The sequence below is a fragment of the Endozoicomonas sp. genome (genome assembly GCF_965196975.1).
Lineage (GTDB): Bacteria > Pseudomonadota > Gammaproteobacteria > Pseudomonadales > Endozoicomonadaceae > Endozoicomonas.
The window spans coordinates 2,303,146-2,360,816 of sequence record NZ_OZ239981.1 but is presented as its reverse complement, the minus strand read 5'-3'; the positions used below and the strand labels follow the sequence as shown (position 1 = coordinate 2,360,816).

The window sequence follows — 57,671 nt, the reverse complement described above, 5'->3', positions numbered from 1 at the left end:
GGAAGCTTTCAAACCTCAATCGGCAGTGACGGACATTCGCCATTTTGAAATGATGAACGCGAACCGACCACTGTCGATGGGCTTCTACCAATCATTGAATGATAGTGACAATCAGGTACACCTTAAGTTATATCATTATATTGAGCCACTGCCTCTGGCAGACCAGATTCCTATTATTGAAAATCTGGGACTACGTGTTTTGGGAGAATATCCTTACCTGGTTCATAGTAGCAGTGATGAAAAGATCTGGATTCATGACTTTCAACTCAGTTTTGATGCCCGAATCAATCTGGATCTGCAAAAAGTAGGCTCAATCTTCCAGGAAGCTTTTGAAAAAATCTGGTTTGGTGAAGCTGAGAATGACCGCTTCAATCGACTGGTGTTATCCGCCGGCTTGAGCTGGCGTCAGGTGGCAATGCTCAGGGCATATTCACGCTACCTGAAGCAGATTCGGGTTGGCTTCAGTCAGTCTTATATTGCTGAAACATTGTGCAACAATATCGACATTGCCCGATTACTGGTGGAGCTGTTTGAAGTTCGTTTTAATCCTCAGCTGGATCTTTCCCAAACTCAGCGTCTTGCTCATCAGCAGCAGATCCAGCAGAAGATTCTTCAGGCTCTGGATCAGGTGTCAGTGCTGAGTGAAGATAAAGTAATACGTTGTTATCAGAACGTCATTAAGGCAACCCAGAGAACCAATTTCTATCAGCAGGATCAGAACGGCAACACTAAGTCTTATATCTCACTCAAAATGGCTGCTCGGGAAATCCCGGATATTCCGAAGCCTGTTCCTCTTTATGAAATTTTTGTTTACTCCCCGATTGTTGAAGGTGTTCATCTCAGGGGGGGGAAGGTAGCTCGGGGAGGCTTGCGCTGGTCTGATCGGGTTGAGGACTTTAGAACGGAAATTCTTGGACTGGTAAAAGCGCAACAGGTGAAGAATGCGCTCATTGTCCCTGTCGGAGCCAAAGGAGGGTTTGTACCTAAGCAGCTTCCAGTTGATGGAACTCGTGAAGCCATTATGGAGGAAGGTATTCGTTGTTATAAGACCTTTATCAGGGGGCTTTTGGATATAACGGATAATCTGCTGGATGGTAACGTTATCCATCCAGATGATGTTGTGATTTATGATCAAAGTGACAGTTATTTGGTCGTCGCTGCCGATAAAGGAACGGCTTCATTTTCTGACATCGCTAACAGTATTGCTGAAGAGTATAACTTCTGGCTGGGAGATGCGTTTGCTTCTGGTGGCAGTGTTGGGTATGACCATAAAAAAATGGGGATTACCGCCAAGGGTGCCTGGGTTTCTGTTCAACGACACTTCAGGGAAAAAGGCATTCATGTTCAGAAAGATGTGATCTCTGTGATTGGTGTTGGCGATATGTCTGGCGATGTATTTGGGAACGGTCTGTTATGTTCTGAGACGATTGCGTTAGTAGGTGCTTTTAATCATCTTCACATCTTTGTTGATCCTAACCCCGATGTTTACCAGAGTTATGAAGAGAGAAAGCGGTTGTTTGATTTGCCCCGCTCCAGTTGGACAGACTATGACACATCCCTGATTTCTGAGGGGGGAGGGGTCTTTTCCCGACAGGCAAAATCAATTGTCATCAGCCCAGCTATGAAACAGCGCTTTGGTATCACAGTAGATCAGCTACCACCCAATGAGTTAATCCGCTGCATGCTGAGAGCTCCGGTTGACCTTTTATGGAATGGCGGTATTGGAACTTATATCAAGTCCATGAGGGAAACGCATGGTGACGTAGGTGACAAGGCCAATGATCCTCTGAGAATTAATGGGTGTGAGGTGCAGGCCAGTGTTGTTGGAGAGGGGGGGAATCTGGGGCTTAGTCAACTTGGTCGGATGGAGTATGCACTCCAGGGAGGAGGGTTGAATACCGACTTTATCGATAACTCCGGTGGTGTCGATTGTTCCGATCATGAGGTAAATATCAAGATCCTGCTAAATGACATTGTTTCCAGCGGTGATATGACGCTTAAGCAGCGGAACCAGCTTCTGGAGAGTATGACTGATGAAGTTTCCAACCTGGTTCTGACCAACAATTACCGCCAGACTCAGGCTATTTCTGTGGTTGAGTCAGATGTCGTTTCAAGAATGGGCGAGTACCGTCGTTTTATGGAGCACCTTGAGAGACAGGGTAAGCTGGATCGTACTATTGAATTTCTACCGGATAATGAAACGATCGCTGAACGCTCAGCTAATGGACAAGGTTTGACCAGACCCGAACTCTCTCTGCTGGTTTCCTACAGTAAAGCGGATCTCAAAGAGGCATTATTGAATTCAACGGTTATTGATGATGAGTACCTTGCTCAGGAACTGTACAGTGCTTTCCCTCAGGTTCTGGTAGAAAATTTCCCGAATGAGATTCAGCAGCACAGGCTACGCAAAGAAATCATCTCAACCCAGATCGCTAATCACCTCATTGATATGATGGGGATTACTTTCGTTCATCGGCTGCAGATGACGACCGGTGCTTCAGCACCTGAGATTGCCCGGGCTTTCAGTGCCAGTCGTGATGTTTTTGACGTTTCCTTCTACTGGAAGATGATTGAACAACTGGATCATAAGGTGTCCAGTGCATTGCAATATAAGATGATGGGCTCATTAATCAAACTGGTAAGGAGAACAACTCGCTGGTTTATTCGTCTTAAGCGTCAGGATTTGGTTCCAGCAGCGTGTATTAGTCATTATGGTCCAAGAGTCCGGCAGTTCCTGAGCTGCTTTACAGATTCTCTTGGTGATGATGAGAGGGATGAGCTGAATAAAGCCGTTGATGCCATGGTGGTTGAAGGAGTTCCAGAGGAGCTGGCTCTGGTAGTTGCAGGACAGCGCTATTTACTGAGTGCACTGCCTGTCATCCGTGCTGCGGATGAAACCGGTGTGCCTTTGGAAGTAGCAATAAGAACCTTCTTTGCAATTGGGTCGCGGCTGGAATTGAGTTGGTATGGAAATGCTCTTTCGCAGCTGGAAGTGACTAATCATTGGCAGTCACTGGCCCGTGACAGTGCCAGAGATGAGCTTAACTGGCAGCAGCGTAAATTATCAACCGGCCTGATAGGCATCGCTCAGGATGGGGTTCCTATCGAGCAGACTATTGATGAGTGGATAGTTAATAATCATGCGTTGATTTCACGTTGGCAGAATATGCTGGCTGATATCCGAAGTGCTCCTCAGGCAGATCTGGCGATGTTTTCCGTGGCCAATCGTGAGTTGATGGATTTGGCTCAGGTCAGCCTGCACGGTAATAATTGACTTGGGGGTGCTCTCAATTAACGTCTGACTACCCGCTCACAGTCTGCATCAGGTCAGTCACTGTCTGTGCTGTGTTGTTATTCCTTCCCAGCCATCAACAACTCAGAATGACGTAAACCATAGGCATTATTCCGGGTTGATGACACAAAGTATCAAGCTAAGCTGCGTTGAATGGCTTGAGCATGGAGCTAGCATGACCTGCGACTTTCGTCTTACTTGAGGGTTTGAATGATCAACTGACTTCATGATTAAAATCTAGTCCTCCTGGTATCTGGAACACTGATCATTCTTTGTTGTCTATTCTTCATTGGTTTTCACTAGCATTGAAGAGTTGCCATGGCAGCGTTGCCCGAGCCTATTTCTGTAAGTCAGCCCAGAATTTGTGAACAGTATGGCCTCCAGCCAGTACCTCATCGTCATCAAGTGGGAGGAGCGTGGCCCTTATTCAACATCTACAGCAACCTGTTTATTAATCCTGGTACCCTGATTACATCAGGAATGATGGTCACTGGCGGACTTTCCTTTATTTCTACTGTCGCCATTCAAGTTGTTTCTGTTCTTATTGGAATGATCCCATTTCTCTTATTTTCTCAGGCAGGGGTTCGGTATGGGATTCCGGGACAGGTGCTGTGTCGGGCGGTGTTTGGTGTCAGGGGAGCCCGCTGGATTACCTCGTTACTCCGGCTTCTGTGTTCCATATACTGGTTTGCTTTCCAGACGGCCGCAGGTTCACTGGCCATAGAAGCAATCTTGAGGAATTGTTTTCAGTTACATGTACCACTGTGGTTGATTTCGCTGGTTTTTGCTTTTTTTCAGGGGGGGGTGGCTATCGTTGGATATCACTACCTTAAATGGTTGTCGGTATTTTCCTTCCCGGCAAAGTTACTGCTTTTTATAACACTCATACTGTTTCTCCTTAATGCCGGAGGCAGTGATGCAGCACCTGAAGTGGTTATTTTTCGGGAGGGGCTTCACTGGTCCTGGGCACTTGCAGCACTCTGGTTTAATACAATAGTGTCTACCTCATTTACCTGTGTAACTGATGCTTCTGATTTTACCCGTTATACAAGATCAGAACGTTCTTTACTGATCGGTACCATCTCAGGTTCACTGGTGGGAACTCTGGTAGCCGCCTCATTTGGTGCCTATGCCGTCATTGCCGGTGGCGCAGCTAATATCAATCCTTTTGAAACCATTACCCAGCTACAACCCAATGTGTTGATTATTTTTATGGTAGCACTGGTTATTTTCCTGGATAACTGGACGATTAACGTGATCAACCTCTATACGGGGGGGCTCTCTCTTTGTAATGCTTTTGAGAAAATCGGCCGGTTCCGGGCAACGATCGTTGTGACCCTGTTAGCAGGATTGCTTTCCTGCTTCCCGGAGGTTATCAGTGGCTACGTTCATCATATGGGAGCCATAGGCACGTTGTTTGCTCCCATCACTGGTACGATGCTGGTGTGGTACTGTTATCAATTCAAGAGTCTGGATGTCTCCTCCCTATACGAAAATGATGGTACCTATTGGTATTATCAGGGGTTTAATGTATTCGCCTGTTTATTGGTTCCCCTGGCATTTTTTGCGGGTTTTTTGATACCAGAGTTCTGTATGCCTGCTGTGCTTCTACTGTTTTTTACTGCTTTTCTTTATTGGTTATTTATTCGACTGCAGCCAGGTATCAAAACCATTAAGTGGAAACGCTCTGTCCCTGTTGACTAAAAATGCTTTCATTTAATCCTTTGTCAGGGGTTAGTGAAGATGTTTGTGGAAAAATAAGCGATATTTTTATTTTTTATCTGCTTTTCCAATTAATTATTCGAAAAGCAGTTACTTTTCGAATAAATATTCTGGTAAAAAAGGCGGTCATGACGTGCACTCCGGGCTTTCTTATCCTCAGTACTGTGATACTATCTTTACGTAATCCTCACAAACCAGTAGTACTTTCATGTTCAGGAGTTCCATGATTTGGTTGGTTTGCTAAAGTCTTAGTATTCCGCTTATTTCATAACGCTATTCACGCTGACCTGACAATCTGAACTGCTCATTGCTTGCATTGTATTGGTTGATTTTTCAAGCGATTTAAGTGCCCTGAGTATGGAATGTCTTTTGGCTGATTATTCGTCAGAATTCTTTCCTGGTTCAAAAGTATTTATAACTGTCGTTGAGATTATAACTTTCCGGTGAAGCCTCACTGAGGGTACTCTTGCTCGTCTGGGCAGTAGCAACAGCCTGTTGCAAAGACGTCAGAAGGAATATTCCGGCATACCACAAGTGCAGGCCTCATGGAACTAAAGGATCTATTTGGGGTGGTTTCCAGTCCCTGCAATTTTGACTGATAAAAACTTGAACGTAGTACAGCAGGTAAATCATGAGTCAAGCCCAATCTTTTTATGAACGAATGGCCAGCAGCAGTCTGGTGTTAAGGATCATCATAGGTATCGCACTCGGAGCTGCTCTGGCAGCTATTTCACCAGATACGGCGATTTCAATCTCTTTTCTCGGTTCCCTGTTTGTAGGTGCTTTGAAGGCGGTTGCACCGATTCTGGTCTTTGTGCTGGTGGCTTCATCCATTGCCAATCAGAAGCAGGGGCAGCATACCAATATGCGACCCATTGTTTTTCTCTACATTCTTGGAACACTGGCCGCTTCTTTTGTGGCAGTCTCCATGAGCTTCCTGTTTCCGGTTACCTTGACGCTGGTTACCAACAGTGGTGGTGCTTTGCCACCGGAAGGCATTATGGAAGTTCTCCATACCCTCCTTTTTCAGATAGTGCAGAACCCAGTTGAAGCTCTGCTTACAGGCAATTTTATTGGTATTCTTGCCTGGGCTATTGGCCTGGGTCTGGCATTGCGCCACGGAAGTGAGTCGACCCGGGTTATGGTTCATGATCTTTCGATGGCAGTTTCTTCCATCGTGCGTTTTGTCATTCAGTTAGCTCCTGTTGGTATTTTTGGACTTGTAGCCAACACGATTGCCCAGACAGGATTCAGTGTGCTACTTGGATACAGCAAACTGCTTGCTGTGTTGGTCAGCAGTATGTTGATCATCGGCTTTGTTGTTAATCCTCTGATTGTTTATCTGAAGATTCGTCAGAACCCTTTCCCTCTGGTCCTTCGCTGTATTCGGGAAAGTGGCGTTACCGCTTTCTTTACACGCAGTTCTGCAGCCAATATTCCTGTGAATATGCAGCTGTGTAAGAGTCTTGACCTGCACGAAGATACTTACTCTGTATCCATCCCCCTGGGGGCTACCATTAATATGGCAGGTGCAGCCATTACGATTACCGTCATGACGTTGGCTGCTGTTCACACACTGGGTATTTCAGTGGATCTGCCAACCGCTCTGATGTTGAGTGTAGTTGCTGCGGTTTCTGCCTGTGGTGCCTCCGGCGTGGCGGGTGGCTCGTTGTTATTGATTCCGCTGGCATGTAGCTTGTTTGGTATTTCTAATGATATAGCCATGCAGGTGGTTGCCGTTGGTTTCATCATAGGCGTTATCCAAGACTCCCTGGAAACGGCATTGAACAGTTCTACGGATGTGGTATTTACGGCAGCGGCATGTATTGCAGCTGAAAGAAAGGAAAGCGTTCTGGCTGGGACTCCTTCGGTGAGTGTATAAATATCCATCAGAAACGTGTGTTGCCAGCTTTTGAACAAGGCTGGTAACACAAACGATGAAGTAAACGTTTTGGTTATTTAATGCATATTTCATTGTTGTATGATTTGCTGTGAGCCAGCGCAACGTGAGCGTTATGGGTGTTCCATTCTATATGAGCGGGCAAGAAGAAGTTCCAAAAGTATTACGGTCACTCTTTGTTCAAACTGTGGGTCATTAAAAGCTTTTTCTAGGTCATCATCGGCAATCTCAGACTGTCCTCTAAAAGACTCTTCAAGGGCACAGCTGACCGCTTGATGCCTCAATTCATCAAGTAGGTCGGTGAGCTCGAGAGTTCTCTTTTCCAGGAGGTTCTGTTCTACCTGTTCATGAGTGCTGTGCCATGCTGTTTCTGGAGAAAACGGATGATTTTCTGTGTCCCGGTTCAGGAGGATATGCATTTCACTTATTCTTTGCAGTTTGTCCTTAACCCACATGCCCATGGCGACTTTCTGAAGGTGTGTTTTCAGCGTTCCAATAATTGTTGGTAAATCACTTCCAGGTGCTTCTGTTCCACACATTTTGATCAGTGTCATTTTTGCCAGTTTATTTTTGAGTGTTAGCTGGTCCTCAATTGCGACTCTTAGCCTTTGTGTGCCTGCCATAACTTTGAGTTTCAGGGAGGGGCAGATAATTTGGTCGTTGATATCCTCAATGGAGGGCGTATCCGGTTTTTCATCCAATGCTTTTAATTCATCTTCCATGACTTTTATATCATTTACATACTTCTGTATTTCAACGGCATCAACTTTAAGTTGAGTAGCAATACTTGGTTTTTCAAGGTCTTCAACGACGGCTTTGAGATACCTGTCTTTGTTAGGGCTTTGGCCCCAGAACTGTTCCCAGTATCTGGAAAGCTCAATATAAATATCATAGTCCTGATGGGGAGATTCTTTGGTCATGAGCTGCATCTTCTGAACTATGGTTTGGCTGACTTCTTGAATGCATCTTTTGGCTTCACGAGCGGCTTCGCTATCCTCTGAAAATTTTCTTGTTACGTAGTCACTAACAGCCTGCTTTACAGGTCGTGTCAACCTTTCAGTTTGATTCTGCAGGTAAAGTATTTTGTTAAAACTGGAAGTAAACAGGGAAATGCCGGTGATAACAGCAGCAATTATCGGACTTGCAAAGATAGAAAAAATACCAACCATGAAAGCTAGAGCGGTAACGGATGCTGCTAAAAATAAAGATAAAATAAGAATGCCTGTTGTTTTTTTAAACTCAAGGCGCAGTCGTTTCCAGTTAACTGTGTCGTCACTTGGTTCTGTAACGGCTTGTTTATACAAATCATAGACTGTGTAAGCTTGAGTAATGGCAGGTCTGAGGTGTTTTATCACATTGCCAGTTTGGCTAATGTATCTGGCTCTTTCGGCAGCCGCATAAAGGCTCAGGGACGAAACAGCATTGCCGGGCATGTCTGAAACAAGATAGTACAAGAAGTGTTCCGCATACTGGGCACAATACAACCAGCGGATAAGCGTGGGCCTCATCGGTTCAAAACATAATTCGGAAACGTAGGTGGGTAATAAGCTTCTGATGAGTCTATTTGGCGAAAAATCCCAAAAAGCACGAAATATATCATAGTAATCGAGAGCTTCGTGAATCTTACCCGCTATGTCGCAGCACATCTGAAACTGTTTTATGGTGTCAATTTCCTCTGGATCACAGTTAATGGTAGGGGAAGGTATATCCTGAGTAAAAGCAGCACCAAGTGCATGTCCTTTTAGGCTGCTCATGAAAATATTGTATGCGTCTGACAGTGCAGGATCTGCAGAAAACAGGCTTTTAAAACGAGCGTATAATGTAAAAATTTTTCCCATTTCGTGACGGAAATGTCTTGGGTTTCGCTGTGCTATTGCTTGCATTTTTGTGGTTGCTTCTTGCACTACCACTATCAGTTCTTTTATTTTTTTCAGGCAGGATTTATCTCCGCTGCATAAATAATTAACGAATTTTTGTATGCATTCCCGGGGGGAGATCTGAAAAATTTTATTAACTTCCTCGTAGAAATTATAATCAGAATCAATAAGAAGTTTTTTATAGTAAAGGTCAGCCTCAATATCTTTGAAGGATTTTTCCAGTTCAAAAACAGAGTCTACTACGGTAGAAACAATAGGAGTCAAACCCGAGTTGGCACTCATTGGCCTTGGACCTAACTTTCTACTCTCTCTTGCCGCTTGTTCGGCCAGCCTTATGTTGATTTCAGCGTTGTTGCTGGTTCTCAATGGCGAGAGATTTTGCTGTTTACTGATAATTTGATCAGCTATCTTCACCAGTAATTGCTTCAGCCGGTCAAAGAGGTCATGTCTGCATTGACTCCATTTCCTGACATTCTCATGGCAGTCATTAGATTCGCAGGTTTGTGTTGCATCGATATATTTTAGAACTGCGTTAAAAAAATGTTTCTCTTCAGTGTCACTATACGATGAAAGTGTTTCATATATGTATGCTTCACTGGTAGGAGCTAATTGATACCAGATATATTGGTGATGGGGCGCAGGAAGAGCCCTCAGAAACCGGCAAATTATGATGGCGGATAACCGTAGACGTTTTTCATTAAGCTCTCTCAATTTCAATTTTTTTGGGATTTTATTTTGGATTAAATCCAGCAGACGGAATTGTTCTCTGGCCTGAAGCAGCTCCACAGGACTTGCTCTTTCCAGTTCAAGCGTATGAAGACTCTGTATCAGGTGTCTGGCATGAGCCATACAGAAGGTATCTTCAAGGTGCTTTTTAAGTCCCGATAGTAAGGGCGATCTCAACAGTTGGGTGATAGCGGCCTGAGCGTGCTCGTGAGGACTTTGACTTTGTTTGAATGCCGCTATGGCAGCTATCGCCAGGTAGTCAGCTTCCAATTGTTTGTGAGTTCGCGCTTTAGGAGTGATTAATTCTTCAAAAAAGGTTTCTGTGTGGTAAATAACCTGGTCGCAACGCTTTTTGAGATAGTATTCCAGTATGTCTCGCTTTGATAAATCATAATCAAAGGCAATTGAAACAAGAGGCTGCTCTGTTTTCAGTGCATGACGTTGTTCGTATAGTGTGTCAAACGCACATCTCAGATTCGCTTGTTCTTCCGGTGTCACCTGAGCTGAATCAGCTTGTTGATTTGATGAGGGGCTTCCGTCTACAAGCCGGCAAATAAAAGCGACTATTATCTCAGGAGGAGTTTGCTGAAGCTCAGGAGTTCTTCCAGTCCTGATTAATTCTTTTAGATGCCGTTCCTCTGCCTCTTCGATTTCAGGCCATCTGTCAAGGTAAGGTTCGCTGTCAAATGAGAGATACTCGCTTGCTACCGATGTTGTGTCCTCTGATGACCCTTCTGTCGCTGAAAAGTATGAGGAGCTTGATGGCCATGTTGGGGGAGTTTGACATTGTGCGGCTTGTGTTCTTTCTCTTTCATCTTCGGAGAGCCCTGATCCATCAGAACCTGTTGTCTCTCTGGGCCAGTCGAGATCCCATCTAACGATTTCCTCCAGCGTTAATTCAGCATGGCGTTTTTCTGGCGTAAATGCGGTAGCATTGTTGGTGCCAGCTTCTTTCGTTATCGTAGAGGGCAGTGTTGTACGCTCGGTTCTGAGTCTTGAGTACCTTCGTTTGTTGCGCTTACATCCATGCAGATTAGGATCCTCCTCGGAGTCTGCTGTGTATCCATTTAATTGATTTTTGGTTGATACTTTGTCTGTCCGCCTATAACCGAAACGCGGCTTACCCCTTTGTCTGAAAGTGCGTGACTGGTGTACTGTTGTTTCAAAAACTTGTGTTGAACGAGGGTCAACATGATGAACCATTCTGTGACTCTTGGGTTGGTAATTTTTTTAACCAAATGTTCAGACCAATTCTGCTTATAATTGTTTCATATGCTTATTGTAAATAAATGGAGGGTGATTGCTTAATGCGCTTGCTTAGGGTGCTTGCAGATAAAAAAAAGTGTTGTTTATTATTTTTATGATGATCGGGAAGTCGTGATGCAATATTGATTTGTGATTTGTGATTTGTGATTGGTGAGTAACTATTCAGCACCCTTCATATAAATCTGGAATTTTCTGATTTTTCGACCATCATCTTATACTCAATTTTTCTAACAAATCTCCAGTATGGAACCAGACTTCCCAGCTACTCCGTTTACCGAAGCTCTCCTTAAAGAGAATGAAGAGCTTCGGACCGAGAATGCGCTTTTATGGGAACGTTGCAGCGAACTGGAAGAAAGGGTTAATAAAAACAGTCAAAACAGTAGTAAGCCACCATCGTCAGATGGTTATCAAAAGCCCAGTAAAAAAGGGAGTGATAAAGGTGATACATCTTCCAAAGAAGCCCCCTGCTCCTCACAGGAAACACCGAACCCCAAAAGCCTTAGACCATCTTCAGGCAATAAACCAGGTGGCCAGAAAGGTCATCAAGGCTCTTGTTTGAGACGTGTCGCCTTACCCGATTATGTCAGGCATCTGAAGGTTGAAAAATGTTGCTGTTGCCAGTCTTCGCTTATCGATATTAAACCCACCAAATACATTGAGCGACAGGTTTTTGATCCAGGTAGACCCGGAGAATTTGAAGTTACCGCGTACTGGGCAGACGTTAAAGTATGTCCTTGTGGTAAACGGAACACCGCTGAGTTTCCCCAAGGAGTGAAAGCCGCTGCTCAATACGGAGAAGTGACTCAGGCAATGGCTGTTCATTTAAACCAGTATCACTTCATCCCATATCACCGGGTGTCTGAGTATTTCAATACTATTTATTGCATGAGTGTCAGCGCAGGCTCTGTTGCCAATTTTGTTGCCTATACCCATGAGAACCTGGCCTCTACTGAGCAGAGTATCCGCGATGCTTTACAAGAAAGTCCGGTTGCAGGAGCGGATGAAACTGGCATGCGGGTTGACGGTTCACTGTGGTGGTTACACATTATGCGAGATGACCAATGGACGCTTTACTACCTCTCAGAAAGGCGAGGTTGTGAAGCAATGGATGCAATGGGCATCCTGCTGACTTTTGCAGGCATTCTGGTTCACGATCATTGGAAGTCCTACTTTGCCTATGCGGCAGTGCATGTGCTTTGTAATGCCCATCATCTGAGAGAGCTTCAGGGAGTTGTCGATAGGGATGCGAATAAGCTGGCTCTGCGGCTGATGAAATTGCTTACGCTCTCCTGGCACTTCTGCAAGAAATACAAAGCAGCCGGTCTGACTCAAATGCCTGGTGCAATACAGCTTCGCATTGAGACGATATACGACCAAATCCTTCAAAGGGCTCTCACGAAGGAAACCGCTTATATGGAAAAACAACGACAGGTGCTTGGACGTAAGAAGGTCAGGAATACCAAGGCCTACAACCTGTTCAAAAGGCTTATTGAGTTTAAGGTTGAAACGTTGCGCTTCATGTCGGACTTTTCAATTCCCTTCGATAACAATGGCAGTGAACGTGATGCCAGGATGGCCAAACTTAAGCAGAAGATCTCAGGCTGCTTCAGAAGCGAAGACGGAGGTACCATGTTTACCCGAATCCGAAGCTATTTATCATCTGCTAAAAAGCAGGGGTTGAACATATTTCAGGCGCTTCTTAAAGCGGTTCGAAATTACAACAATACGCCTTTGCTGGGTGCTGAATAGTTACATTGGTGATTTGTATAACGATTGGTCAGTCTGTACTGAGGCAGCTCTAGACGTTAATCCTTAGAGACAAGCGGGATAAATGTTCGTATAATCCCCCGAATTTTGTCTGGCGCATACTGATCGATCACTCCTATGTATAAATTGACACGAAGTGCCCTGTTTTGCCTCTCTGCTGAAACTGCTCATGATTTCGCGATGGAAATGATCAGTGCAGGGGAACGTCTTGGCCTGACCCGGCTGATTTCGCCGACGGTTCCGTCAAAGCCGAGGGAAGTGATGGGATTGACCTTTAACAACCCGGTTGGGTTGGCTGCAGGGCTTGATAAGAATGGAGAGTGTATTGATGGCCTGGGCAGTCTGGGGTTTGGCTTTCTTGAGCTGGGAACCGTGACACCGGTTGGGCAGCCAGGAAACCCAAAGCCAAGAATGTTCCGTATCCCCGAGAGGGAAGCGTTGATCAACCGGATGGGGTTTAATAATCTGGGGGTAGATCAGCTCGTCGCGAATGTTCAAAAAAGCCGATACAAAGGCATTATCGGTATTAACATTGGTAAGAACCTGACCACGGCGGTAGAAGATGCCAATAGCGATTATCTGACCTGTCTGCGTAAAGTCTATCCTCACGCCGGTTATGTGGCCGTTAACCTGTCTTCTCCAAATACACCGGGGTTAAGAAAGCTCCAGTATGGTGATGCTCTGAAAAGCCTGCTTTCAGCGCTGAAGGAAGAACAGGCATTACTGGCTAAAGAACATGGTCGCCAGGTGCCTCTGGCCATCAAAATTGCCCCGGATATGACCGATGAGGAAATTGCAGCGGTTGCTGCCGAGCTGGTGTCCTATGAACTGGATGGCGTTATTGCTACCAATACGACACTGGATCGGGATAAGGTCAGCGGGTTTGCGACAGCCGAGGAAGCGGGAGGTCTGAGTGGAGCTCCTTTGAGTGATAAGTCTACGGAAGTGATTCGACTGCTGGCTGGAGAGCTCTCTGGTAAACTGCCGATTATTGGTGTCGGTGGTATTATGGATGCACAGACGGCAGCGGATAAAATCAAGGCAGGAGCCAGCCTGGTACAGATATACTCTGGCTTTATATACAAGGGGCCAGAGTTGATTCGTGAGGCGGCTGAAGCCGTATATTCTGTCGAATCGTAAAAGAAGCTGTATTTTAGAGAATCAGGTGATTTCTGAAAGCCCCGGAAGGGGCTTTTTGTCAGCGCAATCAGAGCAGGTCGGCTGAATAGGTGTGAGAGAAGTTATACATTCGGTGTAACCCCGAAATTCCCGTCATTCCTTCCCAGTTATCAACGCGACCTTCTCGCCAGCCACTTAACCACGACTGGCGTAAATCTGGCTCCTGATGGGGGCAGATGTCCTTGGAGCGGCCAGACAGGCCTACTTGGTATCCTTTATTAAAGGCTCTATCTGATTTATCCCTTTTGTGTCTTTTCAACATGGTAACTGCCTCTTGCTGATTTGGTTATTGACGGCCTCCCTGGCGCCTCAGGCTTTCTTTCAGAATTACCACACAGCTGACTTCACCCAGTGGTGGGGGTAACTAGTCACTGGTGCTAACTGTCCCCCAAAAAACGGTGTGGGTAAAGAGCCAACTGAAGAAAGTATTCACCCAAGGAAAGTCAATGTTCTAAGTTTTATCCAAATCTGACGCTTTTGTTGAGAAAACATTGAGAATTTTTAGTTAATAAAAGCTGTTGTTTAGCTTTTTCAGGAATATGACGTTATGAGTACAACGATGCTGACTCTGTTTGCCAGTTGTCCCAAGGGAGTGGAATCCCTGCTGACAGAAGAGCTGAAGGAACTGGGAGCCAGTGAAGTGGCGGAGACCGTTGCCGGAGTCAGCTTTGCCGGTAACCTTGAGCTGGCATACAAAGCTTGTCTGTGGTCTCGTCTGGCCAGCCGGATTCTGCTGCGCATAGGCGAAGTGGACTCTTCCGATAAGCATGCTCTGTATCGCGGTGTTCAGTCTTTTGACTGGGATGAACATCTGGACCAGGGCTCCAGCTTTCGGGTCGATTTTAACGGTTCTACGCCAGATATCACCCATACCCGTTTTGGCTCCCAGTTTGTGAAAGATGCGATTGTTGATCAGCTGCGAGATCGTCATGGTTGGCGACCATCCGTTGATAACGCCAAGCCGGATCTGAGAATTAATGTGCATGCCAGAGGTGATAATACCTTTGTGGCCATTGACCTGTCAGGCCAGAGTCTACATGAACGCGGTTATCGGCTGGAAGCAGGCGAAGCACCTCTGAAAGAAAACCTGGCGGCAGCGATTTTGTATCGAGCTGGCTGGCCTGCACTGGCAAAACAGGGCAGCACACTGCTGGACCCTATGTGTGGTTCAGGAACCTTTCTGATTGAAGGCGCCATGATGGCCGCAGACATTGCTCCGGGGTTGCTGAGGGCCCGTTTTGGCTTCGATAAGTGGATGGGGCATATTCCCAAAGTCTGGCTGACTGTCCTTGAGGAGGCTCGAGCACGTCGCACGACTGGCCTTGCTGCGATTAATACGACTATCGTCGGTTATGAGGGGCTGCCAAAAATTGTCGGGAGAGCGAGGGCAAATATTCAGCGTGCCGGTTTGGGTAAACTGATTACTGTCAAGCAACAGGAGCTGGCCAGTCTGAAGGTTGATCCGGAAATTCAGTCTGGTCTGGTGATCGCGAACCCACCTTATGGTGAGCGTATGGGGGATGAGGCCAGCCTCGTTTATCTCTACAAACACCTTGGCGAAAAAATCAAACAGCAGACGCCGGGCTGGCAGGCGGCCATCTTTACCTCGTCACAGGCGCTGGTCAGAAGCCTGGGGATGGGGCCGAAGAAGAGCTATACCCTGTTCAATGGCGCACTCTCCTGTAAGTTGTATCTTTATGATGTTCGTGAGCGTCAGGTTGACCAGCCAGCTTCTCAGCAGACCCGTCAGGACAATGTTGTTAATACCTTCAAGGCCAGTACAGCTGGTGGTGAAATGTTTGCCAACCGTTTGAGGAAAAACCTGAAGCAGTTGGGTAAGTGGGCCAGAAAAGAGCATATTGACTGTTATCGTCTTTATGACGCTGACATGCCGGAATATGCCGTTGCCGTTGATCTCTACAGGGACTGGGTTCATGTGCAGGAATACGCAGCACCAAAAAGCATTGATGAGACGAAAGCCCACCAACGGCTGCTGGAAGCGCTGGAAGTGATTCCTGGTGTATTGGGTATTCCGGAAAATCATGTGGTCTTCAAGCGCCGTGAGCGACAGTCAGGAAAGCGGCAGTACGAAAAGCTTGAGCAGTCGGGTGATATGCTTGAGGTGAAAGAAGGAGAGAGTCGTTTACTGGTGAACTTGAAGGACTATCTGGATACCGGACTGTTTCTGGATCACCGGGAAATGCGTCTGCGCATTGCCAGAGAAGCTGCTGGTAAGGATTTCCTGAACCTGTTCTGCTATACCGGAACGGCAACCGTTCATGCCGCGGTGGGCGGTGCGGCCAGTACTACCAGTGTCGATCTTTCGAATACCTATCTTGGATGGGCGAGGAAAAATCTGGCGCTGAATGGCCTGGTGGATCGCAAGCATCGGCTGGAACAGGCAGACTGCCTGCAGTGGCTGAAGCAGGATACACGGCAATATGACCTGATCTTTATGGATCCCCCCACCTTCTCAAACTCCAAGCGGATGCGGGGTGTATTTGATGTGCAGGAAGCGCATGTTGAGTTGATCGAGCGGGCAATGGCCAGGTTGAAACCGGGTGGGGTACTCTACTTCTCCAACAACTTCCGACGTTTCCAGCTGGCGAAAGAGCTTGAGCAGAAGTTCAGTGTTGAGGAGATTACTGTTTCTACCATTGATCGTGACTTCCAGCGTAGACCGGGTATTCATCGATGCTGGTGTATTCAGCGCTAACTCTTTATTTTAGTGGCAATTAATATTCCCAGCACTTATCCCTTTAAAGGGTATAAGTGCTGGGAATATTTTTTTATTGTATGTTTGAACGCATTAACTAAGTTTTTTGCTAGATAAAAATTTTAATCTAGTAATTGATAACTCATCTTATAAGATTATTGTTTTATCAAACTGTGAAGTGGTGTTTTTTCTTTACTGTATTGGTAGAAAACTCGATATAGACTAACCTTTGTTTTGTCTATAAATACCAAATGATCTCTGAATGAAACCTGAATCTTTAACACCGTATTTGACAGAGCCTATTCAGGCTACTCGTGCTGGCGATGAGGTTGTTATTGATCAGCAACCTACAAATAATAAAGAGCAGAAGCCTTATGATACTGAATCTCAGGGTTCACGCTTATCTCATCGAAGTTCTGCCAAAACGAAAGGGATAAGTTTGATTGGTTTCTATTGTACAGATAGTCAAAAGACTCGAGATGAGTTTGATGACGACTATTGTTGTTATTGCATCAGGTTGGGTAAAGAGCCAACTCCTGATAGCTACTATAGAGATTGGTATGATAGTCAGGCGCCAATCCCTAGATAAAAAAATAAAGAAGATGTAAAGAAAGCTATTGAAGAATATGAGTCTGTTCCTATTCCAGCTAATTTGCAACAGGCTGATCTCTTGCGAAAAGATCTGGCATTATTTGAGCCTCCTGCCGCAACGCCTACTATTCAACCTAATGAGGTGGCATTCTCTGGCTGGCGAATAATCGGGAGTGTTGCTACAAATGGGATTATCTCTGCAGCTCCCAGAAAGCCGCCACCACTAAAAGATCCTATTATTGAGGATCCAATCGCGGAGATGCAGAAAAGACATCAGGAGCGTATAAGCAAAAATAATTCAATTACAGTTAGTGATGCCGCTGATTTGATTGGTAATACCGTGCAATTAGCGGGTGTCCATAGTCATGGTGGTGGCCTGAAACCCAGACTAGGGGGGCATAAACAATTTACTGGGGGCGACGCAAGCGAGGTTGTTTCCCATGTTACTAAAAAAGGCTCGTCAGGTAGAAAAAAACAAGAGCGAATTAAACAGCATGCAGAAGATATAAGAAATCCGGGGGCGAGAAGTATTCCATCAGCGAGTAGACGGGGGCGCCAGGCTCAAGCTGTTGCTGAGTCAATTAGAAAACCGGATTTAGGGAAAGCTATAAACTCTCGTAGAGCTGAAGCGACTCATGGAGGGGTAATGTTAAACACTGCTCTGGGAGTCTTAAAAGGTTGAAAATCCGGGCTGCTTGAAAGGATTGAAATAGTCGGTGGAAATAGCTGGTGTTGTGAAATATTGTTATCTTTCGTCTTTATTTGATCTCAAGAAAAGCCAATTCCCCATCATACGCTGTATTTATTTTAATCTTGTTAGAATTTTTTGGCGTCAACCGCTTGAAAACAGGATTAAAGTTTAAATTTAATGTTTTCTAAGGTTTTTTTTCTGTTATGTCAGTATGTTAGAACTTGTACTTATGTCTAGGATTGGTTAGATTCGCTCTCCACTGAAGGAGGGCAGATTGCCTTCTGTTCTTCTGATGATTCCAATAAATACAAGAAGGCGGTCATTCAGGATGGCCCGTGAAGGAGTACTTGAGTTTATGAATCAAAATCTGGCAACCCGTATTCTTGCCTCTCTGGTAATTGGTCTTGTGCTGGGTAGCGCAATTCAGCTCTTTGCCAGTTCGGATGGTTTTTTGCAGACCTATCTGGTGGGTGGTTTGTTCCATGCTGGCGGCAGCATCTTTGTTGGGATGATCAAACTTCTGGTAGTGCCACTGATCTTTATCTCCATCGTCAATGCAGTTTGTAATCTGGAAGACGTTGGTCAGTTTGGACGTCTCGGCTTTAAAACCTTTGGTTTGTACCTGATCAATACTGTGGTCGCGATTACTGCTGCGATTGGTCTGGCCATGGTGGTTCAACCGGGGATCGGTGCTAACCTGGGGCTGGCTGATGAGTCCCTGACGTTAAGCCGTACCAGCCTGCCAAACCTGCTGGATATGGTAATAGCTGTTGTACCAACGAAGGGTGCTCTCTCAATTTGATAACTGACTCATAGGTTAGCTTCAACCTTTCCAGTCATGAACTCAGACCAAAGTTGTTCCCAGCGCCCCTTACTCTGGATCAGTGCTCTTGTTGTCAAAAGCACTTCCGCTCCTGTTGCTTTCCACCTCATTCCAGAACCACATAATCGTTGCTTTACCAGAGTCTTACAAGCCGCTTCAGTAACTCCTGAACCTATTGGCCAATGGCGTTTAAGCGCCTGATGATAATTCATTAACTGGTGATTGTTTGTAAAATAGCTCACAGCTTTGTAGCGCTTCTCTGTCAGTGCGATTGTCTTTTTCGGGAGCTCGGCTGATTCAATTTCCTGAAGGATTTTTTTGGCTGCTCCACGCTTGTTTTTCAAACTATGTAGCCTGTCTTCAAGCCACTGGTGTCGCTTCGCCTTACTGGTTGGAAACAGTGCTTCCGCTGCTCCAGCTAAATATTCAGATGCATGATAAAAATCGAGTATCTGCCCAGAGGTATGTTGTTTCAAATAACTCCAGTTTTCTCTAGCCCCGTCAGCTACCCCGATGTATGTGGCATTTGGGTAGAGTCGTTTTAGATCTGCAATCTCCTCGTCGAGCTTGCTCATAAAGCTTTGTTTACCATACTCTGGCGAACTGGCTGTATATATCGTGTGGAGCCTGTCTCCATCTGCAGAATATAGGCTCAATGTCCCACACATGGCTTCCCTCCAGCCTTCTTCACAAAGCAGCATGCAGGTTCCATCCAGACCAATGGCTATTGTTTCAACAGGCTCTTTTAGTGGAGGAAGGTGGTAGTGAGTGTCTTGCTGGTCTTCAATTAATGCACCTACTCTGTCCGATAAATGCTTGATATAAGAATTTGAAAGCGTCCTTTGATGGTTGGTCTCAAAATCTTCTTTTACCGCAGGCGCTGGCATCTGGCTGTATTTCCAGGCGATAGACTTGGCAAATTTGGGGGTAGCTGAACCAATAATACCGGCACGAAGATCAAGTGCTGCCAGAGTACTGCCACCTCTGACACCCTGATATACGGAGCGCTCCAAAGGTATACGACCGTATAAGGTTTCATAGTGCTTAAGAACCTTTCCTTTGTAGTTCCACTTCTGCTGATTAACGACGATAGGTTCTTTATTGGGTGATTCAAATAGCCCCAATAACTCTTTTGTTCCAAGCTGCCCGGCTTCATTGAGTGCACGCTGTAAACTATCTTCAAGATTCAGCATGTTGCCTGAATCTATAGAAACTTCAATTTGCAAAACGATGCTTTTGGTAGAGCTGGAAATAACAGAAGCGGGCATGACAGTTAACTATTATGAGTGGTGTTCCCATAGTAGCTGTGAAAATAGAGCACTATTGTTTCAATCATTCAGAGAGAGCACCCCCAACGAATCCGGTACAGGCATTTGCTGAAGGCAATATTCTTCAGATTCTCTTTATGGCCATTGTCACCGGTATCGCGGTGAAGAAGCTTGAAAACCATGAGACACACAGTGTCAGTAATGCTTTTGCACTGGCAAACAGCGTGATGATGAAACTGATCACCATGGTGATGAGCATGGCGCCTCTCGGTGTTCTGTTCCTGACCGCCAAGCTGGGTGCAACCCTGGATGCTGGCAGTATTGTCAGTGTGATGGCTTATGTCCTGACTGCTCTGGCGGTGATGGCGGTGTGGCTGTTTATCTTCTACCCCTTGGTTGTTGGCATTACCACGGGTATCAGTCCACTGCAGTTTATTCGTCAGACCCGTGAACAGATGATGTTCTCTCTCTCCACCGCCAGTTCCAATGCGACCATTCCGGTAACATTCAGAACGCTGACGGAAAAACTGGGGGTTTCTGAGAAGGTCGCAGGATTCTCAGTACCACTGGGTGCCACCATGAATATGTCTGGTGCGGCAATCTATATGGTGGTTGCTACCATCTTTGTTGCCAACGCTTATGGTGTGGAACTGGGTAGCACTGCACTGTTTACCCTTGGCTTTACTGCATTTCTGCTGGCGATTGCTACCGGTGGTATTCCCGGTGGTGCAGTGGTAACCACGGGTGTTCTTCTGCACACACTGGGTCTGCCCGCTGAAGCTCTCGGTATTATCATTGCCACCGACCGGATTCTGGACGCCGCCTGCACCGTAACCAATGTGGTGGGTGATACCGCAGTCAGCACCATTGTTGCCAAGAGTGAAGGCCAGATTTCTGATGTTGATTCCGTAACTAATGAGAAAGCGACAGGTGAAGTTCAGTACAGCTGAATATTTCCAAATCTGAACTAAAGATAAAGCCAGAAGAGCGATAAGTGCTTCTGGCTTTTCTGCTTTATAAATGAGGCAGGATAACCTTAGATCAAACAATTGTTTGAAGATTTATCAGATCATTCTTTATACTCGAAAAAACAGTATAGGACTTTCGCATTGACAGGCAGCTGTAAAAATTGCTAGATCAGCAAAAAATAGCGGATGTCGTCGTGCGTAGAAAGATAACAAGACCTACAACAGCTGGGTGTGATTTGCCGAAATATACAGGGTTTCTATTGTGTGAGCCGAAATCAGCAACCTGTACTCGCCTTAGTGAGATCGGAGATATGTCACACCACAGCGTTAACCGTTTTCTACAACGTGAAGACTTTGCTCCCAATGACCTTTTCATGGAAGTAGCCGCAAGGCTGATTCTTGATGGGGGCACGCTATCGGTTGATGATACGGTGCTGGATAAGCCGTACAGTAACTACACGGCATTCATCGGCTATCATTACTCGGGCAAGCATCATAAAGCCGTCAAGGGCATTAATCTCATAACGCTCTATTACACCGATATCAAAGGCTATAGCCTTCCTGTCAATTTCCGTATCTATGACTCTGCGGACGGAAAGTCCAAAAATGATTATTTTCTCGAGATGCTGAAAGAAGTACTTGTATGGGGCTTACGACCTGCATTTGTTACGGGGGATTCCTGGTATAGCAGTGCCGCAAACCTGAAGACTGTGAAAAACAACGGTCTGGGTTTTATGTTTGCCGTTAAAAGCAACCGTACTGTTTCTATCCAAAAGGGTGACTACCAACAAGTGCAGAGCCTGGAGATTCCTGAAGAGGGAATAACCGTTTGGCTACGTAATTTTGGTTCTGTGCGTTTGTACCGGACGCGGCTAAAAAACGAGCTGCGCCATTACGTCGTCTACACACCCCATGCTGGATCAGAGGTATCACCACAGGTAGGCTTTAATGAACTTCACCTGCACCATTGGGCGATCGAAGAGTATCACCGGGCGCTGAAACAACTCTGCAGTATTGAGCGCTTTCAGGTGAGAGGAAAGCAGCAGGTCAGGAACCATATTTTTGCCTCTATCTTTGGGTATGCCTGCCTTCAGGCCAAGAAAGTATCTGAATCTCTCAGTAGCATCTATCGCGTTAAGAATGATGCGCTCAAGGATGCTATTTGGGACTTCATTAAGAGCTTCTCTGATGGTAAAGACTGGCTGAGACCATCTTTTATCAGAGCTGTCAATGCGTAAGTTCTACAGTAATAAAAAGAAGAAGTATAAGGACATAGAAATGGATTTTAACCGATCATTGCTAAGTATCGCCATTGCTGCAGTAACTGCTTTCTCTTTTCCCAGTGGAGCAGTAGCCCAGTGTTCAGGATCCCCTACCTCTGAAGGCGGTGACATCGTCATCAGTGTTGAGGGTGAAACCTGTGGCGCGGTCAGTGTTGATGCTTCTCCCGATCTAGAAGGCAATGGTCGTGTTGGTAATATCACCGTCGAAGGTACTATTGATACCAGTGGTGATGATGCAGCACTTTATATTAATGCTGTTGGAGAGTTTGATGGTAATGAACCAAGTGTCGGAAATATTATTAATAGTGGCACCATCAGATCAGCTGAGGAAGGAATTCAGGTTGGTGATTACTCTCAGGCAGCAACCGGTATTATCGGTAATATAACCAATGCGGGTGAAATTTACTCAGTTCGGGAAGGTATTGATGTAACCCTCGATGATAATGGTCAGGTTGGTACCATTGAAAACCAGAATAAAATCGAGTCCAGCGAAAGATTTAGCCTCTTTGTCGGCACCTATGGCAATAGCTCAGTTCAAAATGTAATTAATTCCGGAACGATAAAGAGTGGTGACGATGATGATGCTTTTAAGGTCTATGCCAGGGAGAACAGTACAGTTGGCAATGTCATCAACAGTGGAAGTATTCAGTCAGGCTACTGGGGGCTGGTGGTTCAGACCAACAACCTGAGATATGAAGATGGCACCTATGATATGGGTAATGCGCTGGTTGGTGATGTCACCAATTCAGGGACGATCAGTGCTGAGGAAGACGCTTTATATGTCTTTGCCAATAGAGGGACCATTGGCGACGTTGTCAATTCTGGAACTCTGATTTCTCAAGATGATTATGGACTCTATATTCGAACCTTTGAAGAAGGCACCATTGGTACGGTGACCAATAGCGGCTCAATTACATCGGTGAACGATGATGCTGTTCGATTTGAAGGTCTGTCTCATACCTTTGTCAACACCGGAACCATTACCGGACTGACCAGCTTCATGGGAGGTGAGCACACGTTTATTCTGGAAGGCGGTCTTGTTGATGGCAATGTAGAGGGGGCTTCGGAAATCCGAGTTACCGGCACAGCTGAATTAACGGGCAATATTTTCGGAATACAGCCTTATTACAGCAACATTAATGGCGTTAATTACGCCAGGTTTGATTCAGAAGTGGAGTATGCTGATTTTCTTGAAAAAGCCGCTGCCAGTGCCATCACCATTACCGATACCGGTCGTTTGCAGGTTGGGATTAAAGGTGATGTTGTATTTGAGGTTGATTTAGTCCAACAGGGCGAGCTGGCTGTTCTCCTCGATGGAGAAAATAATCTTCAAAATGGTAATCCAACCGCCAGGTTGACGCTTCAGTCCCAGACGGTTCTTGTTGGTGAGGAAGGAAATGCTCAACAGCAAACAGTGACTACCCCTGAGGCTGAGTTTGCTGATGGGGCTTCTATTCTTGTCACACCGGACTATAAAGGTGACTTTGCCTATGGCGATACGGAGCAATACCGTGTTCTGAGCGCAACAGGAATTACCGGTATCCCGGCAGTGTCTTCTGCATCTATTCTATACACCGTCGATGATGCCTCGGTGGTGGAGGGTCAGCATGTGGATGTCACGGTTTCAACCACTGACCTCTCGGCCGTGGTTGCAGACAATAGCAGTGATGCTCTGGTAAATCAGGTTGCCGGTTTTCTGGAAAGCTATCTTGGAAGCCTTGATCAACAGACCGCCGCTGGCTTTATTGACAGTGAGCAGCTGCTCAGCATTTCTGATGCAGATGGTTTAATTGATTATCTCCAGCAGCAGTATCCCAGCGGCGATACGGCTGCCCTGGCCGCCATTGCCGCTGCTGCAGAACAGATGCAGGGCGAAGTGTTTAACAACTTGCTCTCACGACTTGCCAGCCTTCGTGACGGTGGTCGTTCCGGTGTGTCATCCGGTGATGTGCTGGAGCAGGGGGCTGTCTGGTTGAAAGCCATCGGTGCAGAAGCGGATCAAGGTAGCCAGAGCAGTAATGGCACCCGTTACAATGGCTATAAAAGCCGATTGAAAGGGATCAGTTTTGGTGGTGATACCGATCTCACTGATACCTACACGCTGGGGGCTTCTTTCAGTTATGCCGAGGCGGATGTCAATGTTAAGGATACCTCCGCCAGTAGCGATATTGAAAGCTATCAACTCAGTGTATACAGCAACTTGCAGAATCATGACTGGTTTCTTGATTCCATAGTCAATGTTGGTTTCAACCGGACTGAGAGTGTCAGTTATGACGGCAGTGTCAAAGGTACTTCCGACTACAGCAGCAAACAGTTAGGCCTGCTGGCAACGGGTGGTAAGGAGTTCTGGTACAACAATAATGACACATTGGTTGAGCCTCGAGTCAGCCTTGAGTATAGCCATCTGAGAACAGAGGATTATTCTCAAAGCTACAGTGATGGATCACCTTCAACACAGGTGTCATCGGATAACATCAATGTTCTGGAGCTTGGGGCTGGTGTTCGTTTCAGCCATCTGCTGGAACTGGGTCGTGGTATCCTGCTGCCGGAAGCAAGCTTGATGGTATACCACGACTTTGTTGGCGATGCCGTGAATGCCGATGTCACTGCCGAGGTGTTCAATCAGACCCTTACATTACGGACCATTGGTGTAGCCCCTGAGAAAACATCCTATAAAGCAAGCCTGGGCGTGGATTACTGGATGGATAACAATCTGAGCTTCCTGCTTAACTATGAGCATCGATGGGCAACAGGGTTTAAGTCTGACAGTCTACAGGCTCAGGTGCGTTACGACTTTTGATCACAGCACTATTTCTAATATTGCTCTGCCAGTTATTGAAATAATAGTGATTGGGTAAAGCCATATCACTATTATTCTGCCGACTGTTGCGGTAGTGGCGGATAACCTAAAGCATCCATATACTCCATTGCTTTTCTGGGGTTTACTACACCATGACCCCAGGTTTCATTTAACTCATTGATTCCTTTCTTGTCTGCTGTTATGAAAATGATTTGAGCGATTTCTGGAGGTGGCATTTCGGGAGCACGGGTAAGAATCATGTTTGCCACTGCTGTTACATAGGCGGTAGACATGCTGGTTCCATAATGCCCGCCAGCCTCATAGGGAGCGGCCACGGTTCGCTCTTTCAGGTAGCCTGCTGGTTTGTTGGTTGTTCCATTCCCCAGGTCACTGATGACATTGATAAAATAGTCATTTACTCCTAAATCCATTGCGGCCAGAGCGTGTTGTGGACATGCCATGTAGTATTTCTGGTAATTGGAAATTGGCTGCCCAAAGAAGAACGCAGCCAGCCTCTGATAGTCAGAGCCGATATGGCGATTGATGATTGCCGCTTCTTCTGTGCAGTGATTGGTATCATTTCCTGCTGCCGTAATAAGAAGAGGGGGGTTAACTGCTTTTTTATAAAAAGGTTTGAGGTGCGTTCTTGCTGATACAAAACTACTGTGTGTAAAACTCTGATTAATAATAGCAACTCTGTCTTTTTCTTCATCAAATTTTAACACACGTTCTCTTTTTAGTGGTCTCACCTTTTTTTCAGGGTTGCTAAACAAATTAGTGATGCTTGATTTAAAATTTAGCCAAATCCATGTTAACAAAGTCTTGTCTGTTTCCTCTGCGCTCTCAGGCTCTGTATCATAGTATTCGTCTGGGTTTTCAGGGATGTTCAAGTGATGGCTTAAGTCCAGTTTAAGATCCATTTCCCAGGAGCGAAGCTCTGGATGGGTGGGTATAAGCTCAGGATGATATTTACCCTTAATTATATTTGTAACCAGTTCACCATGAGAGAGCTCAGCATCTGCAAGCCTCAAGGAGAATTGATCACGAATGAGAATTATATTTCGCTTGAGGTCGGTTGGTGGTGGATTTGGAGTGTTATGATCATTGGCAGAAATGCTGTTATTTATGAGCAGTATTGCTACGGCTAAAAGTATTTTTCTCATGACAAATATGATAAATGTGATTTATTAAGTTCCTCAATCATAGACAATCTAATTTTTGTGAAGTTCGTTTGAAATCGGTCAAATGATAGATTGTGTGTTCTTTGTAGTGAAGTTTGGAAAATTTATAGGAAAGTTATTTTGTAGGTTCTATTACAGTTCTGTTTATTGTTTTGCGGTCGTTTCTCTAATCAGAACAATGGCTTCCTTCGTTGGAGCCATTGTTTGATAATGGATTTATACAGCGATATTTACAGTTGTCCAGCCCCCTGAGAAGCACGACAAACATAGATATCAGCAACAAGGCCATTGGAGTACTCAGGATAGTGCTCATGAACCGCCTGTTTGACAGCATCCACTTTTTCTTCCGGAATCAGTGCAACGACACAGCCTCCAAATCCACCACCGGTCATTCTGACCCCACCTTCACTGCCAATGACGGCTTTAACAATGTCAACAATGCCGTCAATGGCTGGAACAGTAATCTCAAAATCATCCCGCATGGAAATATGGGATTCAGCCATTAACCGCCCCATGGCTTTCAGGTCTCCCCTGGCCAGTGCTTCGGCAGCTGCCAGAGTGCGATCATTTTCAGTCACAACATGTCGGGCCCGGCGATAGGTGAGTTCATCCAGCTCACTCTGGCTGGCTTCCAGCTGATCCAGAGTAATGTCTCGCAGAGCCTTAACGCCAAAATGCTGAGCTGCCGCTTCACACTGTGCCCGGCGAGTGTTGTATTCACTGTCCACCAGGCCGCGTTTTACATTAGAGTTGATAATCACAACTGCGGCAGTTTGGGGGATTGATACCAGACGCGTATCCAGTGACCGGCAGTCCAGCAGCATGGCATGACCTTCCTTACCACAGGCTGAAATCATCTGGTCCATGATGCCGCACTTGCAGCCAACAAACTCGTTCTCTGCTTTCTGGCCTATCAGGGCCAGTTCTTTCAGACTGACATCCAGCCCGGACATTCGGGTCAGTGTCAGGCCCGTAACCACTTCCAGGCAGGCGGATGAACTGAGACCTGCACCCTGGGGAACATTACCAATAATGGCAATGTTGACACCCTTGAGACTCATGCCTTTTTCCATCAATACAGTGGCGACACCACGAACGTAGTTGCTCCAGAAGGCTTCTTCGCTATGAGAAACCGGTAAGGAAAGCTCAAACTCGGATACCTGTCCGTCGTAACTGTGAGCAGTAGCCACGACTTTCTGATCACCTCTTGGAGAAGTAGCAATCATTGCCTGGTAGTCAATGGCGCAGGGCAGCACGAAACCATCGTTGTAGTCGGTGTGCTCACCAATCAGGTTGACCCGGCCTGGTGCCTGAAAATAGTGAGTTGGCTGATGACCAAAGGTTTTCTCGAACAGTTCAGTCAGGGTTTGTTGCTGGTTCATCATACTTTCCATAACTCTTTTCAAAATTGGGATCAATCTTAAAGATTCTCTGCAGGCTCAGCGCTGTTTTCCAGATAGTGCACATCGGGCAGTTCGCGCAGACGGGCGGCAGCCTGCTCAGCGGTGAGATCACGCTGAGTTTCTGCCAGCATTTCAAAACCCACCATAAACTTGCGAACGGTTGCTGACCTCAGCAGTGGTGGATAGAAATGAGCGTGCAGTTGCCAGTGGCGGTCATCTGTACCTGCCTCACCCTGATGGCAGGGCGCACCGTGCCAGCCCATGGAGTAGGGGAATGAGGTCTGGAACAGGTTGTCGTACTTGGTCGTCAGCTTTTTCAGAATGTTGGCCAGAGCATCGCGTTCCACTTCTGTCAGATCGGGCATGCGCAGTACGTGGCGTTTGGGCAGCAGGAGCGTTTCAAATGGCCAGGCAGCCCAATAAGGAGCTACGGCAATCCAGTGGTCGTTTTCAACAACTGTACGTTCACCGGACTCTGATTCTCGCAGTGCATACTCAACCAGCAGGTTGACGCCTTTGTCGCTTAGCCATTGGCGTTGGTTGTCGTCTTCTTTGCGTGCTTCGTTGGGGAGAAAACTGCTGGCCCAGATCTGGCCATGAGGATGAGGGTTGGAACAGCCCATCACGGCCCCTTTATTTTCAAACAGCTGCACCCAGGGGTAAGTCTGTCCCAGTTCAATAACCTGTTCTGCCCAGGTATCCACAACCTTGCGGATTTCCTGCTCGGACAACTGCGGGAGGGTTTTGCTGTGATCCGGTGAAAAGCAGATAACCCGCGCTGCCCCTCGGGCAGGGCTGCTCTGGAAAAGGTCTGATTCGCTGATTGCATCCGGGGTATCTGTCAGCAGTGCCGGGAAATCATTGGGGAAAACATAAGGGGCGGTATAGTCAGGGTTATGGTCACCGGTAATACGGTCATTTCCCGGGCAGAGAAAGCACTCAGGATCGTGAACCGGGCGAAAGTCTGGAGCTGTTTTCTCCACCTGTCCCTGCCATGGGCGCTTGGCACGATGGGGAGATACCAGTACCCAGTCGCCAATCAGTGGGTTGAATCGACGGTGTGGATGGTCAACAGGATTAAATGGTGTCATTGGTTTGCCTTTATTCGCTGCCCGCCTCCCGCTACCCGTTAAAGATAAGGCGGTCTTTTACGGGAAACGGGTAGCGGTTTTATTAATTAAATCCGTTCGGGTTTTCTGACTGCCAGCGCCAGGTATCTATCGTCATATCTTCAACAGTGCGGGTGGCTTTCCAGCCCAGCTTTTGCTCTGCATAGGCAGGATCGGCATAGCACTGGGCAATATCACCGGGGCGGCGTGGCTGGATTTTATGAGGCAGCGCTTTGCCACAGGCTTTTTCAAAGGCATGAAGCATATCCAGTACACTGCTGCCTTTGCCGGTACCCAGGTTGTAGGTGTGAACACCTTGATCGGCCCAATGGGTTCGCAATGCTGCAAGATGGCCAAGGGCCAGATCGACAACATGGATGTAGTCGCGCACACCGGTACCATCGTGGGTAGCGTAGTCATTGCCAAATACGTTGAGTTGCTCCAGCTTGCCCACGGCAACCTGGGCAATATAAGGCATCAGGTTGTTAGGAATACCGCTTGGGTCTTCACCAATCAGGCCGGATTCGTGGGCACCAACCGGGTTGAAGTAGCGCAGAATGCTGAAATTCCAGCGATCATTGGACGCTGCCGTATCACGAAGGATCTCTTCCACCATGAACTTGCTGCGGCCATAGGGGTTTGTGACCTGTCCAACCGGGAAGTCTTCCTTGATCGGTACTTCATGTGGGTCGCCGTACACGGTTGCAGAAGAGCTGAAGACCAGATGATGTACGCCAAACTCTTCCATGATTTCCAGGAGTTTTACCGTACCGCTGACATTGTTATCAAAATAAGCCAGGGGTATCCGGGTAGACTCACCCACTGCTTTTAGCCCGGCAAAGTGAATCACCGCTTCAATGGAGTGCCTTTCGAATACGGCACGAAGGGCTTCTTTATCGCGTATATCGATAGGATAAAAAGCGGGTTGTATACCCGTCAGGCTTTCCACACGGTGCAGGGAGGTCTCATGGCTGTTGCACAGGTTATCAACGACGACGACGTCATAACCGGCATTCAGTAATTCCAGGCAAGTGTGGCTGCCAATGTAGCCAGCACCTCCGGTGATCAGGATGCTCATTGTCTACCTCGTTCAGGCAGTGTTTCTACCTGTTGAATAATCTCTTGTGGTCATTTTAGAAACAGGTTGCAGTAGGTTTCTTTTACGGTTTTTTCTCTGTTTTTCCCGAAAACAAAGATTTATGCGATGGCAACAGGTATCATGATGAGGCTTTTTGATAAGGGTCAATATTTGTGAGCAGTCAGCAGCTGTTGTCTGTCGGGCAACCTGTCAGGAAAAAAAACTGTGGAACCGAAGGTGTGGTACCCATGCCTGGATCAATTTCCGATATTCAGGGGGACATCTTTTATATCGAAAACCGGGCACCTTATATTATGGACAGTGGTCATGTTCATGGCCATGTTGAGTTGAACTATCTGTTGGGGTGCTCTGCTACTTATATTGTTAATGGGCGGGAGCAGCGTATTCCTGAAAACCGGCTGGCCATCTTCTGGGCCAACATGCCGCATCGGCTGGTGGCTCTTGAGGAAAGAAGCCAGGGGGAAGGCATGCTCTATAACCTCTATATCCCTTTACCCGAGTTTCTTCAGTGGCCATTAACAGAACAACTCAGGCAGGAGGTAATGACAGGCTCTATTGCCCTGGCAAAACCGGATCATGACTATCTGGTCATGAGACTGGGCCGATGGTATGAGGATTTTCAGAGCGAACATCCGGAATTGAAGGAGATTATTCTGGGTGAGCTTTCGCTGCTGTTAAAAAGAATCAGTTTTCAGGGGTGGGATCACCCGGAGAGTTTTTCATCCGGAGATCATATTGAGGAATCACCGGCAGAAACGGATCAAGCTTCCAGTAATCCGGGGAGTGGTCGGTTGAAAGGTGTACACCATGTTTCCACCATGATTCACTTTATGGGGGAAAACCTGCACCGGCCTATTTCAACGGCAGATGTTGCTACTCATCTTGGTTTGCACAAAAATTATACGACCAACCTTTTTACCAGTGTGATGGGCGTATCCATTAAACAATATCTGCAGTTTCAGCGCCTGCAGAAAGCTCAGCTGCTGCTTATGGACAGTGAACGACCCATTGCCGACATTGGTTACGCCTGTGGTTTTAGTTCTCTCAGTCGTTTTTATGAGGCTTTTCAGCGGTACTTTGGTATGCCGCCGGGGCAATTCCGAAAGAAGCTTCTTTGAATAGAATATTGTAATAGTACTGAAAATTCTGATCTAACGATGAGTAATTTTTTTACGAAAACAGTCTGAAAACTATTTCAACAGTGTGGTTTGAAATGGACTCCGTATTTGTTACTCAAACAGATAATGCTATCAAAGAGCAGTTAGCTGATCGTGATCTTTAGTGATATTCGCATACATCATGCATCATTTTGCAAGTGCTGGATTAGTCCTATAAGGTTGATTTTCTGAAATTAGGAGAAAAATGCCTATTAAAATAATGGGTAAAATTTTATCTGTTTTCAGCGATGTTTTGGATGACTGATCTTAATACTCGCTTACCTTCAAAATATACCGTCAGTTGTTGTTCTGGGTAATACCACCGAGTGATTGGTGGTTCACCGATAGTTTCAGTCTGGCTCGCGTTACCCAGCATTTTTCTGACTTCATCCATGCTCTGACCATGCTCCGGCAGAGACAGAGATTGACGCATCTGCTGAGACTGACTACCGACGGGAACTTTAATAATGCCATTAGAGTGTAAGGTTTCCGGTCTATGGCTATTGGCTGAAATTTCAGCAGCAAGAGGCATACTCAAAGCTATCAGGGTGGCCGATAAAAAGTTTAACAGTGTTCTTGTTCTGGTCATTTATGCGCTCAGCCTTGTTTGTTTATTGAGTCTTGGTACAGCGTTGTATTTAGTGCTGAATGTATTTTTATCAATAAACGATTGTTCAAAATTAGCCTACTCTATCCCACACTGGATTGAACTGAAATGGTTCGGGTAACTATTTTGCCATTATGCTGGGCTGTAGGTAGAAATAGATGCAAAGTGCAGGAAAATTCAAAGGGATTTATTCTGCTTTATGGCATAATGACAATCTTGTCCTTACTGACTCTTTTGAAAAGAGTAGCAAAGTCCACCCCTTACATGCCGATGGCACAAGGGGGGGGGCAGAACTGGCAGAATAAATGTTTAGACCATTACCTTTTTTTATAGGTTTGCGCTATACCCGCGCAAAGCGAAGGAATCACTTTATATCCTTCATCTCTGGGACATCCATGGTGGGACTGACGCTGGGTGTTTCTGTCCTGATTATTGTGTTGTCGGTGATGAATGGCTTTGACCGGGAGCTCAAACAACGGGTGTTGGGGATGGTTCCTCATGCGACGATTACTGCTGCTGGTGGTGGTATTGATGACTGGGAGGAACTGGTAAATACCATTCCGGAGAAAGATGGTATCGAAGCGGCTGCGCCTTTTGTTGATGCTCAGGGTATGTTGACCAATGGTGACCAGGTGCGTGGAACACTCGTTTACGGCATTGATCCTGAGCATGAGAAAAAAGTCTCGATTATTTCCGACCATATGACGCAAGGGGGGCTGGAAGACCTTCAAGCTGGAGAGTTTGGCATTCTGCTCGGTGAAATTCTTGCTAATTATCTGGGGGTGTCCGTTGGCGATAAGGTAACCATGGTTCTGCCTGAAGCCAGTGTAAACCTTGCCGGTGTTTTGCCGCGCCTTAAACGCTTCACCGTTGTTGGTACTTTCTCTGTTGGTGCCGATGTGGATGGCAACCTGGCTTACGCTCACCGTGAAGACCTGGCACGTTTTCTACGAGTTCCTGAAGGGGTGACTGGTATTCGTTTGAAAATGGACGATCTTTTTGCTGCACCTAAACTGGCCTGGGATGTAGCGGTTACTCTGCCCGGACGTTACTACGTTCAGGATTGGACTCGAACCCATGGGCGCCTGTTTCAGGCAATTCAGATGGAAAAGACGATGGTAGGGCTTTTACTGACGCTAATTGTTGCCGTTGCTGCTTTTAACATCGTATCTACGTTAGTGATGGTGGTGACAGATAAGCAAGGAGATATCGCTATTCTCAGAACGTTTGGTGCCAGCCCAAAAATGATTATGGGCATTTTTATGGTGCAGGGGTCTTTGATTGGTGTAATTGGCACAATTCTGGGGGTTCTTTTGGGAATTATTGGTGCGTTGAATGTTTCCGACATTGTCAGTGCCCTGGAGACGTTGCTTGGTGTTCACTTTCTGAGCCCCGATGTTTATTTCATCAGTTATCTACCCTCAGAGTTAATGTGGCAGGATATCGTTGTGATCAGTGTATCCGGTTTGCTTATGAGTTTCCTTGCGACCCTTTATCCGGCATGGCGTGCTTCAAGAACTCAGCCAGCAGAGGCTCTGCGCTATGAATAATTCAGAAACACGGAAAGTACTTGAATGCCGGAAAATTACCAAAGAATTTTCAGAAGGTCCTGAAAAGCTTAACGTACTGAAAGGAGTTAACCTTCAGGTTATGCCTTCAGAAAGAGTGGCTATTGTTGGCTCATCGGGCTCCGGTAAAACGACACTGCTGCAACTATTGGCAGGCTTGGATCGTCCCTCCAGTGGTGAAGTGCTTCTTTGTGGCCATCAGTTGATGAATGTATCTGAGCATCAGCAGGGCGAGCTGCGTAATCGTCATCTTGGCTTTGTTTACCAGTTCCATCATTTGCTGCCAGAGTTCACTGCTCTGGAAAATGTGGCGATGCCACTGCTACTTCGTAGAGAAGTATCCGTACACCAGGCCAGAGTCAGGGCTGAAAAGATGTTAGGTATGGTAGGGTTGTCAAAAAGAGCCAGTCATAAGCCCGCAGAGCTTTCCGGTGGTGAACGACAGAGGGTAGCTATTGCCAGAGCATTGGTCGCCAAACCCGACCTTGTTCTGATGGATGAGCCAACAGGTAATCTGGATCCTCATACAGCGGGTAAGATTCATGAACTGATGGAATCTCTTAGTAAGAAGCTGACGACCAGCTTTATTGTGGTAACCCATGATATGGACTTTGCCCGACAAATGGATCGGGCATTACGTCTTGAAGACGGCTATCTTGCACCAGCGGTATAAAAAAAGCCCTCAGTAGAGGGCTTTTTTTATTACTCAGATGACTATTACTTGTCACCACCTTTTTTCTCTTCATGAATGACATATACTTTAAACGCTCTGCTTTCTTCTTCTGGCCCATCGTAGCCATCTCCGCCTTTGAACTTGCTTTCTGGCCAGACAAAATCGGTTGAGCTGAAGATATTCTTCGAGGAGTCTGCAATGTAATACGCGTTATCACCTCCAGTGACACGCTCTTCTGCCGCAATGGCTGATGCGGCACTGATAGCTAAGCCTGCAATAATTGTCATTGTGGTGGCTATTCTCATGATCATGCTCAGTCCTTTGATGTTTTTCCTGTCTAACTTTTATCGTCCAATACTATTTATACATTAAAAAATAACATTATTGCATCAAGTGCGGAGTGACAAATCCTGTCTTCTTTTTCGGTGAAAAGCGATGTTAACGTTGTCTGGTGAGAGGAGCTTATTTCTTAATTGGGCTGGTAAATACTTTTTGATTTGCAGATGTTTCAAATTGGTTTATTTCTAATCAGAGTTATTCATTAGTTGATTGTCTTATTGTAGCAAAAGTTTACATTTTGTTGGATTGTGAACTATTGCTTCCGGTGTGTGAAAATCGCCTGAAAATCACGGCGTCACGTCGTTTCTTTCAGGCGATTTTGATATCGGTTGGTGCCTCAGGGAGTTTCCTGAAGGTATTGGCTGGGGTCAATGTAGAGGCCAAGGGAGCGTTTATCAATACGCTTTTCCTTTTTTTCGGTTTTGCCAACTTCCTGATACCTGAAGACAACAGTATCTCCAATATTGACATCCAGAAGCTTGTCGGCTGAGAGGTACTTGTAGTCATCACCGGCTACTGTCAGTGTGTGGATATAGTAATCCGGCATCCCCAACCAGTCGCTGTGAGGACCATCAGTGTTGACAGCTTCAAGCAGACCACGGCCTTCCAGCTTTGGCTGGCGCTTTTGAAAACTTCTTTGCATGGGGCTTTTTTCTCTAGAGAATTTTGAATAGCAGTTAGTTGAATGGATCAGGTCGAGAGCGACGTTTATTCCTCTGGCGCCAGTTGATGACAACATTCCAGCGCCAGGCCGCCCGAATCAGCAGGTAACTGATGAAACCGAGCACAACGCCAGAGACCACCGACCCTAAATAAAGAGGCTTCCAGACACGGGCAAGTCCGGCACCCAGACCCTGAACTGTGAGTTCAAAGGAAGCTTCACTTACCGGTGTCTGAAGGATAAAACAGCCAATTTTGTATGTAAAATAGAATATGGCAGGCATGGTCAGCGGGTTCGTAATCCAGACCAGTGCTACAGAAAGTGGGAGGTTGCAACGAAAGACAATGGCCAGACATGCAGCCAGAACCATTTGAAAAGGCATCGGAATAAACGCGACGAAAATACCAACAAAAAATGCGGCAGCAGCAGATCTGCGATTAAGTTGCCATAGGTTTGCATCATACAATGCAGAACCCAGAAACCGCAGATGGCGATTTTCCTTAATGGTTTTTGGTTCCGGCAAATACCTTTGAATCAGTTTTTTCGCCATATCCTTCCACTATGTTACAGCTATCGTTACATAAACTCATCATGCTCTGAGCTATGACTTTAGTTCATGGTCTGCAGAGGTTGCCAGCTTTTCAGCATGAAAATCGTTACGGGATCCTTCCAGGGGAGACAGGGTTGGTTTTACCCGACAGAAATTCATCTATGCTAGCTATTTTTCATCGGCCATAGCATGCCCGTTTTCAAAATTGAACCTTGGTCATGCCACGATGCAATGATTGTCATTCAGGGCAGGGAAAAACGATACCTTGAATGAGGTAAACCTGTGAATTATGCACTGAAACAGCAGGCAAAACTACGTGGATAACACTCACCCAACAATAAAACCGGCAACAGGATTACTGATATTTGCACTTTCCAGCGGTTTTGTTTCGTTGTTTTTTGATCTGTCTGTCCTGCTGTCAATCAGTCTGCCGCTTTTTATCCTACTACTTTGGATACTCTCTTTTGCTAATGGTTCCCGGGCTTGCTGGTGGCTCCTTCCTATTCTGGTGGGTAGTCTTACCAGTTCATTGTATGCAACGCACTATGCATTCACTCGTCTAGATAACAGTGTGCAAGGAAAAGACATTGATATTAAAGGAGAAGTCGCCAGCCTGCCGGTGATAACTGGAAAGGTTACTCGCTTTGATTTTGATGCCAGCCAGTTGGAGTCGGGTGGTCAGATAGGGAGGATAAGGCTTAGCTGGCATGGTGCTCCTGATTTGAAGGTCGGAGAGCCCTGGGCTTTAACTGTGAGGTTACGCCTGCCTCATGGTTTCTCAAGTTCAGGTGCTTTTGATTACGAGGCCTGGATATTACGTCAGGGAATACAGGCTACAGGGTACGTTAAGTCTGGCTCAATACTTAACGAGCCCATTCCATGGGGGTATTGTATTCATCAACTTAGAGAACACTTGAGACAGTGGTTGTGGTTTACGGTATCGAATGCAAACAGAGGGCTTTTTACTGCCCTTTTGCTGGGGGATAAGTCAGCAATAAGTGCTGAACAATGGAATGTCTTTAATCAGACCGGCACTACTCATTTGATGGTGATTTCTGGTCTTCATATCGGGCTTATGGCCTGGTTGGGACTTTCTCTTGCTGCCATTCTGGGGAAATTGGGAGTTATTCCCCTTCGCAGGCTGCCTCTACCCATGATAAAAGCATTGACAGGAGTGTTGTTTGCATTTTGCTATGCCTTGTTAGCTGGGTTCAGTGTGCCTGTGCAGAGAGCCCTTGTTATGACATTTGCAGCACTTTTGTCCCCATTAATGGGTATAAGAGCCTCGCCTATAACGCTTTGGTTGCTTGCTTTAGCAACGGTGCTCGCCTTTGACCCTCTTGCGATAACCAGTAATGGTTTCTGGTATTCCTTTATTGCCGTTTTGGCATTGCTTTTTGGTATGGTCGGTCGACGGGAGAAACCTGGTTGGCGGGTGAAAGTATTTAAGCCTCGTAACTATTCAGCACCCTTCATATAAATCTGGAATTTTCTGATTTTTCGACCATCATCTTATACTCAATTTTTCTAACAAATCTCCAGTATGGAACCAGACTTCCCAGCTACTCCGTTTACCGAAGCTCTCCTTAAAGAGAATGAAGAGCTTCGGACCGAGAATGCGCTTTTACGGGAACGTTGCAGCGAACTGGAAGAAAGGGTTAATAAAAACAGTCAAAACAGTAGTAAGCCACCATCGTCAGATGGTTATCAAAAGCCCAGTAAAAAAGGGAGTGATAAAGGTGATACATCTTCCAAAGAAGCCCCCTGCTCCTCACAGGAAACACCGAACCCCAAAAGCCTTAGACCATCTTCAGGCAATAAACCAGGTGGCCAGAAAGGTCATCAAGGCTCTTGTTTGAGACGTGTCGCCTTACCCGATTATGTCAGGCATCTGAAGGTTGAAAAATGTTGCTGTTGCCAGTCTTCGCTTATCGATATTAAACCCACCAAATACATTGAGCGACAGGTTTTTGATCCAGGTAGACCCGGAGAATTTGAAGTTACCGCGTACTGGGCAGACGTTAAAGTATGTCCTTGTGGTAAACGGAACACCGCTGAGTTTCCCCAAGGAGTGAAAGCCGCTGCTCAATACGGAGAAGTGACTCAGGCAATGGCTGTTCATTTAAACCAGTATCACTTCATCCCATATCACCGGGTGTCTGAGTATTTCAATACTATTTATTGCATGAGTGTCAGCGCAGGCTCTGTTGCCAATTTTGTTGCCTATACCCATGAGAACCTGGCCTCTACTGAGCAGAGTATCCGCGATGCTTTACAAGAAAGTCCGGTTGCAGGAGCGGATGAAACTGGCATGCGGGTTGACGGTTCACTGTGGTGGTTACACATTATGCGAGATGACCAATGGACGCTTTACTACCTCTCAGAAAGGCGAGGTTGTGAAGCAATGGATGCAATGGGCATCCTGCTGACTTTTGCAGGCATTCTGGTTCACGATCATTGGAAGTCCTACTTTGCCTATGCGGCAGTGCATGTGCTTTGTAATGCCCATCATCTGAGAGAGCTTCAGGGAGTTGTCGATAGGGATGCGAATAAGCTGGCTCTGCGGCTGATGAAATTGCTTACGCTCTCCTGGCACTTCTGCAAGAAATACAAAGCAGCCGGTCTGACTCAAATGCCTGGTGCAATACAGCTTCGCATTGAGACGATATACGACCAAATCCTTCAAAGGGCTCTCACGAAGGAAACCGCTTATATGGAAAAACAACGACAGGTGCTTGGACGTAAGAAGGTCAGGAATACCAAGGCCTACAACCTGTTCAAAAGGCTTATTGAGTTTAAGGTTGAAACGTTGCGCTTCATGTCGGACTTTTCAATTCCCTTCGATAACAATGGCAGTGAACGTGATGCCAGGATGGCCAAACTTAAGCAGAAGATCTCAGGCTGCTTCAGAAGCGAAGACGGAGGTACCATGTTTACCCGAATCCGAAGCTATTTATCATCTGCTAAAAAGCAGGGGTTGAACATATTTCAGGCGCTTCTTAAAGCGGTTCGAAATTACAACAATACGCCTTTGCTGGGTGCTGAATAGTTACTAAGCCTCAATGGTTGGTGTTTGTACTTTTGGCACCTTTGCTTTTGTTTAATGGTCAACCGGTATCACCAATGTCTCCCTTGGTGAATCTTCTGGCTATCCCATTGATTGGTATTGGTGTTGTTCCCTTATAGAACTTACGCATTGACAGCTCTGATAAAAGATGGTCTCAGCCAGTCTTTACCATCAGAGAAGCTCTTAATGAAGTCCCAAATAGCATCCTTGAGCGCATCATTCTTAACGCGATAGATGCTACTGAGAGATTCAGATACTTTCTTGGCCTGAAGGCAGGCATACCCAAAGATAGAGGCAAAAATATGGTTCCTGACCTGCTGCTTTCCTCTCACCTGAAAGCGCTCAATACTGCAGAGTTGTTTCAGCGCCCGGTGATACTCTTCGATCGCCCAATGGTGCAGGTGAAGTTCATTAAAGCCTACCTGTGGTGATACCTCTGATCCAGCATGGGGTGTGTAGACGACGTAATGGCGCAGCTCGTTTTTTAGCCGCGTCCGGTACAAACGCACAGAACCAAAATTACGTAGCCAAACGGTTATTCCCTCTTCAGGAATCTCCAGGCTCTGCACTTGTTGGTAGTCACCCTTTTGGATAGAAACAGTACGGTTGCTTTTAACGGCAAACATAAAACCCAGACCGTTGTTTTTCACAGTCTTCAGGTTTGCGGCACTGCTATACCAGGAATCCCCCGTAACAAATGCAGGTCGTAAGCCCCATACAAGTACTTCTTTCAGCATCTCGAGAAAATAATCATTTTTGGACTTTCCGTCCGCAGAGTCATAGATACGGAAATTGACAGGAAGGCTATAGCCTTTGATATCGGTGTAATAGAGCGTTATGAGATTAATGCCCTTGACGGCTTTATGATGCTTGCCCGAGTAATGATAGCCGATGAATGCCGTGTAGTTACTGTACGGCTTATCCAGCACCGTATCATCAACCGATAGCGTGCCCCCATCAAGAATCAGCCTTGCGGCTACTTCCATGAAAAGGTCATTGGGAGCAAAGTCTTCACGTTGTAGAAAACGGTTAACGCTGTGGTGTGACATATCTCCGATCTCACTAAGGCGAGTACAGGTTGCTGATTTCGGCTCACACAATAGAAACCCTGTATATTTCGGCAAATCACACCCAGCTGTTGTAGGTCTTGTTATCTTTCTACGCACGACGACATCCGCTATTTTTTGCTGATCTAGCAATTTTTACAGCTGCCTGTCAATGCGAAAGTCCTACCTTATTATTATGCGCTGCTTTTTTACAGTTTGTACTACCAGATGTAGCCGGTTTTATTATTGCCGGGCTTGATTATCTGGTCACATGGGGGCAGTGGGGGTTGCAGTGGGTGTCTGGTTTGATGGTATCTATTCCAGCACGGCAGTCACTCTCCTGGCCAGCACTGTTTCTGGCGGTTACAGGTATGTTACTGCTGATCTCACCTGCGCCTCTGGGTTTGCGCTGGCTTGCTCCTGTGATGCTGGTGCCTTCATTTTTTATGGAGCCGTTTTCAGTGCCGGTCGGCCAGGCTGAAGTGACGGTTCTTGATGTTGGGCAGGGGTTGGCCGTGTTAATAAGAACGCACCAGCACTTAATGATTTACGATACCGGTGATCGTTTTTCGGAAAGGATGTCCGCAGCACAGAGCGTTATCCTTCCTGCACTGTCTAAATCCGGCGTGACCAAAATCGATCGTATAATGATTTCTCACGGTGATCAGGACCATTCAGGTGGTTTGCCATCGCTGCTGTCCAGATATCCGGATGTACCGGTTATCAGTGGTACCAAACTGCCTGAGTTTGAAGGAACTTGGGTTAAGTGCCAGCCAGGGGATCATTGGGATTGGGATGGTGTTCATTTTCAGGTACTGGCCGGTGGGGATTATAAGCGCAGTAATGATGCCTCCTGTGTACTGAAAGTGACAGTGGGGACAGACAGTCTTTTACTGCCAGGAGACATTAGTGGGCGAGTTGAGAAACGATTAATTGAGGAGGGTGTTGAGCTGAAATCCAGCGTTTTGGTGGCGGCTCACCATGGTAGCCGGTTTTCCAGTGACCCTGGTTTCCTCTCTGCTGTTCAGCCTGAAGTGATTATTTTTTCTTCTGGCTTTGCCAATCGGTTTGGTCATCCGGCATCTGAAACGGTTACACGAGCTCAGGAAGTAGGTGCTCAAATCTTTAATACGGCAGCTGATGGCTCACTGTCTTTTACGCTGGGTAATGGTAATACAACGGTTTCTGCATACCGTAAAACGCACTCCCGCTACTGGTGGCGCTAACCCTTTCTCAAAGCGATCAGTTACTGCTTAAATGGTGCCAATCTCTGTGATACAGTCATGCTAATAACCTTGGGAGCTGGCATACCTGATCAGATGAGTCCAGCTACCATGAATTTGTCATTGTAAGGGAAGATTATTGTGTTCGAACTGGTGAAATCCGGTGGTTGGCTGATGGTGCCTATCCTGTTGTCTTCGGTCATTGCCATGGCAATCATCTTCGAGCGGCTCTGGACATTGAGACCCTCACGTATTGCACCAAAAAATACCCTTTCACAAGTCTGGAAGTGGATCAAAAGTAATGGTCTGGATAATAAAAAACTGGATCAGTTGAAAGCCGGGTCTCCACTGGGTGAGATTCTGGCTGCAGGCCTGGCAAATGCGCGCAGTGGCCGGGAAATTATGAAGGAGAGTATTGAAGAGCAGGCTGGCAAGGTGATCCATGACCTGGAACGCTATCTTAATACTCTGGGTACTATCGCAGCAATTGCTCCACTGCTGGGCTTACTGGGAACCGTCATCGGGATGATTGATGTCTTTACTGTGCTGATGGTTGAAGGTACCGGAAATGCCGGTGTTCTTGCTGGCGGGATTTCCAAAGCGCTTATTACCACCGCGGCCGGTCTTACCGTGGCTATCCCGGCTCTGATCTTTCACCGTTATTTTACCCGCCGAATAGATGAGCTGGTGGTTGCGATGGAGCAGGATGCGATCAAGCTGGTTGAAGTACTGCAGGGTGATCGTAAAGGATCTCCATCCGCTCAGGGCAGTGAGGCCAGGAGATAATGAATTTCCGACGACAGAGAAATCAGGAGGAGGTGTCGATTAATCTGACACCTCTGATCGATGTGGTTTTCCTGCTGCTGATTTTCTTTATGGTCTCGACCACCTTCACCAAGGAAACGCATCTGGCTATTGATTTGCCGGAATCTTCCGGAGAGGTTTTGCAGCAGCAGCCGAAGCAGATTGAGATCACTATCAGTAAGTCTGGAGACTTTGCGGTTGATGGCCAGGGGCTGGTCAATGGTCAACTGGATACGCTCAAACGGGCTCTGGGCAAAGTCAGTCAGGGGGACAGTAAGGTACCCCTGATTATTACGGCTGATGCCAAGACGCCATATCAGGCGGTAGTTACGGCAATGGACGCGGCTGGGCAGCTGGGTTTTATCAACCTGAGCATGACAACACGAAAAGATACCGAGTCTGATCAGTGACGCTCTGGCAGCGATTCAGCCAGTCAGTCACAGACTCCTGGTATTGCCCTTCTGGTGGCTGGACTCGCCACCTGAAGCCACTCAGTAGGTTATTTTCCTTTCTGGCTGAGAGAAGAAAGCAGCGACTTCTGCAGTCATCACGCTGGTCGCCGCCTGTGCCTGTCATTGTGGTAGGGAATATCTCCGTGGGAGGGACGGGGAAAACCCCTCTGGTTGCCGCCCTTGTGCGGGAATTTCAGAGAAGGGGGTACCGGCCGGGGATCATCAGTCGTGGATTTGGTGCACAAACTGGAGAGGCGTCCATATCAGTTACACCCGACTCAGACCCTGCCATAGTAGGCGATGAGCCGGTTATGCTTGCCCGGCAGCTTAATGTCCCTTTGATTGTCGATGTTGACCGTGTAAAGGCCGCCCAGTTTCTCTGTGATCAGACAGACTGCAATCTCATCATCGCAGATGATGGGTTGCAGCACTATAATCTGCAACGGCATGTAGAGGTATTGGTTCTGGATGGTGACCGGTTGCTTGGTAACAGGCTTTGCCTGCCCGCCGGCCCTCTTCGGGAGCCACCGGAAAGAATGAACCAGGTGGATATGATTCTGGTCAATACCAATAATGCTTCCATATCAGCAAAGGCTGAGGAAGTAGAAAGTGCGTTGGGGCGGAAAGGACTGTACTATTTTTCCCTTGAACCCTCGGCGTCGGTCAGTGTGACGGGTATTTCGAAACGGATTCCCGATATAACCAGGGTTCATGGGGTCGCAGGAATTGGTAATCCGGAGCGTTTTTTTAATACACTGCGCTCGCTGGGATACGATGTTATCGGGCATCCTTTTCCGGATCACCATTCATTTGTACCGGAAGACATTTGTTTTAACGATGATCTTCCGGTCATTATGACGGCTAAGGATGCCGTTAAATGCGGTGACTTTGCGGATGATAGGCACTGGTATCTGCCGGTGACGACCTGTGTATCGGACTCATGTATTGAGCAGCTGATGGAAATGATTGAAGCTCGTAAGCCTGTATCTTATGTCAACAGAACCTAGGGCTTATAGCTGAGGAAAAATGATGGATAAGACTCTGTTTGAAATTCTGGCCTGTCCACTGTGTAAAGGGGAAGTGCGTCCAAATAAAGAGCGTCAGGAGCTGGTTTGCAGACCCTGTGGTCTTGCTTATCCTGTTCGTGATGGTATTCCTGTCATGCTCGAAGGTGAGGCGCGCACATTGACCGTTGATGAACGTTTGGATGAGGCGTCCTGATGGCACAAGGCTTCTTACCGGCTGGTAGCTCAGACTTTACCGTTGTTATTCCTGCCCGTTTTGCTTCCAGTCGCTTACCGGGCAAACCGCTGGCTGATATTGCTGGTAAACCTATGGTTCAGCATGTCTATGAGCGGGCGCTGGCCAGTGATGCCCGCCGGGTCATCATCGCTACGGATGATGAGCGAATTCTTAAGGTAGCTGAAGGTTTTGGTGCCGAGGTGTGCATGACGTTGCCAGGTCACCCTTCCGGCACTGACCGGTTACAGGAAGTGGCCAGAATTCATGAGCTGAAGGATGATGAAATCATTGTCAATGTGCAGGGTGATGAACCTCTGATCCCTCCGTCTGTCATCAATCAGGTGGCCAGAAATCTGCAGGTATCAACTGAGGCAGGGGCAGCTACGTTATCCAGCCCGCTGACTCAGCTGGAGCAGATTTTTGATCCCAATATTGTCAAAGTGGTGGCTGATGCCAGAGGGTATGCACTTTATTTCAGCCGTGCCCCCATTCCCTGGGCGCGGGATGATTTTGCGACGGAAGAAAGGAAAGTGGCAGCAGATGCCTGCTTTCAGCGCCATATAGGTATCTATGCCTATCGTGTTGGACTTCTGAACCACTATGTAACCTGGGGTGTCAGCCCAATTGAGAAAATGGAGTCTCTCGAGCAGCTTCGACTTATGTGGAATGGCTATCGGATTCATGTGGCTGAAGCGGTTGAAACCCCTCCTCATGGTGTCGATACGGAACAGGACCTGCTGGCAGTTCGTGCATTGCTTGAGAGAGGGCAGCTAGTAGACAGCCTTGAGCCCGATGAAAAAACGGTCAGAGCATAAAAATAATGAAAAAAGTACTGTTCGTCTGTCTGGGAAATATCTGTCGGTCACCCACTGCGCACGGTGTGTTTGCTCATCAAGTTGCGGAGTCAGGCTTATCAGACCGTATCAGGGTCGATTCAGCTGGCACCAGTGGCTGGCATGATGGGGGATTACCGGACAGTCGTTCAATGCAGCAGGCAGCAGATCATGGTTATGACCTTTCATTTATTCGTTCCAGAAAGGTGGCGCCTTCTGATTTTGTTGAGCAGGATTATATCCTGGCTATGGATAGAGAAAATCTGAAGAACCTGCAAAAGATCTGTCCGCAAGAGCATGCCCATAAACTGCGGCTCTTTCTTGATTATGCTGACCTGCCAGTATCTGAAGTTCCTGACCCTTACTATGGTGGTAATGAAGGCTTCGAGCGAGTGCTCAACCTTGTTGAGCTTGGTGGGGTTGCGTTGCTGGACCATTTGAAGAAAAGCCTGCAATAAACTGCATCTTCCCTGTATCTGCCAGCCCATGTGGGCTGATTTCTCCAATTTGTATTGAATAAACTATTGATGACGTTCCCACTTAAGATTTGTGACCATTATCCTCTGGTAGAGAAAAATACCTTGGGTCTGCCATCTACTGCCAGGTACTACGCAGAGGTGAATTCGGTCGCTGAGCTGCAGTCTGCACTGACTTTTGCCAGGGAAAAGCGGTTGCCTGTTATTCCCCTGGGGGGGGGCAGTAATGTCGTGCTTGGCGATTTTCTGAATGCTCTGGTTGTACACGTTAATCTCAAGGGAAGAGCGGTTTTGAGTCGCGATCAAGATTCTGTTCGGGTAAGGGCTGAGGCAGGAGAAAACTGGCATGAGTTTGTGTTGTGGTCCCTGGAGAATGGGGCCTATGGACTGGAGAATCTTTCCTTAATACCGGGCACCGTTGGCGCTGCACCTATTCAGAATATCGGTGCCTATGGTGTTGAATTGAAGGACTCTTTCGTTTCGCTGGAGGCGATGAATCTTGAATCCGGGCTTGTGGAATATTTTGACCGGCAGAGTTGCGGCTTTGGCTATCGCGATTCTGTTTTCAAAAGAGAAAAGCGAGATCAGTATATTATTATCTCTGTGACACTGGATCTCGACGCGACATTAAAACCCAATCTTGGTTATGGCCAGCTAGGTGATTTGGTTTCCCGGCGCTTTGGTGATCAGGCGCCATCCGCTATTGATATCAGTCAGGCCGTTTGTGATATTCGCCGTGAAAAATTGCCGGACCCATCTGTGGTGGGAAATGCTGGCAGTTTTTTCAAAAATCCTGAAGTATCACAGGCAGAGATGGATCGCTTGAAACAGGCATATCCAGATATTGTTGCTTATCCTGTCGGGCAGAACTGGAAGCTGGCTGCTGGTTGGTTAATTGATCAGGCTGGGCTAAAGGGAATGCGTGAGGGTGCTGTTGGAACTTATCAATATCAGGCTTTGGTACTAATTAATCATGGAGGCGCAACCGGTCAGCATGTACTTTCATTCTCGAACATGATTCAGCAAAAAGTTAACGACAAGTTTGGTGTCTTGTTGGAAAGAGAGCCCAGGCTGTATATGGAAGCTCTCAAGCTGGTTTGAGACCTTAAGGGGGAGCATTTTTCTGTCTCTGCAGAAATAACCTATTTCCGTTTATCCTTTTTCTGTGGGATATAGCAGATCTTCTGAAGATAGCAGGCAATGGATTGCTCGCTTGCTTCAAAGTGGGGTTGCGGCAGGTTGTCAGGTGTAACCCATCGCCAGCCATCGCATTTTTCAGGCTCTCTGTTTTCAGCCTTGCCGCCAGGATATTTGGCCTTTAAGCAGACAGAAATATAATGTTTGTTCTCCTCCTGAAAGGTTTTCAGGTTGTTAGTGATGGCGATGACCTTTGGGCTTTTGATAAGGAGTCCTGTTTCCTCCTGGACTTCACGGATTGCTGTTTCTTCAAACGTCTCCCCTAACTCAAGGTGTCCGCCGGGAATAGACCAGTAGGGGGCGTGGCTTCCCTTACGCTTGCCAACCAATATCCTTCCATCCTCCCTGACAATAATGATTCCAATGCCAACTCTGGGGTGGCTCATTACGATTGTCTCCATCAATTATAAGTTTGTAGCATTGGCTATTGATGCTAATGATTCAGGCTATGTTGACTCACAAGAGCTATTTTTTGGAAGTAAAAAAAAACGGGGCGGAAACCACCCCGTTTGAAAGTATCTCAACCGGTATTACAGGTTGCTTTCTTCAGTGCGCGTCTGAGGTGCTTCCTGTGCTTCACCTTCTGATTCAGCAGGCAGTTCGATCTGCTGAGTCTGACGCTTGGCTCTAGGGTCATTATGGGCACGGCTGCGACGACGACGAGGCCTTTCAGAGGTTTCATCAGCAGGAGCTGTGTCTGCTTCACTTGCTTTAAGTTCTGCTGACTGGCCATGCTGACCTTCAGTCTGTTCAGCAACTTCTGCTGCTTCTACAGCCTTGCTCTCAGCCACTTCGGGGAGAGGTGCCGGTTGAGGCTCGACAGTGTTTTTCTGACTGCTTTCACCTGCATCTGCAGTGTTGACTGGTTTCTCTTCGTCAGACTGATTTAATGCCTGTTTCAGCATCTCTTCAGCTTCATTGGCTGTCATGGGCGCTTTGGGCTCTACAGCGTCTGCTTCTACTTCCGGCGCAACCGGTTTCTCGAATGCGGATGGCATGGACCCAAACGCAGGCTTGTCGAGATTATGAGACGCTGCAACGGCTTTTGCCATTTCAGTCATTTGAGGACGAGGTTTTACCTTTTCCTGCTCAACGGCTGTTACTTCTTCAGCATCGCTGGCTGCCTGCTCGCTCTGATTTTCCTGAGTGGTCGTCTCAACAGAGGCGTGTTCGGCTTTTTCCGGATGTGCTGATGAAACATCATCTGGCGCTGAAGCCTTCAGCTCGCCTGTAGGCTCTTGATCAACAGAAGGCTTTTGAACCACTGGTGACTCGGAATCACTCTCTACAGAGATTTCAGATTTACAGTCCTGAGGTGAAGGTTGCTTAGCTTCCCTGAGACGGCGAGGGTCGTTCTTCACTCTTCTTGAGCGGCGAGGTCTCGCTTCTTCCGGGGTTTCAGTGGTATCAGCAGTGGTGATCGGAGCTTGCTCTTCAAGAGAGGCATTGCTGGCTTCGACTGCCTTGTCCGCTGGTGCACTTGGAGTTTCGTTAGCAATTTGAGTGCCTTCTGAGGTCACTGCAGCAGGTTTGCTGTTTTCAATCTCAGGCTTCTCAATGTTTGCAACTGACTCTTTTTTATCAACATGTTTTTCTTGAGGGGCACTTTCCTGTACGGCTGCTTCATGGGTAGAAGGTGCGTTTCCAGACCCTTTGGTGCTTTCAGGCAGCAGTGGCTGCAATTGCGGCTCGTTCTGCTGCAGGCGCTGAGACTGACGGTTGTTGCGACGACGAGGAGCAGAGTTCGGGCGGCGGCGGCGATCACTGGACCCCTGTTCTGACTCTTGGTCCTGGCGGCGTTCCTGTCTGGGTTCCCGTTGTTCCGCTACTTCCTGCTTGTCACGCTGGCGTCTTTCCTGCTTCTCGAAGCGGTTTTCCTGCTTTGTGGGGCGGTTGTCCGACCGTTCCTGCTGGCTCTTTTTGCGCTCTTTCTGAGGGCGGTTGCTGTCCTGCTTGTCGCGGCGCTGGGAGTCAGTTCGGGTCTTCTTTCTGTTTTGGCCGGATTGATTGTCACGGCGTGCCGGTTGACGTTGCTGGATTGATTTGTCCTGGCCAGCAGATTTGTCATCATCATTGTCAGAGTTAAAGAGGCTGCCGATGGACTTCAGCAGGCTGCCAATAAACCCGGGTTTAGACTCAGACGCTTTGATTGCCGGAGCAGGCTGTGCAGGGGCAACATTTCGAACGGCGGCCTGCTGTCTGGGCTGTGGCTTGGCTGCTGTGGTCAGTTCTTCTGAGCTGGCGTCTTCACCCTCAAGAATGATCTCGTAGCTGCTCTCGTGATCCTGCAGGTTGTCATCACGGAGGCGCTGAACGTCGTAATGAGGGGTTTCCAGATTGGCATTTGGAATGACAATGATGCGGGCATCATGGCGCTTCTCGATCTTGGCGATCATCTTACGCTTTTCATTCAGTAGGAATGCTGCAACCGGAACGGGTACCTGTGCACGAATTTCGGACGTCTTGTCCTTCATTGCCTCTTCTTCCATCAGGCGCAGGATAGATAGAGCCAGAGACTCAATATCCCGAATCGTGCCCTGGCCTGAACAGCGAGGGCAGACAACGCCACTGGTTTCACCCAGTGATGGGCGCAGACGCTGACGCGACATTTCCAGCAGGCCAAAGCGGGAGATGCGGCTGGTTTGAACGCGGGCACGATCAACTGAGAGTGCCTGACGAATGCGGTTCTCAACTTCCCGTTGATTCCGGTTGCTGCCCATATCGATAAAATCGATAACAATCAGTCCGCCAATATCACGCAGGCGCAGCTGACGTGCAATCTCATCTGCCGCTTCAAGGTTGGTATTGAAGGCGGTTTCTTCGATATCGCCACCACGGGTCGCACGGGCAGAGTTGATATCAATCGATACCAGGGCTTCCGTTGGGTCAATAACAATCGAACCACCGGATGGTAGTTTGACTTCACGCTGGAAGGCGGTCTCGATCTGGCTTTCAATCTGGAAGCGGTTGAACAGGGGGACACTGTCTTTATACAGCTTGATCTTGTTCTGGTACTGAGGCATGACCTGTTTGACAAAGTCCAGGGCTTCTTCATAAACCGAGGTTTTGTCGATCAGTACTTCACCAATATCCTGGCGCAGGTAGTCACGGATGGCGCGGATAATGACATTGCTTTCCTGGTAGATCAGGAATGGCGCGGGATTTTTGTCTGCGGCGTCTTTGATGGAGTTCCAGAGCTGCAGGAGGTAGTCCAGATCCCACTGAAGGTCTTCGGTAGAGCGACCAAGGCCCGCTGTACGAACGATGACACCCATCTCGGATGGGATGTTCAGCTTGCTCATGGCCTCACGAAGCTCAGCTCGCTCATCGCCTTCGATACGGCGTGAGATTCCACCGGCGCGTGGATTGTTAGGCATCAGGACAAGGTAACGGCCAGCCAGACTGACCAGTGTTGTCAGGGCGGCACCTTTGTTACCGCGCTCTTCCTTATCAACCTGAACGATAACCTCTGTGCCTTCCTTGATAACATCCTTGATGTTTGGACGCCCACCAGTATGGCCTACAAAGTATTCCCGGGAGATCTCTTTCAGGGGCAGGAAGCCGTGTCTCTCTGCACCGAAGTCGACAAAAGCGGCTTCAAGGCTAGGCTCGACACGAGTGATTTTTGCTTTGTAGATGTTCGCTTTCTTCTGCTCGCGGGCTCCGGATTCGATATCCAGATCGAACAGGCGCTGCCCATCGACGAGTGCAACCCTCAGCTCTTCTTGCTGGGTCGCATTGATCAACATTCTCTTCATAGAGTACCAAATTGCTAATGGCTACCCTAATCAGCCAGAGTTGTTCGTGACTTTCGGTTAATCCAGCGCATCCATTGTTTCACGGGCAATCCATCGTGTTTCTGGAAGAACCCGGCCTGCCACTTGACGTATTCGCGGTGGCTGACAGTGCAACTGGTTTCCTTCAGCTTCTGTACAAACTCTTCGGTGCTACCCGACTGTACACAGGCCGACAACCGCGTGTAGAGCGGTATGGTCGGTTGTAACCAACTATCAGACTTACAGCCGGACTTATTTCAAGGATAAGGCTGTAACGATATAGCAATCCGCATCCGTATGTTGACCGGATGCAAAGTGGGGAGATGCGTTGATCGGGCGCTTCTGGCTGGTTGTGGATACGTTCACAGGTATCACTGAGCCTTTCACTAGCGTATGACCCGTCCGCTTTTCCTCATCCCTGGCATCGGGAGCGCAACCTCTGATCTTGGGTGGCACTGTTTATCTATCACGGCTGTGGCCGTGGTCTTTAATCATTCAGCAATCATGGCAGGAACTCATGCCCTCCGGGAGGGATGCAACTGGTTCATCTGCCATGATGTGTGCCTGAGCGGCTATTCCTGAAGTTACTTAACCCGGACTTGTTCATCGGGTAAAACGTATCTCCAGTTTATTTTTCGGCCCGTTTAGCGGAATTTGAGTGATACCATTCCTCTTGGGGGCATGCTCAGGCTTCGTAAATCGAACTGCCTCTTCGGATAGTTACAAGGCATTGCCACAACTATATCAGTAATCTGTAAGTGCTTCAAATGACACAAAGCTGATAACATTACCTGAACGAAAATAGCGGTAAGCCTTGAAAGCCTTTTTATCTCAAATGGTTAGGGTAAAGCTTTTGGGCTGCGACTTTGCATAAACAGATATGTGGTTAGACGATTGAAACAAACGCGCAATATTAATGGTAAAGGCCGTTCCACTCACAGGAAAGGTGTCCAGAAGCCTGGTAGGGCTGGGGTGGTGGTTTCTGGTCGTGAGGCTGAGCGAGCGTGTTCGGAGAAAAATGCTTTCTTTCGAAAGCCAAAGGAACAGCCTTCTATTGATAAGGAGGTCGTTGATGGTGGCGTTGAAGTGGCGAAAGTTCATTTTATTACCATTGATGACGATGCGGCGGGTCAGCGTGTTGATAACTTTCTTTTGAGGGTGCTTAAGGGGGTGCCCAAGACAAGGATCTACCGTATTGTTCGTAAGGGCGAGGTGCGAGTTAATAAAAAGCGTGTAACCGCAGACTACCGCCTCGAGTTGAATGATGTTGTTCGTATTCCTCCGGTCAGAATAGCGGAAAGGGAGGCTCCGGTGAGGCCGGCTGACAGTGTGATTGCTCAGTTGGAAAAGGCGGTTCTCTATGAAGATGATCTGCTGCTGATCATCAATAAACCGTCTGGGCTTGCTGTGCACGGTGGGAGTGGCCTGTCTTACGGAGTGATTGAAGCGCTTCGCCAGCTTAGGCCGGAAAACCGTACTCTTGAGTTGGTGCATCGACTGGATCGAGATACCTCTGGTTGTCTGGTGATTGCCAAGCGCCGCAGCATGCTGCGTCATCTTCATAATCAGTTGCAGCAGAAAGAAAAAGTTGAAAAGCTGTACCATGCATTGGTAGTCGGAAAATGGCCGGCCAGAAAACAGTTGGTGAATGCTCCGCTGCTGAAGAATGTTCTTCAGTCAGGAGAACGTATGGTCCGGGTGCATGTGGACGGTAAAAAGTCCCGGACGGCTTTTCGCGTGCTGGATCGTTTTCCGAATATGACGCTGGTTGAGGCTTACCCTATCACCGGTCGAACCCATCAGATTCGTGTTCACTGTCTGCATGCGGGGCACCCCATTGCCGGGGATGGGAAATACGGTATGGATGCGGATAACCAGTCTCAGAAGCAATTTGGCCTTAACAGGTTGTTCCTGCATGCGGCCAGTATCGAGTTTGATTTGCTGGATGGTAAAAGATTGAAGGTTGAAGCCCCTTTGCCGGAGGATCTTGCAGAGGTGTTATCAGTTTTGAAAGGAGAGTAGGGAATGCTGGATGTCGGATCGAAGAATTGATAAATATGCTCTGATTGTTTTTGACTGGGATGGGACACTGGTTGACTCCATTCCGAATATTGCTGAAGCGTTGAGACGGGCGGCGTTGGAAGAGGCGCTGCCTGTTCTGGGAGATGCTCTTTATCGCAGTGTTGTCGGGCTGAGTCTTGGGCCAGCGCTGCAGAGGTTGTATCCGGAATTGTCGGATGAGGGGAATCGGCGGCTGCGGATGGCTTACAAACATCATCACAGTGAATTGGAACAGTCACCATCCCGGCCATTTTCGGGAGTGGAAGCTGGGATGACCGCCATCAGGAAAAGCAATGCCATTCTGGCGGTTGCTACAGGCAAGCGTCGTCCAGGGTTGCAGCGATCCATGGCGGCAAATGGCTTGGAGTCTTTTTTTGATGCAAGTCTGACTGCCGATGATGCCAGGTCAAAACCTGATCCGGATATGATTGAGCAGCTTATGGCGCGGTTCCAGGTGTTGCCTGATCAAGTATTGATGATTGGAGACTCTGGTTTTGATATGGAGATGGCCCATAGGGCTGGTACTGATGCGCTGGCAGTAACCTATGGGGCAGGCTCTCATGAGTCTCTTCAGGCCTTTGAGCCGGTATATGTTGCCGAGAATTTTGAAAGTGTTCTCGTCTGGCTGGGTATTTAGTCTGAGATTATTCAGGCAATTTGAGTGGACATTTTAAGGGGTTGTTATGCAGGACAAGTGGCGGGAGTCCTCGTCTGAGGCGCAGGATCGCCTTGACAGTAATCGAGCCTGGGATCTGGTGGATGCCCTGGCTAAAGGGGCGTTGCTGGAGCAGCGTCGTTCCAGACGGTGGAGTATATTTTTTAAACTGCTGACGTTTGGCTGGTTGTTCTTTTCCGTTGCTGTCATTTATAACGCCACCAATATTAATGATGTAGCGATCAGTAATGACTCTGGTGAGCATACGGCCCTGGTGGAGATTGATGGCCAGATTGGTGGTGGTGATGTGGATGCAGATGTCGTGGTGTCGGGGTTGCGTTCAGCATTTGAGGATCCAGGTACTAAAGCGGTCATTCTGAGGATTAACAGCCCGGGTGGTAGCCCTGTGCAGTCTGGTTACATCTATGATGAGATTCTCAGACTGCGTGATCTGCATAAGGATACGCCTCTTTATGCGGTCATTATGGATATTGGTGCGTCTGGTGGGTATTACATTGCCGCGGCCGCTGATGAAATTTACGCTGACAAAGCCAGTCTGGTGGGTTCTATCGGTGTTATTTCTTCAGGCTTTGGTTTTGTCGGGGCGATGGAAAAGCTGGGGGTTACCCGCAGAACCTATACCTCCGGTGAAAATAAGGCATTTCTTGATCCGTTTCAGTCCGTGGACCGCGAAGCAGCAGCCCAATGGCAGGAGTCGCTGGATACTATTCATCAGCAGTTTATTGATGCGGTTAAAACCGGGCGTGGTGATCGGCTTGTGGATCGGTCGGACATCTTCTCTGGCATGGTCTGGTCTGGAGAACAGGCCAAAACACTTGGTCTGATTGATGGTCTGGGCAGTGCGGGTTATGTGGCTCGTGAAGTGGTGGGTGAGGAGGATATTGTTGATTATACCTTCCGTCTTTCACCGCTGGAAAAATTTGCCCGGGATTTTGGGGCTGGTGTCAGCGCCACTCTGGTGGAAGCGCTGGGTGATGGTTTTCACTTGATGTGATTTGAACACCCATCAGGTCTTCTCTGGAAGACCTGATGGGTACCTTACCTGCCTATGGGGTAAACCCCTTCATTCATCAGCATGGTGGTCAGGGTGATCAGTGGTAGTCCAATCAGGCTGTCAGGGTCATCGCCAGCCATTTTTTCGAACAGGGTTATACCCAGTCCTTCGCATTTGAAGCTGCCAGCGCAGTCCAGTGGGCTCTCTGCATCTATATAGGTGCCAATCTGCGTACTGGAAAGTTTTCGGAACCAGACGGTGTAGTCCACACAAGTCAGCTGGTACTGCTCTGTAGCTGTTTTCAGAAGGCAGAGTCCGGTGTGGAAGACGACCTGCCTGCCACTGCAGCTTGAGAGTTGTTGGATGGCCTTTTCCCGGGTTCTGGGTTTTCCAAGAATGGTATTGTTCAGAGCGGCAGTCTGGTCGGAGGCAATAATCAGAGTGTTCGGATGCTGATCTGCCAGTATCATGGCTTTTTCCCTTGAAAGCCTTATTGATAAGTCTCTGGCGCTCTCTCCCGCTTCAGGAGTTTCGTCAATGTCCGGTGAGGCCTGGCTGAATGTCAGGTTGAGTCGTTCAAGCAGGCGCTTCCGGTAGGGGGAGCCTGAGGCTAATAGTATGTTCATGATTCTACTTTACGCAGGTGATGCGGATAGTCGAGCACAGTATGCATTGTCTCGAATTTTTGTGAAACACGCCTGCGCCTTCAGGAAGCAGGTTGTGAAAAATACAGTATTGAGGCATGTTAATCATGAAATAGTTGAAAATCTGATAAAAAGGTTGTTTGACAGAAAAGGGGCATCGCCCTATGATTGCGCGCTTATGTTATCAGGCCAATTACCAAAAACCGTTGATCCGCGTAAACTCGCGCGTCAGGGGTTACAGTTTGAAGGTTCGCTGGCGCTTAAACAGTTTGATCGACTGGTCGCCAGTCTCGCTGACGATCAGGGTGAGGTGAAGGTCTTTCTTCATTTCTACATGAGCGAAGATCATCGAGTGGTTCTTGAGGGGCATGTTGAGGCAAATCTCAAAATGATTTGTCAGCGCTGTCTCGATGTAGCAGAACTGCCCGTGCGTTCAGACCTCAACCTGATGGGTGTATTGACCGATGAGCAGGCCCGGTCCCTGCCAGAGGGTTATGAACCCCTGATGCTCCAGGAGGAGCCGATGGAGTTGGTACCCCTGTTGGAGGAGGAGCTCCTCTTGAGCCTTCCTATCGTGGCTTATCATCCGCCTGAAGCCTGCCAGGTTCAGCAGGATTTTACTACTGAATCTGATGAAGAGGCTGAGGCTTCCGCTGCTCAGGCAGAGGAAGAGAAAAAGCGTCGTAACCCGTTCAGTGTTCTGGCCAGTCTGAAAACAGATACTACCGAACCCAAATAGAGATCCAGGAGAGTTGACACATGGCTGTTCAGCAAAATCGTAAAACCCGTTCCAAGCGTGACATGCGCCGTTCTCACGACAGTCTGACTGCTTCTCAGCTGTCTGTTGATGCGACTTCCGGCGAAACTCATCGTCGTCATCACATGACTGCTGATGGCTTCTACCGTGGCCGTAAAGTGCTTGAAGGTAAAGTCAGCGAGTGAGTCGTTGCATGCCAGGACGGTTAGCAACTCCAGGACGGAGAATAGCGCTTGATGTGATGAGCGGGGACGAAAGTCCCCGTTCTCGTATTCGGGCTGCCCTCCGGGCTCTGGATGCTTATCCGGACCTCCACCTTTCTCTGGTTGGTAATCAGAAGCTGATTGCTGATCACCTTTCTTCCGTTTCCTTCGATCAGTCTCGCCTCACTGTTATTCATGCAGAGAAGACCATTGGTATGGACGAAAAGCCATCCTCTGCGCTCAGGGCCAAAGAGGGCAGTTCCATGTGGGTTGCTCTTGAGCAGGTTGCTGATGGTCGTGCAGCCGCCTGTGTCAGTGCGGGAAATACCGGCGCGCTGATGGCGATGGGGCGATTTGCACTGAAAACCTTTGTCGGTATTGATCGTCCTGCCATAGCCGGCGCTATTCCCTGTGCTGGAGGCAGTGTTTTGCTTCTGGATATGGGAGCCAATGTTGATTGTTCGGCTAACAGTCTTTATCAGTTTGCTGTCATGGGGTCTCTGCTTGCTGCTTCTGTGAGCGGTATTGCTTCTCCCAGGGTGGGCTTGCTGAACGTTGGTACTGAGGATATCAAGGGGAATGAGCAGGTCCGGTTGGCAAACCGTCTCTTGAGGGAGGATGGGCGCCTGAACTACATCGGTTATATCGAAGGGAATGATGTGTTTGCCGGCCGGGCGGATGTGGTGGTCTGTGATGGTTTTGTCGGTAATATTGCCTTGAAAACCGGAGAAGGGGTTGCCTGTCTTATTCGTGATAGCCTGGTGGCAGCCTTTCAGCAGACGCTATGGCGTCGCTTTCTCTCCCTGCTGATTGCGCCAGTAATGCGCAAAATCTATAAAAGTATCGATCCTGTGGTTTACAACGGTGCCAGCTTTCTGGGGCTTCAGGGGATAGTGGTGAAAAGCCATGGCCACTCTACGGAAGAAGGCTTTTTTCGCGCTATTGGTGAGGCGGTCAGAGAGGTGGACAGCGATGTGCCTGGACGGTTAGCTGAAGAAGTAGAGTCGATGCTGAGAGGGTAGTTTGCCTGTTTTTGCCATCAGAAACATAAATTTACTTACCTTGTTGTCTACTTTTTCTATAATTGCTCCGGTTTTCTACAGGGAAGCGTGGCCGAACTCTGGTCTGACTGCCTATTTTATAGTGGTTCTATCCAGATGGCTCGCTTTGTATCCAATTGAATTTAGGTGTTCTTTGTAAGAGAACGCTTTGGAAAAAGAGCGGGTTGAAATGATGGACAAGCTTGCTTTTGTCTTTCCCGGGCAGGGGTCTCAACAAGTTGGCATGCTGGCGGACTATTTGTCAGAGCCTGTGGTGCAGGCGACGTTTGCTGAAGCAGCAGAGGTGCTTGGCTTTGATCTACTGAAAATGGTCTCCGAGGGCCCGGCTGAGCAATTGAATCAGACCGAGAATACCCAGCCTGCACTGCTGGTATCCAGTGTGGCGCTCTGGCGTCTCTGGTGTGAGCGTCAGGGGGAAGCGCCGGCGATGATGGCTGGGCATAGCCTGGGTGAATATTCAGCACTGGTTTGTGCCGGAGCGATGAATTTTGCGGATGCGGTCAGGTTGGTCCGTCTGCGTGGACTTTTCATGCAGGAAGCGGTTGCATCCGGTGAAGGGGCCATGGCTGCAATTATTGGCCTTGATAATGCGGATGTGGTTGCTGCCTGTGAGAAGGCTGCGCAGGGAGAAGTTGTCGAGGCGGTAAATTTCAATGCACCCGGACAGGTGGTGATTGCCGGTCAGGTTGCAGCGGTTAAGCGTGCCATTGAGTGTGCAAAGGAAGCGGGAGCCAAGAGAGCGATCGAGCTGCCGGTCAGTGTTCCTTCACATTGTGCCTTGATGAAGCCGGCTGCAGAGCGTCTCCAGAAAGAGCTGGATGGTATTGAATTGATTGAGCCGGTGATTCCGGTTGTTCAGAATGTGTCTGCTGATGTCTGTTCAGATCCGGTTCAGCTTAAGGCGAATCTGGTTGCTCAGCTGTACAGTCCAGTGCGCTGGGTTGAGTCTGTGGAAGCCATGATGGCTGCAGGTGTAGGTCGGTTTGCTGAGTGCGGCCCTGGTAAAGTGCTGGCTGGATTGAATAAACGTATTGCACGACGTGCGCCCATTGCTACGCTGGAGTCTGCTGAGGCTATGGCTCAGATGCTGGCAGAAGCTAACCAATAAGGAACAGGCAGGAAATGACAGTTGAAAGAGAGCTGGAAGGACAGGGTCTGAAGGGTAAAGTTGCTCTGGTTACCGGTGCCAGTCGTGGTATTGGCAAAGCAATAGCGATTTCCCTGGGTAAAGCTGGAGCCACGGTGATCGGCACGGCGACTTCTGAGTCCGGTGCGGCTGCCATTACTGAAGCTTTGCAGGCGGAAGGTATTCAAGGTCAGGGTATGGCGTTGAACGTAACGTCAGCGGATGAGTGTCAGGCAGTGGTCAAGGCGGTCAGCGCAGAATATGGCGCACCGCTGATTCTGATTAACAATGCTGGCATTACCCGTGATAATATCCTGATGCGCATGAAGGATGATGAATGGGATGATGTTATTGACACCAATCTCAGCTCCATCTTCCGTATGAGTAAAGCTGTCCTGCGTGGTATGACCAAAGCACGCTGGGGGCGGATAGTGAACATCAGCTCTGTCGTTGGTTCCATGGGGAATCAGGGGCAGGCAAATTATGCAGCGGCCAAGGCTGGTATTGAAGGTTTCACCAGGGCGATGGCTCGTGAAGTGGGTTCCAGAAGCATTACGGTGAACACCGTTGCTCCCGGCTTTATTGAAACTGATATGACCAAGGCGCTGCCTGAAGAGCAGCAGTCCTTCCTGCTTGGACAGATTCCTCTGGCCCGGCTTGGGCAGCCGGAAGAGATTGCTGCTTCTGTTGCTTTTCTTGTCAGTGAGCCTGCTGGGTATATCACTGGTGAGACCCTGCATGTCAATGGCGGCATGTACATGAATTAATCCTCCCTTGCCCGATTCTGTAGTGCTTTAACAGCGATGAGCAGGGAGAA

The 57,671-nt window shown here is 47.7% G+C and carries 50 protein-coding genes (1 of these 50 running past the window's edge); 34 read left to right on the top strand and 16 right to left on the bottom strand.

The window, feature by feature from the left end; all coding sequences use genetic code 11:
* From ACOCLE_RS10535 to sstT, 3 genes are all read left to right on the top strand, one after another.
* Nucleotides 1-3,274: the 3' portion of an NAD-glutamate dehydrogenase gene (locus tag ACOCLE_RS10535; protein ID WP_419536661.1), read on the top strand. The gene continues 1,580 nt to the left of window position 1, outside the view; the window shows 3,274 of its 4,854 coding nt (coding positions 1,581-4,854); its start codon lies beyond the left edge, outside the window; its stop codon occupies nucleotides 3,272-3,274.
* A 336-nt stretch (nucleotides 3,275-3,610) separates the two neighbouring features.
* Entirely contained in the window at nucleotides 3,611-4,996 is a 1,386-nt protein-coding gene (locus ACOCLE_RS10530) for a purine-cytosine permease family protein (protein ID WP_419536660.1), read from the top strand.
* Between the two features lie 649 nt (nucleotides 4,997-5,645).
* Nucleotides 5,646-6,896, top strand: coding sequence for a serine/threonine transporter SstT (gene sstT / locus ACOCLE_RS10525; protein WP_419536659.1), 1,251 nt, complete (start codon nucleotides 5,646-5,648; stop codon nucleotides 6,894-6,896).
* 131 nt (nucleotides 6,897-7,027) lie between these two features.
* Here the strand turns inward: sstT and ACOCLE_RS10520 are convergent, their stop codons facing one another.
* Nucleotides 7,028-10,720 (bottom strand): hypothetical protein, encoded by a 3,693-nt coding sequence (locus ACOCLE_RS10520; RefSeq protein ID WP_419536658.1) that lies wholly within the window; start codon nucleotides 10,718-10,720, stop codon nucleotides 7,028-7,030.
* 306 nt (nucleotides 10,721-11,026) lie between these two features.
* Here ACOCLE_RS10520 and tnpC (ACOCLE_RS10515) point away from each other — a divergent pair, with 306 nt between their 5' ends.
* A complete protein-coding gene (tnpC, locus tag ACOCLE_RS10515) occupies nucleotides 11,027-12,532 on the top strand; it encodes an IS66 family transposase (protein WP_419536657.1) in 1,506 nt (501 codons plus the stop codon).
* Nucleotides 12,533-12,667: 135 nt separating this feature from the next.
* Nucleotides 12,668-13,690, top strand: a complete 1,023-nt coding sequence (locus ACOCLE_RS10510; protein WP_419536656.1) for a quinone-dependent dihydroorotate dehydrogenase — start codon at nucleotides 12,668-12,670, stop codon at nucleotides 13,688-13,690.
* Between the two features lie 67 nt (nucleotides 13,691-13,757).
* Here the strand turns inward: ACOCLE_RS10510 and rmf are convergent, their stop codons facing one another.
* The gene (gene rmf / locus ACOCLE_RS10505; protein ID WP_419536655.1) at nucleotides 13,758-13,991 is read right to left on the bottom strand and encodes a ribosome modulation factor; all 234 of its coding nucleotides are present in this window, start codon (nucleotides 13,989-13,991) and stop codon (nucleotides 13,758-13,760) included.
* Between the two features lie 285 nt (nucleotides 13,992-14,276).
* Here rmf and rlmKL point away from each other — a divergent pair, with 285 nt between their 5' ends.
* The 4 genes from rlmKL to ACOCLE_RS10485 all read left to right on the top strand — a co-directional run bounded on the left by rlmKL (nucleotide 14,277) and on the right by ACOCLE_RS10485 (nucleotide 18,529).
* Nucleotides 14,277-16,445, top strand: a complete 2,169-nt coding sequence (gene rlmKL, locus ACOCLE_RS10500; RefSeq protein ID WP_419536654.1) for a bifunctional 23S rRNA (guanine(2069)-N(7))-methyltransferase RlmK/23S rRNA (guanine(2445)-N(2))-methyltransferase RlmL — start codon at nucleotides 14,277-14,279, stop codon at nucleotides 16,443-16,445.
* Nucleotides 16,446-16,707: 262 nt separating this feature from the next.
* Complete coding sequence (locus ACOCLE_RS10495; RefSeq protein WP_419536653.1) at nucleotides 16,708-17,034, top strand: hypothetical protein; 327 nt, start codon at nucleotides 16,708-16,710, stop codon at nucleotides 17,032-17,034.
* 81 nt (nucleotides 17,035-17,115) lie between these two features.
* Nucleotides 17,116-17,718 (top strand): hypothetical protein, encoded by a 603-nt coding sequence (locus ACOCLE_RS10490; RefSeq protein WP_419536652.1) that lies wholly within the window; start codon nucleotides 17,116-17,118, stop codon nucleotides 17,716-17,718.
* 364 nt (nucleotides 17,719-18,082) lie between these two features.
* Nucleotides 18,083-18,529 (top strand): cation:dicarboxylate symporter family transporter, encoded by a 447-nt coding sequence (locus tag ACOCLE_RS10485; protein WP_419536651.1) that lies wholly within the window; start codon nucleotides 18,083-18,085, stop codon nucleotides 18,527-18,529.
* Between the two features lie 8 nt (nucleotides 18,530-18,537).
* On the opposite strand, the gene ACOCLE_RS10480 is transcribed toward ACOCLE_RS10485, so the two are convergent.
* Nucleotides 18,538-19,818, bottom strand: coding sequence for an ISKra4 family transposase (locus ACOCLE_RS10480; RefSeq protein WP_419532972.1), 1,281 nt, complete (start codon nucleotides 19,816-19,818; stop codon nucleotides 18,538-18,540).
* 14 nt (nucleotides 19,819-19,832) lie between these two features.
* Between ACOCLE_RS10480 and ACOCLE_RS10475 the strand changes: the two genes are divergently transcribed.
* From ACOCLE_RS10475 to ACOCLE_RS10465, 3 genes are all read left to right on the top strand, one after another.
* Entirely contained in the window at nucleotides 19,833-20,768 is a 936-nt protein-coding gene (locus ACOCLE_RS10475) for a dicarboxylate/amino acid:cation symporter (protein ID WP_419536650.1), read from the top strand.
* 212 nt (nucleotides 20,769-20,980) lie between these two features.
* The gene (locus ACOCLE_RS10470; RefSeq protein ID WP_419533005.1) at nucleotides 20,981-22,024 is read left to right on the top strand and encodes a transposase; all 1,044 of its coding nucleotides are present in this window, start codon (nucleotides 20,981-20,983) and stop codon (nucleotides 22,022-22,024) included.
* Nucleotides 22,025-22,064: 40 nt separating this feature from the next.
* A complete protein-coding gene (locus ACOCLE_RS10465; protein WP_419536649.1) occupies nucleotides 22,065-24,869 on the top strand; it encodes an autotransporter domain-containing protein in 2,805 nt (934 codons plus the stop codon).
* A 71-nt stretch (nucleotides 24,870-24,940) separates the two neighbouring features.
* Here ACOCLE_RS10465 and ACOCLE_RS10460 read toward each other — a convergent pair whose 3' ends face one another.
* From ACOCLE_RS10460 to galE, 4 genes are all read right to left on the bottom strand, one after another.
* The gene (locus ACOCLE_RS10460; RefSeq protein ID WP_419536648.1) at nucleotides 24,941-26,032 is read right to left on the bottom strand and encodes a S8 family serine peptidase; all 1,092 of its coding nucleotides are present in this window, start codon (nucleotides 26,030-26,032) and stop codon (nucleotides 24,941-24,943) included.
* Between the two features lie 248 nt (nucleotides 26,033-26,280).
* Nucleotides 26,281-27,435, bottom strand: a complete 1,155-nt coding sequence (galK, locus tag ACOCLE_RS10455) for a galactokinase (RefSeq protein WP_419536647.1) — start codon at nucleotides 27,433-27,435, stop codon at nucleotides 26,281-26,283.
* Nucleotides 27,436-27,470: 35 nt separating this feature from the next.
* The gene (locus ACOCLE_RS10450) at nucleotides 27,471-28,544 is read right to left on the bottom strand and encodes a UDP-glucose--hexose-1-phosphate uridylyltransferase (RefSeq protein ID WP_419536646.1); all 1,074 of its coding nucleotides are present in this window, start codon (nucleotides 28,542-28,544) and stop codon (nucleotides 27,471-27,473) included.
* A gap of 82 nt (nucleotides 28,545-28,626) precedes the next feature.
* On the bottom strand, nucleotides 28,627-29,640 hold the full coding sequence (gene galE / locus ACOCLE_RS10445; RefSeq protein WP_419536645.1) for a UDP-glucose 4-epimerase GalE: 1,014 nt from the start codon (nucleotides 29,638-29,640) through the stop codon (nucleotides 28,627-28,629).
* A 248-nt stretch (nucleotides 29,641-29,888) separates the two neighbouring features.
* On the opposite strand from galE, the gene ACOCLE_RS10440 reads away from it, so the two are divergent.
* Entirely contained in the window at nucleotides 29,889-30,779 is an 891-nt protein-coding gene (locus ACOCLE_RS10440) for a helix-turn-helix domain-containing protein (protein ID WP_419536644.1), read from the top strand.
* Between the two features lie 271 nt (nucleotides 30,780-31,050).
* Here the strand turns inward: ACOCLE_RS10440 and ACOCLE_RS10435 are convergent, their stop codons facing one another.
* On the bottom strand, nucleotides 31,051-31,350 hold the full coding sequence (locus ACOCLE_RS10435) for a hypothetical protein (protein WP_419536643.1): 300 nt from the start codon (nucleotides 31,348-31,350) through the stop codon (nucleotides 31,051-31,053).
* A gap of 380 nt (nucleotides 31,351-31,730) precedes the next feature.
* Here ACOCLE_RS10435 and ACOCLE_RS10430 point away from each other — a divergent pair, with 380 nt between their 5' ends.
* Together ACOCLE_RS10430 and lolD are read left to right on the top strand one after the other, a co-directional pair.
* Complete coding sequence (locus tag ACOCLE_RS10430) at nucleotides 31,731-32,975, top strand: lipoprotein-releasing ABC transporter permease subunit (RefSeq protein ID WP_419536642.1); 1,245 nt, start codon at nucleotides 31,731-31,733, stop codon at nucleotides 32,973-32,975.
* Complete coding sequence (gene lolD / locus ACOCLE_RS10425) at nucleotides 32,968-33,666, top strand: lipoprotein-releasing ABC transporter ATP-binding protein LolD (protein ID WP_419536641.1); 699 nt, start codon at nucleotides 32,968-32,970, stop codon at nucleotides 33,664-33,666. The genes ACOCLE_RS10430 and lolD overlap by 8 nt, the downstream gene beginning before the upstream one ends.
* Nucleotides 33,667-33,710: 44 nt before the next feature.
* Here lolD and ACOCLE_RS10420 read toward each other — a convergent pair whose 3' ends face one another.
* From ACOCLE_RS10420 to ACOCLE_RS10410, 3 genes are all read right to left on the bottom strand, one after another.
* Complete coding sequence (locus ACOCLE_RS10420) at nucleotides 33,711-33,971, bottom strand: hypothetical protein (RefSeq protein WP_419536640.1); 261 nt, start codon at nucleotides 33,969-33,971, stop codon at nucleotides 33,711-33,713.
* Nucleotides 33,972-34,342: 371 nt separating this feature from the next.
* Nucleotides 34,343-34,648: a hypothetical protein gene (locus ACOCLE_RS10415; RefSeq protein WP_419536639.1), complete on the bottom strand. Its 306-nt coding sequence runs from the start codon at nucleotides 34,646-34,648 to the stop codon at nucleotides 34,343-34,345.
* 34 nt (nucleotides 34,649-34,682) lie between these two features.
* On the bottom strand, nucleotides 34,683-35,216 hold the full coding sequence (locus tag ACOCLE_RS10410) for a DUF2062 domain-containing protein (protein ID WP_419536638.1): 534 nt from the start codon (nucleotides 35,214-35,216) through the stop codon (nucleotides 34,683-34,685).
* 316 nt (nucleotides 35,217-35,532) lie between these two features.
* Here ACOCLE_RS10410 and ACOCLE_RS10405 point away from each other — a divergent pair, with 316 nt between their 5' ends.
* The 3 genes from ACOCLE_RS10405 to ACOCLE_RS10395 all read left to right on the top strand — a co-directional run bounded on the left by ACOCLE_RS10405 (nucleotide 35,533) and on the right by ACOCLE_RS10395 (nucleotide 38,402).
* Nucleotides 35,533-36,696: a ComEC/Rec2 family competence protein gene (locus tag ACOCLE_RS10405; protein ID WP_419536637.1), complete on the top strand. Its 1,164-nt coding sequence runs from the start codon at nucleotides 35,533-35,535 to the stop codon at nucleotides 36,694-36,696.
* A gap of 63 nt (nucleotides 36,697-36,759) precedes the next feature.
* Nucleotides 36,760-38,265 (top strand): IS66 family transposase, encoded by a 1,506-nt coding sequence (gene tnpC / locus ACOCLE_RS10400; RefSeq protein ID WP_419532963.1) that lies wholly within the window; start codon nucleotides 36,760-36,762, stop codon nucleotides 38,263-38,265.
* Between the two features lie 20 nt (nucleotides 38,266-38,285).
* Nucleotides 38,286-38,402: a ComEC/Rec2 family competence protein gene (locus ACOCLE_RS10395; protein WP_419536636.1), complete on the top strand. Its 117-nt coding sequence runs from the start codon at nucleotides 38,286-38,288 to the stop codon at nucleotides 38,400-38,402.
* 3 nt (nucleotides 38,403-38,405) lie between these two features.
* Here ACOCLE_RS10395 and ACOCLE_RS10390 read toward each other — a convergent pair whose 3' ends face one another.
* Nucleotides 38,406-39,449 (bottom strand): transposase, encoded by a 1,044-nt coding sequence (locus tag ACOCLE_RS10390; protein WP_419533005.1) that lies wholly within the window; start codon nucleotides 39,447-39,449, stop codon nucleotides 38,406-38,408.
* Between the two features lie 188 nt (nucleotides 39,450-39,637).
* On the opposite strand from ACOCLE_RS10390, the gene ACOCLE_RS10385 reads away from it, so the two are divergent.
* The 8 genes from ACOCLE_RS10385 to murB all read left to right on the top strand — a co-directional run bounded on the left by ACOCLE_RS10385 (nucleotide 39,638) and on the right by murB (nucleotide 45,460).
* On the top strand, nucleotides 39,638-40,555 hold the full coding sequence (locus ACOCLE_RS10385; protein WP_419536635.1) for a ComEC/Rec2 family competence protein: 918 nt from the start codon (nucleotides 39,638-39,640) through the stop codon (nucleotides 40,553-40,555).
* A 138-nt stretch (nucleotides 40,556-40,693) separates the two neighbouring features.
* Complete coding sequence (locus ACOCLE_RS10380) at nucleotides 40,694-41,338, top strand: MotA/TolQ/ExbB proton channel family protein (protein WP_419536634.1); 645 nt, start codon at nucleotides 40,694-40,696, stop codon at nucleotides 41,336-41,338.
* Nucleotides 41,338-41,766 (top strand): ExbD/TolR family protein, encoded by a 429-nt coding sequence (locus ACOCLE_RS10375; protein WP_419536633.1) that lies wholly within the window; start codon nucleotides 41,338-41,340, stop codon nucleotides 41,764-41,766. Before ACOCLE_RS10380 ends, ACOCLE_RS10375 begins: the two co-directional genes overlap by 1 nt.
* The gene (gene lpxK, locus ACOCLE_RS10370; RefSeq protein ID WP_419536632.1) at nucleotides 41,763-42,815 is read left to right on the top strand and encodes a tetraacyldisaccharide 4'-kinase; all 1,053 of its coding nucleotides are present in this window, start codon (nucleotides 41,763-41,765) and stop codon (nucleotides 42,813-42,815) included. The genes ACOCLE_RS10375 and lpxK overlap by 4 nt, the downstream gene beginning before the upstream one ends.
* A 22-nt stretch (nucleotides 42,816-42,837) precedes the next feature.
* Nucleotides 42,838-43,029, top strand: a complete 192-nt coding sequence (locus ACOCLE_RS10365) for a Trm112 family protein (RefSeq protein WP_066015636.1) — start codon at nucleotides 42,838-42,840, stop codon at nucleotides 43,027-43,029.
* Nucleotides 43,029-43,865, top strand: a complete 837-nt coding sequence (gene kdsB / locus ACOCLE_RS10360) for a 3-deoxy-manno-octulosonate cytidylyltransferase (RefSeq protein WP_419536631.1) — start codon at nucleotides 43,029-43,031, stop codon at nucleotides 43,863-43,865. Before ACOCLE_RS10365 ends, kdsB begins: the two co-directional genes overlap by 1 nt.
* A gap of 5 nt (nucleotides 43,866-43,870) precedes the next feature.
* The gene (locus ACOCLE_RS10355; RefSeq protein ID WP_419536630.1) at nucleotides 43,871-44,341 is read left to right on the top strand and encodes a low molecular weight protein-tyrosine-phosphatase; all 471 of its coding nucleotides are present in this window, start codon (nucleotides 43,871-43,873) and stop codon (nucleotides 44,339-44,341) included.
* A 69-nt stretch (nucleotides 44,342-44,410) separates the two neighbouring features.
* Nucleotides 44,411-45,460, top strand: a complete 1,050-nt coding sequence (murB, locus tag ACOCLE_RS10350) for a UDP-N-acetylmuramate dehydrogenase (RefSeq protein ID WP_419536629.1) — start codon at nucleotides 44,411-44,413, stop codon at nucleotides 45,458-45,460.
* A 41-nt stretch (nucleotides 45,461-45,501) separates the two neighbouring features.
* On the opposite strand, the gene ACOCLE_RS10345 is transcribed toward murB, so the two are convergent.
* The 3 genes from ACOCLE_RS10345 to ACOCLE_RS10335 form a co-directional block, all read right to left on the bottom strand.
* Nucleotides 45,502-45,942, bottom strand: a complete 441-nt coding sequence (locus ACOCLE_RS10345) for a nucleotide triphosphate diphosphatase NUDT15 (RefSeq protein WP_419536628.1) — start codon at nucleotides 45,940-45,942, stop codon at nucleotides 45,502-45,504.
* Between the two features lie 144 nt (nucleotides 45,943-46,086).
* Nucleotides 46,087-49,314, bottom strand: coding sequence for a ribonuclease E (gene rne, locus ACOCLE_RS10340; protein ID WP_419536627.1), 3,228 nt, complete (start codon nucleotides 49,312-49,314; stop codon nucleotides 46,087-46,089).
* Nucleotides 49,315-49,584: 270 nt separating this feature from the next.
* Nucleotides 49,585-49,788, bottom strand: coding sequence for a hypothetical protein (locus tag ACOCLE_RS10335; protein ID WP_419536626.1), 204 nt, complete (start codon nucleotides 49,786-49,788; stop codon nucleotides 49,585-49,587).
* A 597-nt stretch (nucleotides 49,789-50,385) separates the two neighbouring features.
* Between ACOCLE_RS10335 and rluC the strand changes: the two genes are divergently transcribed.
* The 3 genes from rluC to ACOCLE_RS10320 are packed head-to-tail and all read left to right on the top strand — an operon-like array spanning nucleotide 50,386 to nucleotide 53,063.
* On the top strand, nucleotides 50,386-51,354 hold the full coding sequence (gene rluC / locus ACOCLE_RS10330) for a 23S rRNA pseudouridine(955/2504/2580) synthase RluC (RefSeq protein ID WP_419537195.1): 969 nt from the start codon (nucleotides 50,386-50,388) through the stop codon (nucleotides 51,352-51,354).
* 10 nt (nucleotides 51,355-51,364) lie between these two features.
* Nucleotides 51,365-52,030 carry an HAD family hydrolase gene (locus tag ACOCLE_RS10325; protein ID WP_419536625.1) on the top strand — a complete coding sequence of 222 codons (666 nt, stop codon included), beginning with the start codon at nucleotides 51,365-51,367 and terminating at the stop codon, nucleotides 52,028-52,030.
* Between the two features lie 46 nt (nucleotides 52,031-52,076).
* Nucleotides 52,077-53,063, top strand: a complete 987-nt coding sequence (locus ACOCLE_RS10320; RefSeq protein ID WP_419536624.1) for a S49 family peptidase — start codon at nucleotides 52,077-52,079, stop codon at nucleotides 53,061-53,063.
* 44 nt (nucleotides 53,064-53,107) lie between these two features.
* Here ACOCLE_RS10320 and ACOCLE_RS10315 read toward each other — a convergent pair whose 3' ends face one another.
* A complete protein-coding gene (locus tag ACOCLE_RS10315; protein ID WP_419536623.1) occupies nucleotides 53,108-53,689 on the bottom strand; it encodes a Maf family protein in 582 nt (193 codons plus the stop codon).
* Between ACOCLE_RS10315 and ACOCLE_RS10310 the strand changes: the two genes are divergently transcribed.
* From ACOCLE_RS10310 to fabG, 5 genes are all read left to right on the top strand, one after another.
* Nucleotides 53,688-54,446 carry a YceD family protein gene (locus tag ACOCLE_RS10310; protein WP_419536622.1) on the top strand — a complete coding sequence of 253 codons (759 nt, stop codon included), beginning with the start codon at nucleotides 53,688-53,690 and terminating at the stop codon, nucleotides 54,444-54,446. The two genes, ACOCLE_RS10315 and ACOCLE_RS10310, sit on opposite strands and share 2 nt — an antisense overlap.
* 20 nt (nucleotides 54,447-54,466) lie before the next feature.
* Nucleotides 54,467-54,649 (top strand): 50S ribosomal protein L32, encoded by a 183-nt coding sequence (rpmF, locus tag ACOCLE_RS10305; RefSeq protein ID WP_066016808.1) that lies wholly within the window; start codon nucleotides 54,467-54,469, stop codon nucleotides 54,647-54,649.
* A gap of 8 nt (nucleotides 54,650-54,657) precedes the next feature.
* Nucleotides 54,658-55,689: a phosphate acyltransferase PlsX gene (gene plsX, locus ACOCLE_RS10300; protein WP_419536621.1), complete on the top strand. Its 1,032-nt coding sequence runs from the start codon at nucleotides 54,658-54,660 to the stop codon at nucleotides 55,687-55,689.
* Between the two features lie 208 nt (nucleotides 55,690-55,897).
* Nucleotides 55,898-56,836, top strand: coding sequence for an ACP S-malonyltransferase (gene fabD / locus ACOCLE_RS10295; protein ID WP_419536620.1), 939 nt, complete (start codon nucleotides 55,898-55,900; stop codon nucleotides 56,834-56,836).
* Nucleotides 56,837-56,850: 14 nt separating this feature from the next.
* Complete coding sequence (fabG, locus tag ACOCLE_RS10290; RefSeq protein ID WP_419536619.1) at nucleotides 56,851-57,621, top strand: 3-oxoacyl-ACP reductase FabG; 771 nt, start codon at nucleotides 56,851-56,853, stop codon at nucleotides 57,619-57,621.
* The last annotated feature ends 50 nt before the right edge of the window (nucleotides 57,622-57,671 follow it).

What these genes read in the sequence shown, in the direction of transcription:
- ACOCLE_RS10530 (WP_419536660.1), top strand. Translation starts at nt 3,611, where the DNA reads ATGGCAGCGTTGCCCGAGCCTATTTCTGTAAGTCAGCCCAGAATTTGT.
- sstT (WP_419536659.1), top strand. Translation starts at nt 5,646, where the DNA reads ATGAGTCAAGCCCAATCTTTTTATGAACGAATGGCCAGCAGCAGTCTG.
- ACOCLE_RS10520 (WP_419536658.1), bottom strand. Translation starts at nt 10,720, where the DNA reads ATGGTTCATCATGTTGACCCTCGTTCAACACAAGTTTTTGAAACAACA.
- tnpC (WP_419536657.1), top strand. Translation starts at nt 11,027, where the DNA reads ATGGAACCAGACTTCCCAGCTACTCCGTTTACCGAAGCTCTCCTTAAA.
- ACOCLE_RS10510 (WP_419536656.1), top strand. Translation starts at nt 12,668, where the DNA reads ATGTATAAATTGACACGAAGTGCCCTGTTTTGCCTCTCTGCTGAAACT.
- rmf (WP_419536655.1), bottom strand. Translation starts at nt 13,991, where the DNA reads ATGTTGAAAAGACACAAAAGGGATAAATCAGATAGAGCCTTTAATAAA.
- rlmKL (WP_419536654.1), top strand. Translation starts at nt 14,277, where the DNA reads ATGAGTACAACGATGCTGACTCTGTTTGCCAGTTGTCCCAAGGGAGTG.
- ACOCLE_RS10495 (WP_419536653.1), top strand. Translation starts at nt 16,708, where the DNA reads ATGAAACCTGAATCTTTAACACCGTATTTGACAGAGCCTATTCAGGCT.
- ACOCLE_RS10485 (WP_419536651.1), top strand. Translation starts at nt 18,083, where the DNA reads ATGAATCAAAATCTGGCAACCCGTATTCTTGCCTCTCTGGTAATTGGT.
- ACOCLE_RS10480 (WP_419532972.1), bottom strand. Translation starts at nt 19,818, where the DNA reads ATGCCCGCTTCTGTTATTTCCAGCTCTACCAAAAGCATCGTTTTGCAA.
- ACOCLE_RS10475 (WP_419536650.1), top strand. Translation starts at nt 19,833, where the DNA reads ATGAGTGGTGTTCCCATAGTAGCTGTGAAAATAGAGCACTATTGTTTC.
- ACOCLE_RS10465 (WP_419536649.1), top strand. Translation starts at nt 22,065, where the DNA reads ATGGATTTTAACCGATCATTGCTAAGTATCGCCATTGCTGCAGTAACT.
- ACOCLE_RS10460 (WP_419536648.1), bottom strand. Translation starts at nt 26,032, where the DNA reads ATGAGAAAAATACTTTTAGCCGTAGCAATACTGCTCATAAATAACAGC.
- galK (WP_419536647.1), bottom strand. Translation starts at nt 27,435, where the DNA reads ATGATGAACCAGCAACAAACCCTGACTGAACTGTTCGAGAAAACCTTT.
- ACOCLE_RS10450 (WP_419536646.1), bottom strand. Translation starts at nt 28,544, where the DNA reads ATGACACCATTTAATCCTGTTGACCATCCACACCGTCGATTCAACCCA.
- galE (WP_419536645.1), bottom strand. Translation starts at nt 29,640, where the DNA reads ATGAGCATCCTGATCACCGGAGGTGCTGGCTACATTGGCAGCCACACT.
- ACOCLE_RS10440 (WP_419536644.1), top strand. Translation starts at nt 29,889, where the DNA reads ATGCCTGGATCAATTTCCGATATTCAGGGGGACATCTTTTATATCGAA.
- ACOCLE_RS10435 (WP_419536643.1), bottom strand. Translation starts at nt 31,350, where the DNA reads ATGCCTCTTGCTGCTGAAATTTCAGCCAATAGCCATAGACCGGAAACC.
- ACOCLE_RS10430 (WP_419536642.1), top strand. Translation starts at nt 31,731, where the DNA reads ATGTTTAGACCATTACCTTTTTTTATAGGTTTGCGCTATACCCGCGCA.
- lolD (WP_419536641.1), top strand. Translation starts at nt 32,968, where the DNA reads ATGAATAATTCAGAAACACGGAAAGTACTTGAATGCCGGAAAATTACC.
- ACOCLE_RS10420 (WP_419536640.1), bottom strand. Translation starts at nt 33,971, where the DNA reads ATGAGAATAGCCACCACAATGACAATTATTGCAGGCTTAGCTATCAGT.
- ACOCLE_RS10415 (WP_419536639.1), bottom strand. Translation starts at nt 34,648, where the DNA reads ATGCAAAGAAGTTTTCAAAAGCGCCAGCCAAAGCTGGAAGGCCGTGGT.
- ACOCLE_RS10410 (WP_419536638.1), bottom strand. Translation starts at nt 35,216, where the DNA reads ATGGCGAAAAAACTGATTCAAAGGTATTTGCCGGAACCAAAAACCATT.
- tnpC (WP_419532963.1), top strand. Translation starts at nt 36,760, where the DNA reads ATGGAACCAGACTTCCCAGCTACTCCGTTTACCGAAGCTCTCCTTAAA.
- ACOCLE_RS10385 (WP_419536635.1), top strand. Translation starts at nt 39,638, where the DNA reads ATGGTATCTATTCCAGCACGGCAGTCACTCTCCTGGCCAGCACTGTTT.
- ACOCLE_RS10375 (WP_419536633.1), top strand. Translation starts at nt 41,338, where the DNA reads ATGAATTTCCGACGACAGAGAAATCAGGAGGAGGTGTCGATTAATCTG.
- ACOCLE_RS10365 (WP_066015636.1), top strand. Translation starts at nt 42,838, where the DNA reads ATGGATAAGACTCTGTTTGAAATTCTGGCCTGTCCACTGTGTAAAGGG.
- kdsB (WP_419536631.1), top strand. Translation starts at nt 43,029, where the DNA reads ATGGCACAAGGCTTCTTACCGGCTGGTAGCTCAGACTTTACCGTTGTT.
- ACOCLE_RS10355 (WP_419536630.1), top strand. Translation starts at nt 43,871, where the DNA reads ATGAAAAAAGTACTGTTCGTCTGTCTGGGAAATATCTGTCGGTCACCC.
- murB (WP_419536629.1), top strand. Translation starts at nt 44,411, where the DNA reads ATGACGTTCCCACTTAAGATTTGTGACCATTATCCTCTGGTAGAGAAA.
- ACOCLE_RS10345 (WP_419536628.1), bottom strand. Translation starts at nt 45,942, where the DNA reads ATGAGCCACCCCAGAGTTGGCATTGGAATCATTATTGTCAGGGAGGAT.
- rne (WP_419536627.1), bottom strand. Translation starts at nt 49,314, where the DNA reads ATGAAGAGAATGTTGATCAATGCGACCCAGCAAGAAGAGCTGAGGGTT.
- ACOCLE_RS10325 (WP_419536625.1), top strand. Translation starts at nt 51,365, where the DNA reads ATGTCGGATCGAAGAATTGATAAATATGCTCTGATTGTTTTTGACTGG.
- ACOCLE_RS10320 (WP_419536624.1), top strand. Translation starts at nt 52,077, where the DNA reads ATGCAGGACAAGTGGCGGGAGTCCTCGTCTGAGGCGCAGGATCGCCTT.
- ACOCLE_RS10310 (WP_419536622.1), top strand. Translation starts at nt 53,688, where the DNA reads ATGATTCTACTTTACGCAGGTGATGCGGATAGTCGAGCACAGTATGCA.
- ACOCLE_RS10315 (WP_419536623.1), bottom strand. Translation starts at nt 53,689, where the DNA reads ATGAACATACTATTAGCCTCAGGCTCCCCCTACCGGAAGCGCCTGCTT.
- rpmF (WP_066016808.1), top strand. Translation starts at nt 54,467, where the DNA reads ATGGCTGTTCAGCAAAATCGTAAAACCCGTTCCAAGCGTGACATGCGC.
- plsX (WP_419536621.1), top strand. Translation starts at nt 54,658, where the DNA reads ATGCCAGGACGGTTAGCAACTCCAGGACGGAGAATAGCGCTTGATGTG.
- fabD (WP_419536620.1), top strand. Translation starts at nt 55,898, where the DNA reads ATGATGGACAAGCTTGCTTTTGTCTTTCCCGGGCAGGGGTCTCAACAA.
- fabG (WP_419536619.1), top strand. Translation starts at nt 56,851, where the DNA reads ATGACAGTTGAAAGAGAGCTGGAAGGACAGGGTCTGAAGGGTAAAGTT.